Genomic DNA, 57,527 nt, shown 5'->3' on the forward strand with positions numbered 1-57,527 from the left:
ATGTTTTTGTAAACCGTCACTCTCTTTGACGTAAGCGAGAGCATAACGCAACATGAATGCAAGACGTTCAGGATTAAGTAAGGATGTACAGATCCTATTTGTCGGCGCATTGTGGTCTTTATTGGTAATAAACTCCGGACTATGCTTGATAACGGTATAGTTATTGTCTTTTAAAACAACGTTCTCTGTTTCATCTTCTAACGGCTTGAGCAGCTTAGTAAGGTTAAGGACTTCTTCTTCTCGGAAGTAGTTGAAGATGGGCTTTGTATAAGAAGAGCTTGCATAAAACGCCCCCTGGATTGGTTCTGGGCTTCCATCATCGTATTCCATGTTATTTGAAAATAGCATGAACTGAGTGATGTTGACGAAGCGCCTAAATCTAGGATTTTGAAAACGAGTGTTAATACGATTTCGTTCAGCTAAAACACCATCTTTGTTGTTGGGTTTTTTAACTTCAATAAAGACTAGAGGCATACCGTTAACAAGTAGAATGATGTCTGGTCGAAACTCTTCATCACCATTCTTGTAAGTCAGTTCTGTCACTACATGAAGACTGTTCTTTGAAAAGTCATCGAAGTCGATTAATTTTGTCCCAGAGCGACTCGCTAACTTGTCATAAAAAGCTCGACCTAAATCTTCATTATCTAAACTTAACTTTAGCTCATCTAAATAACGTTCAATGTCCTCAGCCTTCATTTCAGGGTTAATTCGACTTATGGACTCCATGAAGATATCAGGGAAAATATTAGTGTCTGTACACCAGGTTGCCTGCTTTAAAGATAGGTACTTATATCCAAGGCGTGTTAGGTGGAGAATGGTCGGTATCTTTACCCGTGTATCTTCATTTTGTTTGATCATAGCGTCCCTATTAATTCTCAAAAAATTCTTCGTCTAATTTCTTTAAATACAAAACATCTTCATCCCGACTGCCAATGTTGTAGCGGAGCATCAATGTGGCTAACTCTTTGCCATTAATCAGTACGATGCGCATACCTAAATCTTTAGCGGTTTGAACAGCGGAAGGCGTGAAATCAGAGGTAGTGATGAAGATACCTTTCTGTGCTTTCTTGAGGTTAAGTGCGCCAAAGAAGTCGCGAATATTGCCAGAGCTGATGTTGGCTCCTTCTGCATAACGTTTCGCTTGAATGTATACCTGGTCAACACCCAATGGATCTTGGTTGATGACGCCATCAACACCGTTGTCACCACTTTTACCCAAGGTGTGAGCCATACCCTCATTGCTTCCGCCATAACCCATTGCCAATAGCAGATCGATAAGCAGTTGCTCAAAGAAAGCTGGAGATACTTTGCGTGTTCGAGACAAGATATCTGAGGCTAATGCATCATTAATCTGCTTATAAGCGGCTCTTAGCACTTCATCAGGAGTGGTTTCATCCACTGAATCTTCAATTACTTCAGTAGAGGCTGTTTGCGAACTTGGGGAATCATTCTTTTGTTCTTTGAACGCAACAAATTCATCAAACTGCTTTAAGTACTGATTATTGATCACTGCATCTTTATCTTGCAGCGCTTGAATGCCTCTATCTGTAATAATGAAGTGTGCTCGCTTAGTCGCTTCAAGCAAACCTGCTTTAGTGAGGTATGTGCGAGCCCAGCCAATACGGTTGTCTAGAATGGTTTGTTTACCACTAGGCAGTCGCTCTTCTCGCTCTTCTTCTGAGAGGTTAAACCGTACCGCCAACTGATTAATAACATCCCGTAGTTTGACTTCTTTTCCTTTGGCTGTCTTTGCAACTTCAAGGAATGGACGCATAAACTCTTGGTAATTGGGGATCATCCATTGTCCTTTTGCTTTTCTAACTCTTGCTCTGCGATAACCCACGGTAAACGCCTGCCATTTGCTTTCATCTGGTTATATGCATCTTTTGCTTGTTCGATATTGATTTTCTGATGAACCACCAACTGCGTAACGAGCCAAATGGTGCCTTTGACAATAGCGGCTTCTTTCTCTGCTGCTTTTCTAAGCGCCATATCTCCCGTTAGCAAAGGACACTGTTCTTGCTTAGCTAAAGCAAGGGCAAAACAATCGTTTCTACTTGCCTGGGTATAGGTACCAGTTAACTGCATGGCATACATCATTGATTCTGAAGAGACTTCTTTTAACGCCAGCCCTAAATCGGGTAAGTGTGCATGTTCTTCTTCCAGTTCTTCAAAAAACAGAATATCTGGTGTTGCGAAGTCAAAGGGTAATTGAAACATGGCTTCCAACAAGCCGCCTTCTTCCATGTCAATGAGGATATTGGCATCACTGATGAGAAGCTGCTGCACTCAGCACCTCCAGCTTGCGCTCTTTATGGAAGCTGGATAGTGACATGCCAAGCAATTCAGCCGCTTTGGATTCTCCAATGTATTCTTCTCCTAGTGCACGATATACCAGCTGCTTGAGCAGATAAGTTGTTTCTTGCGGGTAGGCTTTACCTGGCTCTGCAGTTCGCCAGCCGTTTTTACTAAAGAACATGAAAATGCTGCGCTGAGTAGCTTGCGTGATAATCTCGCACTGCCCTGCACGATAAAGTGCTGCTAGCATGCTTATGCCATACTCATGCTTGAGCATGAATAATTCGCGTGGTTCAATATGGCGACGTTTTTCACCTAAGTGCTCAATAAGCGTCTGAGCAGGTAAAAGAAATGCCCCCGCAAAAGCGTTACAAGCCTTCTCTTCATCAATATCTTCAGCTAAACGCCCATGCACTACCAAATGACCTAGCTCGTGAGCTAGGGTGAAACGCTGGCGGTCTCCACTTTGAGCAGTAGAGATAACCACTACTGGGGTATTACCAATCTTGCCAGCTAATCCATCGAACTTTTTATCCGTTTCCACATCCGTGGTAATAATCATCACCCCTTTGGCTTCAAGGGTATCGATCATATCGTGGATCGGGTTTAGGCCGAGGTCCCATGCCTGACGCATTTGAATCGCCAAATCTTCGACCTGCCCTAGGCTGGTGATTTGCTCTGGTAGCTCATCGGGCAGAGAAAACTCAGGTATTGGTTTTACTGAGTCAGGGTAGAGTTCTAAAAGCTCTTGCCAACGTTCAGCCTGATCTAGAACATCACCATTGATTCGGTCTAACACCTTCTTTGGTGTGCTAGCACGCTTGCGATATTCAACACCTTCTAACTTCACCTTAGTCGGTCGAAAGAAGTACTCAGTACGAACCTCTAGCGCTTTCGCAAGCTTAAGCAGGTTTGAAGAAGAGGGCATAGTTGTGCCATGTTCGTATTTCTTAATGGCGTTAGCGGACAGGCCAACTTCACTAGCCAATGCACTCATTGATAGCCCGGCAGCCTTGCGGGCTCGTTCTAGGCGTTCTGCAAACATGGTATCCTCTCAAGCAACGGCTTGGTTTATAAAAATGATTAAACTTTGAATAATATAAACCAAACTACCGTCATTTGCTATCTAATTTACAGTTCCTCACTCTCAATTTTGCTCATCATCCAATCGTCAATCTCACTTTCTAACCAGGCTTTACGCTTGCCCATCACAGTAACGTTTTTAGGGAAATCGCCTGCTTTGATTAAGAGATAGATACTGCTGCGGCACAATGTTGTTTTGTCCATAACTTGCTGTAGTTTTAAAAATCTCATTGTGAATTCCTCATGTTTGATTCACAACATGAGTTGAGCTTGTAAAAATTTACGGTTGTCATCACCTAGATAAATACGAAGCCAATAAATTTCAGATATATATCACTACTGTGCATAAGCAAATAACTGATTAAAGGAGGCTTATATGCACAACAGATTTACCAATCAAACAACGTCACATTGGCCCACGACAGCCCTTCAAGTGCTTGAGAGTGCTGCGAGTATCATTGCAGAAAAACTGAACCATCAGGATGTGTTCACTAACCCCCAAAGCACAAAGGACTTCCTTACTTACAAGTTGGGTGGTTATGAGCGAGAAGTATTTGGGGTGATGATGCTCAACAGTCAACATCAGCTCATAGAGTTTCGTGAATTATTCTTTGGCACCATTGACGCTGCCAGTGTTTACCCAAGAGAAGTAGTGAAAGCCGTACTTGAAGTAAATGCCGCTGCTGTGATCTTTTCTCACAATCACCCTTCCGGTGTATCTGAACCATCTCAAGCAGATAAGCTCATCACTAAGAAGCTCACCGAAGCCTTAGGGTTAATTGACGTGCGTGTCTTAGACCACATAATTGTGGGTAAATCCCCAGTGTCACTGGCGGAAAGAGGTCTAATCTAACTGTTTCAGCATTCAGTATTTTCTATTTCGAAAGCTTCAGGTTAATAGCATTCGAAGCCTATCAATTTCGATGTAACTCAAAACAACTCAACCACCAGCAGCAAGAGATTAGGAGCGTGTGCTCCTAATCTCTTGCTGTTGCGCGTTTATTCAGTAAGGACGTTTATATGACAATTTCAATTGATACCAATCAAAGACCCGCTATGCCGGCCCCTTTCTATCAGTTACTAACACAAGAGTTAATTCACACTAATCCAAAGGACGCAAATGCCATCACCTTGTACTTTAGAGATCCTGACTACTCACCTCAGCGAGGTGGATTTCATCCTGTTGAAGTGAGGCTTGAGAAACAAGTTGATCACTGGCGATTAGTTTACGTGACTGATTTCGCTTTTCATGGGCATGACTCCCCAGAGCTAATCAAGGATATCGATATCTGCTTTAACAGTAAGCAGGTCTATAGCTCGATTGGCGGATGGATAAGCCATGATGAAGGAGCAGAGCTGATTGAACTATTTAGTGACAACTTCACCAGCTATCACCATATGAATGTTTATCAGGTGCAAATTGCACTGGGATAACACCATTTAAATCCCAAGTTCCCATATTGGTAAAACGGGAACAAGCAAACCCTTACCTCATGGGCCTTTGCGAAACCAAAGTGCCCAAAACATCGATATAGCAGAAAAAAGGAACTTGCCCATGCCAGAGGTTCAAGCAGTTAAAGATCATGATACGGTTAAACTCATTAGCTTCTTGCTTGAGAAACAGTTTAGCCAACAACTTGCTGATGTGTGGAATATCGGCCTAAACCTAGCGTTACGCATCTCTGACCTACTTTCAATTAAGTTTGATGATATCCAAGACGACAGGTTAATCATCCGTGAGTCCAAAACCGGTAAACTCGCTAACATTAAACTCAACTCGACAACCCTTGAGCGTATAGCACGTATTCGCCAAGAACATCCTAACCATATCTATCTTTTTCAATCCTACCGTAATCAACGATCTAAGACCGTGAAGCCTGCACCGCTTTCTCGGCGTTACGTTTGTAGAGCACTAGCGATGGTAGGTGAAGAAATAAAACTAGCCCTAGGTACACACTCCATGAGAAAGACCAGGGGCTATCATCTCTACCAAAACACTAAAGATATCGGTCGTGTAATGAAGATGCTTAGGCACAGCTCTGAGGGCGTTACATTGCGATACATCGGCATTGAGCAGGATGATGTCGACCAAGACTTTCAGGAGCTTGAATTATGAATACTCTACAACCAACATCTAAGCACTTTCAGCTGATGAAGATACGACAAGTCATGAAGGTGACTTGCTTGGCTCGCTCAACCGTATACAAGTACTGTGCAGACAACAACTTTCCCAAACCGATTCAACTTGGCAAAAGAAATGCTGCCTGGGTAGAGAGTGAAATAAAAGAGTGGATTGAGCAGAAGATGCTTCAACGAGCACAGCCTCGTTGATCATCCATACTAAGAAGTGGGGTTACCTCCATTTCTTTTTTGGTCATATATCGCCCGTTCACTCATTGACCTCTAGCTATTTTATTTGGTGATGAATATTGGTTTTATCAGAAGTAATACAACAAGACTAATGAACCTGGAACCTTTAAAATGCTAGTTAGTACCCTAAAGGCCTTCAGGTATATATTATCTTCTAAAAACGATTTTCAGCTTATTTGCGACTACAGCCAAATGAATGAGTACGATCACCATAATGCTTGGTATCGACTTTAGCCAAGTAGCTAAGCCTGTTGAATACAGATTGATAATCCTGATGGAAAGTAACAGCATTGATATCTAAAGTGTAATACGGTGTATCTTTCGGGAAGTGAACAAGTGGTGCGGCTTGAAATGCTTCTCTACGTAGCGCGCTAGCCCAGGCCTTAGTGATTTTAGTACTGAGATTATTACCAAGCTGATTATAATCCCCTAGATTAAAGTACCTATCCCGATTAAAGAATAATGCTACATGATAATGATCCTGTAGAGCATCATTCCTTTCTTTGACCCATACGTACCTGACAGTACATGGATGCACCCGAATACCTTGCTGCATCTTCCTCAGTAAGTCTGCTTCGACTTGAGCTTTAAGCGAAGCCATAAAACGTGAGATAACGTTAGTATCGAATTCCATTGGATAATCAACACAATCAGGTCTTGCTGGTAAATGTAGATCAACTCGAACCACAAAGGTTCTTCTATGATCTTCTAGTGAGTATCCAATAACACGTTGAATAGAGCACAAGTGGTTCTCGATTAACTGATAGTTATGATTAACGGCTACGCCATTAAACACACTACCATTAAGTAAAACTAAGTTCTTGTTATCACAATGTCTTAAAGCCATTCTTACTCTCCTATGATTAAGTTCATAAGAGATGTCTAATTACTATTTTTTTATCGTGTTCTCATGTTACCTAAAGCCATCACCCTTAAAGTGATGGCTAGTTATTCCACACTACTAGCATTGTCATTAGTCTTCGACATGACAATGAAAAGCTAAGTAGTATTAACAAACCGACATACTGACCTTGAGAAAATGCAGCCTGGTAGATAGTTAAAAATCGACTTAGCCGAGATACCTTAGAGCATGTCGGTTAATAGTTACTCTGGAAATGTATTCATAAAATAAACCGTTACACTACCTAGAAATTAAATTTAGCTTTATAGAATGTTGGCAACTAAACCAATTATAGAAAACCCCATCAATAGTATCGTTAGGGTCGATAGCACTGTAGCGTTTATTGAAGTTAGCCAAGCTAGTCCGAGACTTCAAAGGGGTGCGTTCTGAAACCAACGAGGCTTAGACGCAATGTCCTCTTCCCCCGAGTCCTGACAGAGCTCTTCGGTAAACGAATAGGTGAGCATTATTTCTTGTCAATCTGGTTTAGCCTCTCCCAGATAGGGGAATTACCGCTGGGCCCATACTAAATGGGGCTAAAGCCCTTACTTTACTGTAACTAGATGGCTAATTATTACTATAAAAACACTTGAAAACCCGCTAACAAAGCACTATAAAGCAACTATAAAAACACGATAAAAACTACGCAGTAATCTTAAGTTAAACAGCCATAGGGTTATAGAAATGACGAGTGACATCAGAAATTTAAAACTAATAACGCAAGCTAGTGATCGACTATGCAATTATATTTATGGCTACTTAAATAACCAAAACAATCAGGTGCTATTACACACAAACGCCAGGTCGGTAAGTGAACGTAGAAAAGAAATAATACAATCATTAGAGGATTGGAATGCTCCAATTAATCAAAAGGAGGTTTACATAGACAACATACTGACTTCGGCTGATCAAAGGCTATTGAATGATGATGATTTAAAATGGATAGACCCAAAAAACGAAAGACTCTGCTACTTTGTGTGGTGTGTTTTACGCATGTCGAATCCTTATGAAGAAAGTACATTACCAGGTCAACCAACCTATATATATGAAGCTCTAAACCTTAATAGCAAGCCAACTAATACTGCAGAAAGGTATCAAGCTATCATTAATTTCTTTGACTGCTGGGATGTGGAAATTCACCGAAAATCCAACCTTAACAATATGCTAAAAGACAAATGGGCAGAAATTCTCAGTAAATCCGATAAGTTTACTTGGTTAAATGACGATAATTGTGAGTGGGCTATGGACTACCTTCGCAAAGCCAATAGACTTCATCAGTTTGTTTCCCCCATAAATTCCACTGAGACTTGTGGGGCAGTAATTGCTTCCGTCGACTCTTGGAACGCGCCTATAGACACAAACTTATTATTTCTAATGAAGTTAAAAAAAGCTTGGAGTCAAAAGAAACATAGGGATAGTCTCAATGGAAGAAAGCACTACAACATAGCCATGAGTACGGAAATAAAAAGCCAATTAGATTCATTAGCCAAGCACCACAATAAGAAAATAAACGAAACCATAGAGTGGCTTATATCTAAAGAGTTCAAAACTATAGAAAATTAAACACATTGCAAACTTGAAATACTAAATCGGTGGGCAAAATGGTGAGTGTCAATCGAAAACCCAACAAAACCAAATCTCAAAACACTGATTTTATTCGATTAAATTATTTTTAAACTATATTCAGATCCAGAACGTGGAATAAGCGCTTCATCCTTACTAAAAGCCTCATTATTGAGGCTTTTTTTATTTCTAAATGAATAGCCTAAATACTCATACTTCCCCATATCGCATATAAAATAAGCTGAGTTTCCCGGCACACTCGGACAAAGAGTATTGTTCACTCCAATGACCGGGCTTCAAAGCCGAGACAAGGCATGGTAAAAAAGTGCTCTCAAGTGAGCGGCGACATTCAGCCTGTATTCACTTCAATCAATGTATAACCAAATCCCAACGCTGCAACCTAGGCGACACAGGAAAGATGGAGACCCCATGTCACAACGGAGTAAATGGCCTCAATTACTGGTAATTCTTATCGCCCTGGCCCTGCTTATCCCAGGACTCAGCCTGCCTATGCTGAGCCTGGACGGCCAGGCCGAAAAATCCCAGTTTGCCCAGACCAGCATAGAGCTGATGACGGAAGACAGCGAAGTGCGCGGCCTGCTGGGATCCGTATCGGCCTTCCTCGGCTTTAACGAACTTGAGGGCCAGGTGGAAATCTATCGCAAGCACCGCAGTATCCTGGGAACGGTAGAAGACCTGATGCAAAGCGGTAACCTGCTGGTCGGCATCTTGATCGCCACCTTCTCGGTGATAGTGCCGACCCTAAAGCTGCTGGCGCAGGCCGTGCTGGTTTTCGCACGCGGCAACACGGCGGCCACGCTGATACGGCTTATCGACGCCATCGGCAAATGGAGCATGGCCGATGTGTTTGTGGTCGCCATCATAGTCAGTTACTTAGCCGGTAATGCCAAAGGGCAGATGGGTGAACTGATAGTGATGCACGCCCAATTGGAGATCGGTTTCTGGTTTTTCACCGGTTACAGCCTGTTCGCCATCGCCTCCAATATACTGATGACGAGGCCTAAACAGACTGCCCCCTAACGCTGCACTTCTCAGCTTCCGCTTCCCTCCCGATACAGACTCCGATTGCTTGAGACAGGTGTTGCAATAGGTGTTGCAATAGGTGTTGTGATAGGTGTTGTGATAGGTGTTGAGACAGAAGTTAAGTTGAGATAGCAATCGAGATAAAAAAAGCCCCATCTGCGGTATCGAGCAAGACGGGGCTTTTTTATCGTTAGCCGAGCAGACTAGACCCTTAACCCCCACATATCGAAGGTCTCCTGACAAAGCTGCTCCCTGAAGTCGGGATGAGCGATATCAATAAGCGCCCGGGCGCGCTCTCTAAGCGACTTGCCGCGCAAGTTAGCCGCACCATATTCAGTGACTATGTAGTGCACATGGGCACGGGTGGTGACCACACCAGCACCGGGAGAGAGTACCGAGGCGATTCTCGACACCTTGCCGCCCGCCGCCGTGCTGGGCAGGGCGATCACCGAGCGGCCACCTTCGGAAAGCCCGGCGCCGCGGATAAAGTCCATCTGGCCGCCGACTCCGGAATAGATGCGGGTACCGAGCGAGTCGGCGCAGATCTGCCCCGAGATATCCACCTGCAGGGCCGAGTTAATCGCCATCACATTAGGATTCTTACGAATGATCGAGGTGTCATTGACCTGCTCGATATCCATAAAGACCACAGAGGGATTGTCGTCGACATAGTCATACAATCGCTGGCTGCCAAGGGCGAACCCGGTCACCAACTTACCCGGATGCACCTTCTTGCGGCTGTTGTTAATCACCCCCTGTTCAACCAGATTCAGTACGCCATCGGAAAACAGCTCGGTATGCACCCCAAGGTCTTTATGGTCCGTGAGGCAAGAGAGCACGGCATCGGGTATGGCACCAATCCCCATCTGCAAGCAATCGCCATCTCGTACCAGCTCGGCAACATGTCTGCCGATGGCCAGGCTGGTCTCGTCGCTGGCCGCCAGCGGATGTTGCGGCAACGGCGTACTCTGCTCGAACACGGCAGCAAACTTATCGTAATGAATGAAACCATCGCCGTGGGTACGCGGCATTTGTGGGTTGATATGGGCGATGATCTTACCCGCCACCTGACAGGCCGCTAGCGTGGCCTCTACCGAGATCCCCAGGGAGCAGATGCCGTGCTTATCCGGCGGCGACACCTGAACAATGGCGGTATCTATGGGCTGCTCGCCCGAGCGGAACAGCTTAGGCACCTCGGACAAGAAGATAGGCACATAATCGGCATCCCCCTGTTGCAACAGCAGGCGAGTCGGCAGGCCACCGAAGAAACAGCGATGGCGCAGATGGCCTTTGAGGCGCGGATCGCTAAGGGACTCGGCACACTCGGTATGCAGCTGTAGTAGCGTTAGATCTTGGCGGGTCAGCGCATGCTCAGCCAAGGCATCGAGCAACAACTTCGGGGTCGCGCCCATGGAGTGGGTCCAGAGGGTTTCACCGCTCTCGATCAGGGAAACGGCTTCTCTCGCAGTATTACAGATAATGGGTGGCATCTATCTCACCTATAGTCGGAAAACTGAGTGCAGTGTACGAACTAACTTAACGCTTTGATAGCAAACTTATCAATGAGTTCACCTTAAGTTGATCTTGAGCAAGAGAGTATCGACTCGGCGCGAAATATTGGCGCGAAATAAATGCATCGGCGGCACAAAAAAGGGGCTCATGGCCCCTTCTCTTGAGTTATTTAAGGTAAGCCTTGAGGCTATCCTCTTGGGTCAACAGACTCTTATAGAGGGTAAACTGGTTAGCCGCTCGCTCGAGATTATGATTTTCATGGTGAATATGAAAATACACATCGCCATTGAGGTGATCGGTTAGGAAACGCACCCCGATCATCAGGCAGATCACCCTGGCGCCTAGCCACAGGCTCTGGCGCTCGATATCACTCATCACCTCGCCCAGCTCGCTGAGATACCCCTGGCAGATGGCGGCAAAGATGGTCTCGCGTACCTCGACCTTAGCCAGGTTGGTCGAGTCTTCGGCCTCTGGCGAGGTAAAGGTGCGCACCATGTCACCGAAGTCGTACATCAGGTGTCCCTGCATGCAGGTGTCGAGGTCGATTATCGCCATGCTACTCATGTCGCGCTTATCAAACAGCATGTTATTGATCTTAGTGTCGTTGTGACAGACACGTAGCGGCAGCTTGGTCTCTATTTCGCTAAGTTCACTCAGCAGATCATCCTGGGACAAAGCAAAGTCCACCCAAGCCTGACAGGCTTTAAGACGCCCCAGGCTGTCTTTGGTAACGGCCTGTTGCAGCTGGGCGATACGTCCGGGCAGATGATGAAAATTCGGGATCACATCTTCAAGTTGGCTGGCATCGAGATCGCTTAAAGCGCGAGAGAAATGGCCAAAGGCCTTGGCCGCCGACTCGGCCTGGACCGCATCTTCCACCACCTCAATGCTGTGGCTATAAGACAGATAGGTGATGGCGCGCCAGAAACCCTGCTCGCCCAAATCCAGCGCCAGCTCACCCTGTGAGTCTGTCACCGGCTGCACCACACTCAGGCGATACTCACCGGCCTCGTGTTTCGATTGCAGGTGCTGCGCCACCTTCTGAGCATTGCGCACCAGGGCGTGAGGCTCAGTAAAGACTTCCGTGTTGAGGCGCTGCAGCACAAATTCACCCTCTGGCCAGCGCACGAGAAAAGTATCATTGATATGACCGTTCCCAAGGGGACTCACTTTGGCCGAAGCGGTTACGCCAAAGCGCGGCAGCACCTGCTGCCTTATAAAATCAATCACCCAGTAACTCCATTAATTTTTGTTTTACCCAGTCAATATCTTGCGGATAGGTCACACCTAACCAGGTATCCAAGGTTTGACTCACGAATACCTGTTTAGCATTCGCCTCGGCGCTCAAGGCGGCTTGTACCACGGCGGGAAGGTAACATTCGCTGTTCGGCGCCAGCCCAGGCTGAGCGACAAAATCCGCCAATGCCTCCCCCAGGAGATCGAAAATATCCGGGGTAAATCCCCAACAGGTCATCGAGGCCATCGCCTCGGGCGACAGTTGGCCCTGCCTTCCCAGATGCGAGCCCACCAGATTATCACCTTGCCAGGCAATATTCAGCCATTCTTCGACAGAAATCAGCAGATTATCCTGAGTCACGCAGATGCCGCGATTCACGCCGCCATGATCTGACAATGTCTCTTTGAGGGGATAGGCCACCATCTGCCATTTATCAGGCCGCTGCTGAAAACCTTGGGTCAGCAGTGCAAAGGCCTGATCGCCATAGTAATCGTCGGCATTGATCACCGCCATGGGGCCAGCAACTAGCTTGCGGGCACTCCACAGCGCATGGGCCGTGCCCCAAGGTTTGCGACGGGCGTTTGTCAGCTCGGCAAGCTTATCGCCCTGTACTGTCTCGCGGCAGGATTCAGGCAGGTCTGTCATCTGCTGCACACAGAACTGCAGGGCAAAACCACCAGGTAGATCGGCAAGGCGCGCCTCAAGGCTCGGAATAAGTTCGGAGCGGGTCACTATCACCGCCGCCGAGAAACCCGCCTTGATGGCGCTGGCGATGGAGAGCTGTAACATGGTCTCGCCCTTTGGTCCTAACTCGGCGAGCTGCTTATCGCCGCCGAAACGGCTCCCCAGACCGGCCGCCATGATCACTAGAGTCAGGGATGGATTATCATCATCCCCATAGGACACTGCATCAGTTAACTTCATCGACATCTAACCACACGAACCAATGGCTCGTCTTAAAAAAGAAGACAGGGGTGGCCGTGTAACCGCCCATGTCATAAGTCATAGAATAAGAAAATTAGAGATAAGGCCTGAAGGCCGGCTCTTTGGCCAGCGCCGCCTGACTCCCCTTAAGGCTAAACTCGTAGCCACATAGAGTCAGGCTGCCGCGCATGGCGATATCATTGATGATGGCGGGCGTATCCAAAGGAGAGAAACGCGCCTGGGTCGAGGTGTCGGCCAGCAGACTCACCGTCATCGGCCGATAGCTCACGCCATTATTAAAGGTCAGGTTCTTACAACTGCTGTCACCCTCGGCGCTGGCGAGTGACCATAGCGTCCCTGGTTCTCCCCGCTCACCTAGCCAGCTGAGCATCAATACCTTGCCCTCGAGTTGTACCTTAAAGCCATCCGGCATGGCCACCTGCTTGATCGCTGCGGCAGGCGCCAGGGCAATCGGTGCCTCGGGTTCAGCCTCACTCGCCACCTGCTCTGTGGCCTCATCGCCACCAAGCCAAAACAGGCTGCCGAGCAAGAGCGACAGACAGCCAAACCCTAACAGGGCGCCACGAGGATGACGCTTGATGGCGGTAAAGCTCAAGTCAAACAGCTTAGTCAGCTGCGCCCCGAGTGAGTGCATCCCCTGAGACAGCTTGTCTTGAGCCTGATAACCTGCCTGGGCTTCATTAAGATAATGCTTCGGCTGTCGCGCCGATGCCGTGGTGGATGCCTGCTCGAACGCTGGCTCATCCCCTCGCGCCATTTCTTGGCTCTGCTCGGCAGCATGGGCATCTGCGCCATAGACATCTGCAGCATGGGCAAAGCTCGGTGAACCTCCGGCCAGGGTCGGCTCAACCCGAGTGCGGCGAGGCGCACTCGCCATCAGCGGGCCGCTATAGCCCAGACTATCGAAGGGGGCGGATGCCTTAGGCTGCGGGCGAGAGACGATATAACCCGTCGCCAACAGACTCAGCATGACGGCGACCCAACTGGGCCAGGCCTGCTCGGCAAAGACCAGACTCGCGGCCAGCAGCAGGGGGCCGGGGATCACAGCCAATGCCAGCAAGCGCTGGGAAGGTATCAGACGCCTGGCCGCACTCAGTACCGTGGCGGCAATCAGCGGAAAAGCCAACAACAGCAGTATGCCATGGCCGGCAAACAGCAGGGAGAAGAGGGAGATGAGGCAGAGTGAGGCGCCACTGATGACAAGAAAACGCAGGCTGGTATCTGTGCCCTGGCGACAGAAAAAGGTATTTAACAACATAAAAAATCTCACTTCACGGCTATCTCAGCAGAGAGTCTACTGGATCTCGCCCTGGATAACGCTTAATTTTGGTTAATTTTCTTATCTCGCCTAAGCCAGCTGTGATGATTCGCCCCCCATGCACCTACGCGGCTAACGCCCATGCGGCCACGCGGCTAGGGGCCAAGATTAACTAGCCTAAATTTACCTCAAGCCTGTATAATGTCTGGCTACCTAAAACCATACAGCCTTTGGATAGCAAATACATGACCGCTCGCGGAAACCTCTTTATCATTTCAGCGCCCAGTGGCGCCGGCAAGTCTTCACTTCTTAGCGCCATTTTGCAGGATAAACCCGCCGATATGAAGGTCTCTGTGTCACACACGACACGCCAACCCAGAGTCGGCGAAGTCGACGGCGAGCACTACCATTTCGTCTCGGTCGACGAGTTCAAGGCATTGATCGAAGAGAATGCCTTCTTCGAATGGGCCGAGGTATTCGGTAACTATTATGGCACCTCTAAGGCGGCTATCGAGGTGATGCTGGAAAAGGGCATAGATGTCTTTCTCGACATCGACTGGCAGGGGGCACAGCAAGTTAAAGAGATGATGCCCGAAGCGATTGGCGTATTCATCCTGCCGCCTTCGAAGGCCGAGCTTGAGCGTCGTCTTACGGGACGCGGCCAGGACAGCGCCGAGGTCATTGCCGGACGTATGGCCCAGGCGACGTCGGAGATCTCCCACTACGACGAATACGACTTCATCATAGTGAACGATGATTTCGAACAGGCACAGGTGGATTTAAAGGCAATTATTCGCAGCCAACGCCTCACTCGTGCTAGTCAAATTCATGCTCAAAATGATATGCTTAATGATCTGTTGGCAGACTAACTGTCATCGTGTACAATTTTGCGTCATTTTTTCACCCATAAACACTGGAGTTTCAATACATGGCTCGCGTAACTGTAGAAGACGCCGTAAACCAAATCGGCAACCGTTTTGATATGATCCTGGTTGCAGCGCGTCGTGCTCGCCAAATCGCTGTGCAGGGCAAAGACCCTATGGTTGAAGAAGAGAACGACAAGCCAACGGTTATCGCCCTACGCGAAATCGAACTTGGCCTGGTTACCGCCGACACACTGGACGCCGATGAGCGTCAGACCGTCCGCGAACGTGAAGCAGCCGAGATTGCTGCCGTTGCCGCCATCGCCGAAGGCCGCAACACTATCTAAGGAGTGAAGCCACTTGTATCTGTTTGAAGGTCTCAAGGAGTCTGCGTCAAGTTACTTAGAAGCTACGCAGGTAGAATTACTCAAGCAGGCCTATCAGGTAGCGCGCGATGCTCATGAAGGGCAGATGCGCACGAGTGGCGAACCCTATATTACCCATCCGGTTGCGGTTGCCCGCATCCTGGCCGATATGCGTCTCGACCACGAGACGCTCATGGCCGCCCTGCTGCACGACACCATCGAAGATACCCCTGTCACCAAAGAAGAGCTCTCCGAGCTATTTGGTGAGTCTGTGGGCGAGCTGGTAGAGGGCGTCTCCAAGCTGGACAAGCTTAAGTTCAGAGACAAGAAAGAAGCCCAGGCGGAAAACTTCCGCAAGATGATGATGGCCATGACCCAGGATATCCGGGTGATCCTCATCAAGCTGGCCGACCGCACCCATAACATGCGCACCCTAGGCGCCCTGCGTCCCGACAAGCGTCGTCGCATCGCCCGGGAAACCCTGGAAATTTACGCCCCCATCGCCAACCGTCTGGGCATTCACAATATCAAGACTGAGCTGGAAGATCTGGGCTTTCAGGCCTATTACCCCATGCGCTACCGGGTGCTCAAAGAGGTGGTCAAGTCTGCCCGTGGCAACCGTAAAGAGCTGATCCAGAATATCGAAGGCGCCATCAAGACACGTCTCGAGGACACAGGTCTTCAGGGCACGGTCAAGGGCCGCGAGAAAAACCTCTACTCCATCTACAACAAGATGCGCAACAAGGAACTCCAGTTCCAAGAGGTAATGGATATCTACGCGTTTCGGGTGATCGTCGATTCCATCGACACCTGTTATCGCGTCATGGGCGCCATGCACGGCCTGTATAAGCCGCGCCCCGGCCGCTTCAAAGATTATATCGCTATCCCCAAGGCAAACGGCTATCAGTCGCTGCATACCTCACTATTTGGGCCTCACGGCGTGCCGGTAGAGATCCAGATACGTACCGAGGATATGGATCAGATGGCCGACAAGGGGGTCGCGGCGCACTGGCTCTACAAGGGGGCCGGTTCGGCCCAGCAAGGCACCACGACTCAGGTTCGTGCCCGTAAATGGATGCAAAGCCTGCTTGAGCTACAACAGAGCGCCAGCACCTCATTCGAATTCGTCGAGAACTTTAAGACAGAGCTGTTCCCGGAAGAGATCTATGTCTTCACCCCTGAGGGACGTATTCTCGAGCTGCCTGTGGGCGCCACCGCGGTGGACTTCGCCTACGAGGTTCATACCGACGTGGGCAACACCTGTGTGGGTGCAAGAGTCAACCGTCAGGCCTATCCGCTGAGCCAGCCGCTCATCTCAGGCCAGACCATAGAGATCATCACCGCTAAGGGCGCGCGGCCCAATGCCGCCTGGCTCAACTTTGTGGTGACGGGTAAGGCACGCGCCAAGATCCGCCAGCTGCTCAAGAGCCTCAAAGAAGATGATGCCGTACTGCTAGGCAAGCGTCTGCTCAATCACGCCCTGGGCGACATCAAGCTCAAGGATATCCCTCAGGAGCAGATCGATAAGGTGGTGAGCGAGACCAAACACGCCACCCTAGATTCCCTGCTGGCCGACATTGGCCTTGGCAACGCCATGAGCATAGTGATCGCCCAGCGTCTCAAGGGCGATCGCGTCGAGCAGCACGAACATAAAGAATCCAACATGATGCCGATCCGCGGCGCCGAAGGCATGCTGGTCTCCTTCGCCAACTGTTGTCGCCCCATCCCGGGTGATGCGGTGATCGCCCATGTGAGCCCGGGTAAGGGCCTGGTGGTGCACATGGAGAGCTGCGCCAACATCCGCGGTTATCAGGGCGAACCAGACAAGTATATTCCTGTGCACTGGGACAACGCCGAGGGCGTCGAGTTCCAGGCTAACCTGCGCATCGAGATCGTCAACCATCAGGGCGCACTGGCCAAGATCACCTCTATCGTGGCCGCCGAGGGCTCGAATATCCATAACCTGAGCACAGAAGAGCGTGACGGCCGGGTATTCTTGATTAACTTACGGATCTCGGTCACCGACCGAGTCCACTTAGCCAACGTGATGCGCCGTATCAGGGTACTGCCGGAAGTGCTGCGCACCTCGCGTAATCGTTAGTTCCACCACTATTAACCTAAGTAGAGAGAGCGTTATGGCAGAGAAGATTATCATTGCAACCGACAAGGCCCCGCAGGCGATCGGCACCTATTCTCAAGCTGTTAAAGTGGGCAGCACAGTCTATCTGTCTGGCCAAATCCCGCTGAATCCTGAGACCATGCAGATGGTCAGCGACGAGTTTGAAGCCCAGGTGGTGCAGGTGTTCGACAACCTGACAGCCGTATGTGAAGCCGCCGGTGGTAGCCTGAAGGATATCGTTAAGCTGAACATCTTCATGACAGATCTGGCTAACTTCGCCACGGTCAATGAGATCATGGGTCGCTACTTCGAGCAGCCATACCCTGCCCGCGCCGCCATCGGCGTTAAGCAGCTGCCGAAAGACTCTCTGGTTGAGATGGATGGCGTGATGGAGCTGTAAGCTCTAAGTTGACACCAAAGGGCGCTGCGGCGCCCTTTGTTCTTGATAAACATTACAAACGAAACATCATGAGTCCAGAACGCTTCAAACGCATCAACCAGATGCTAGACAACCGCCAGACCGATCTCACCCTGTGTTTGGACAAGGTACACAAGACCAACAATATCGCCGCGGTGATCCGCACCGCCGACGCCGTCGGCATACATCAAATCCACGCCGTCTGGCCCGATATCGAGATGCGCGTTTCAGGCAATACCGCATCGGGTAGCCAGCAGTGGGTCAAGACCATCAAGCACTACCACATGGATGAAGCCGCGGCCCAGTTCAAGGCGGCGGGCATGCAGATTTTGGCCACCAACTTCTCAGAAAATGCGGTCGATTTTCGCGACATCGACTACACCAAGCCGACTGTGGTGATCATGGGTAACGAACGCGACGGCGTCAGCGAGGAAGGCCTGGCCATCGCCGATAAACAGATCATCATCCCCATGATAGGCATGGTGCAGTCCCTCAATGTGTCTGTGGCCTCTGCCCTGGTGATGTATGAAGCACAGCGTCAACGCGCCGAGGCCGGCATGTATGGCCAGCGCACCCTAGACGACGCCTACTGCCAAACCATGCTGTTCGAGCAGGGCCACCCAGTGTACGCCAAGGCCTGTCGGCGCAAGAAGATCCCCTATCCCGCCATCGACGACCAGGGGCAGATCGTCGCCGACGAGACCTGGTGGCAGCGAATGCGCGCCCCGGATCCCGACGCCGAATCAGAAACATAAGCTCGCTACGCGAGATAAGCCAAAAATCGGCCTCCTGCGACACAGTTCCTGCACTCACCTAACAGACCACGCCTCCTAAGACTATGACAATTGGCCTTTTATTCCGGTAAAACAATTGTCATAGATCACATTCTTCGCCATACTCAAAGACGCGCATAAAAAGTGGCCAGGCGCTCTCATCACAGACAACAGGCCCACTCAATAATGGGGGTTGTTGAGTCTCGCACCGGCACAGGTCGGGCGAACCAAGTTGCGTCTCCTTTAACACTAAGAATAACTATGGAATGGCAAGATGGACTCACTATTCAAATCACCGGTCGACATGTTGCAACACTGGGTCGAGCGATATGGCGATAACACCTACCTGAAACAGCCCATAAACGGCCAGTATGTCAATTTTAGCTGGCGTGAAGTGCAGCAGAAGATGCTACAGATCGCCGGCGCACTGCGCCATCTCGGCCTGGAGCCGGGCGACAAGGTCGCGGTTTTATCAAAGAACTGCGCCGAATGGTTTATTACCGATCTTGCCCTGATGCACGGCGGCTATATCAGCGTGCCCATCTACCCAACGGCCAATGCCGACACCATACGCTACGTGCTGGAACACAGCGAATCCAAGGCGATCTTCATCGGCAAGCTGGACTACTGGGCCGATCAGGAAGCCGGGGTTGGCGGCGACATACTGCGCCTCGCCATGCCTTACGACACCATGCCGGCACAATACCAATGGGACACCCTGCTGAAACTGGGTCACCCATTGACCGACGCCGAGGCACCTACGCCCGAGCAGATCATGACCATCATCTACACCTCGGGATCGACCGGCAAGCCTAAGGGGGCAATTCAGACCTTCGCCAGCTATGAGTGGACCTGCCGCGCCGTGGTGCGTGACCTCAAGACAGATGTGGAAGACAGGCTGCTCTCCTATCTGCCATTGGCTCACATCACCGAGCGTGTCGCCATCGAGGGCTCCTCTTATTACTCCGGCAGCAGCGTCGCCTTCGTCGAGAGCCTCGACAGCTTCGTCGCCGACGTGCAGCGAGCCAGACCGACCGTCTTCTTCTCTGTGCCCCGCCTGTGGAGCCTGTTCCAGAAGAATATTATCGACAAGATTGGCTACACTAAGCTCAACTTCCTTCTCAAGGTGCCCATTCTCAACAGCATAGTGAAGAAGAAAATTCATGAAGGACTGGGTCTGCAACACTGTCATCTGCTCGGTTCTGGCTCGGCGCCTATTCCGCCTTCGCTGATTACCTGGTATCACAAGATTGGCCTGAATATCTGTGAGGCCTGGGGCATGACGGAAAACAGCGCCTACTCCATCATCAATCACCCCTTCGATGCCAGCAAGATAGGCACAGTCGGGCGCGCCGTTGAGGGCTGTAGCGTCAAGCAGGGCGACAATGGCGAGTTGATGGTCAAGAGCCCAGGGCTAATGAGCGGCTACTACAAGCAGCCGGAAGTCACTCAGGCCAGCTTCGACGAAGATGGCTATTTTCATACCGGCGATCTCTGCTCAATCGACGCCGATGGCTGCGTCACCATCACGGGCCGGGTCAAAGACAACTTCAAGACCGCCAAGGGCAAGTATGTCGCCCCCGTGCCAATCGAGCGCAAGCTGGCCCAGGATCCTCATGTGGAGCTGATCTGCATCATAGGCTCTGGCCTGCCTCACCCTGTTGCCCTGGTGCAGCTCTCCGAGGGCGCCGCCCTGCAACCCAAGGAGGAGGTTCGCGCCTCACTCAAGGCGACCCTGGACAGCATCAACCCTAACCTGGAGTCCCACGAGACGGTCGACGCCATCATAGTGGTGAGCGAACCCTGGGATGTGGATAACGACGTGTTGACGCCGACCCTGAAGATTAAGCGCCACGTGCTGGAGCAGAGATTCAGCGCCAAGGTCGATGGTCAGCGCGGCGGCGTGGTTCGCTGGGAAGATGAGCTCTAGGCTCTGTCGATATCTCGCTAACAGAAAACACGCCATCTGGCGTGTTTTTTATTTTCTCGCCCACAGCGGAGTGAATAAAGTTTAATCGGCAAATCCAAAATAGGAGTTGCCTAAAACTGTGCAAGCTCTATGCTTGGCGCCCCACTACTATTGAGAGTCAATCATGTTCACCCCGCTAGCCCTTATCGCTGGTCTGCTCATTCTTATTCTTGGTGCCGAATCCCTGGTGCGTGGCGCCAGCGCCCTCGCCCTCAGGCTCGGTGTCACCCCGCTGATCATCGGCCTCACCATAGTCGCCTTCGGCACCAGCGCCCCCGAGCTGGCGGTCAGCCTCAAGTCGGCCCTGGCCGGCAACTCAGGCATCGCCCTTGGCAATGTGGTCGGCTCCAACATCGCCAACATAGGCCTAATCCTCGGCCTGACGGCCCTGGTGCGTCCCATCGGCGTGCAATCTATGATGGTCAAGCGCGACATCCCTTTGATGCTGTTCGCCAGCCTGCTCTTCTGGGGGCTGATCAGCGACGGCAGCCTCAGCCAGCTGGACGGTGCCCTGCTCTGCTCCATGCTGATCGCCTATCTGGGGATGAACTACCTGTTCGATAAGCAGCAGGCCGATACCGAGTCGATGGAGCTCAAGCCCCTCGCGCCTCTGCTGGCCGTGGTGCTACTGCTGCTGGGGATCGCCATGTTGGTCGGCGGCGGCATACTCTTTGTCGACGGCGCCGTGGCGCTTGCCAGACAGCTGGGCATGAGCGAGCTACTCATCGGCCTGACCATCATCGCCATAGGCACCAGCATGCCAGAGCTTATCACCTCTCTGGTGGCGGCCAGACGCGGCGAGAGCGATATTGCAATCGGCAACCTGGTGGGCTCTAACCTGTTTAATATCCTGGGGATATTGGGGATCACCGCCCTTATCTACCCCATCAACGCCAGCGTGCCCAAGCTGGACATGCTGGTGATGGTTTCGCTGGCACTGCTGCTTCTGCCTCTGGCCTGGAGCGGCCTGCGCGTGGGACGGCGCGAGGGCGCCTTGCTGCTGCTCTGCTACCTCGTCTACCTGGGTTACCTGATCCTCACCTCGGGTGACTAGCCGAATAACGCCCAGCTACCGCAAAACATGCGACAAGATTGCGTTCATGCCGAACTCTGATAGTATATGTATATATTTACAGTAATAGACTCAGGTTCTGGTTAAATAGAACGCTAAATCAAATGGGTACAAAGCGTGGATAGACTCGATCTCATGGCGGTGACAGAGTTAAAGGGCGTTGCCGCCAAGATGGCGCAGCGGCTGGAAAAGCTCGGCATCAACACAGTCCAAGATCTGCTGTTTCACCTGCCGCTGCGCTACGAAGATCGTACCCAGATCTATCCTATCGCCTCCCTCTATCCAGGTAGCTACGGCACCATAGAGGGCGTCATACAGTCGACCCAGATCGTTCAGGGACGCAAGCGCATGCTCACCTGTACTGTGCGCGACGACTCGGGCACCATAACCCTGCGCTTCTTCAACTTCTCCGCCGCCATGCGTAACGGCCTCGAAGAGGGCGAGCGCATTCGGGCCTATGGCGAGGTGCGCCGGGGCAAGCTTCACCGGGAGATCATCCACCCGGAATACAAGATGCTCCACGGCGAGAGCGACTTCAGCCTCAGCGATACCCTGACACCTATCTACCCGACCACGGAGGGGCTCAAGCAGGCCAGCTGGATCCGTTTGACAGATCAGGCCCTCGCCCTGCTGGCCCATGGTGCCCTGACCGAACTGCTACCACCTCAGCTGAGGCCCAATCAGCTCTCATTGGTCGACGCGCTGCAGCTGCTGCACAGGCCCCCGAGCGAGGTCAGCCCCTTTGCCCTAGAGCAGGGCACACATCCGGCACAGCAAAGGCTGATCCAGGAGGAGCTGCTGGCCCACAACCTGAGCATGTTACAGCTCAGGGCCCGCAGCAATCATGATAAGGCCATCGCGATGCAGCCCACTGGGCAATTGCTCAACCCCTTCCTCACCTTCTTACCCTTCAAGCCCACGGGCGCCCAGCAGCGGGTGGTTGCCGATATCACCCAAGATCTCGGCAAGTCACACCCCATGATGCGGCTGGTGCAGGGAGATGTGGGCTCGGGCAAGACACTGGTGGCGGCGCTGGCGGCGCTGCAGGCGATAGAGAGCGGCTATCAGGTGGCCATGATGGCGCCCACCGAATTGCTCGCCGAGCAGCACGCCAACAACTTTAGCGCCTGGTTTGAGCCTCTGGGCCTCACCGTTGGCTGGCTGGCGGGTAAGCTCAAGGGCAAGGCCCGCACTCAGTCGCTGGCACAGATCAAGAGCGGCGAGGCCCATATCGTCATCGGCACCCACGCCATCTTTCAGGAGCAGGTCGAATTCAATCGCCTGGCGTTGATCATCATCGATGAGCAGCACAGGTTCGGGGTGCATCAACGCCTGGGGCTGCGAGAGAAAGGGATCAGCCAGAGCTTCCACCCACATCAGCTGATCATGACGGCAACCCCTATCCCCCGCACCCTGGCGATGACCGCCTATGCGGATCTCGATACCTCCATCATCGACGAGCTGCCGCCGGGGCGCACGCCGGTGACCACGGTCGCCATCTCAGACAATCGCCGCGGTGAGGTGATCGATCGCGTGCGCCGGGCCGCGCTGCAAGATGGGCGTCAGGCCTACTGGGTCTGTACCCTGATCGAAGAATCCGAGGTGCTGGAATGTCAGGCCGCCGAAGACACGGCCGAAGAGCTTAAACAGCTACTGCCCGAGCTCTCCATCGGCCTGGTGCATGGCCGCATGAAACCCACTGAGAAACAGGCGATCATGGACGCCTTTAAGGCCGGCAGCATACAGCTACTGGTGGCCACCACAGTGATCGAGGTAGGGGTCGATGTGCCCAATGCCAGCCTGATGATCATCGAAAACCCCGAGCGCCTGGGTCTGGCCCAACTACATCAGTTGCGGGGGCGTGTCGGCCGTGGCGCCGTGGCCAGCCACTGTGTGCTGCTCTACAAGGCGCCGCTTTCCCATACCGCCACCCAGCGCCTGGGGGTGCTTAGAGACAGCAACGACGGCTTCGTGATCGCCCAGAAAGATCTCGAGATCCGCGGACCGGGTGAGGTCTTAGGCACCAAGCAGACAGGTATCGCCGACATGAAGATAGCGGACTTAGTGCGGGATCAGGCCCTCATTCCTCACATACAGAAACTGGCGCAGCATGTGATGCAAGAGGTGCCGGAAAACGTTGACGCCATAGTGCTGCGTTGGTTAGGGGAGCGCCAGCAATACGTGCAGGCCTAACTCGGCTAACAATTAAATATTTTTTATTTCACTGGCCGCCCCTAGACAAGCCCGGTGAATTTTGCAGAATGGAAAGAGGCCTCTGTGGTCACAGGGCTTACTCCAGCCACAATTCAAGGAAATCTCATGCAAGTCAGTCAAGAAGATAGAATTGCCCCACAGGAATCGCGCAGCGGGATCAATGCGCTCAGCATTGCCGTGGTCGTCATATTGCTGCTGCTCGCCGGTGGCGCCTACTACTTCCTCGGTGGCGACGAGCCCGCACCCGAGCCAGAGATGCCCGCCCCTGTGACCCTGCCGGAACCCGAGCCAGAGCAGCCCTTACCGACGGATGCGGCGCTGCCAGAACCCGAAAACCTGGCGCCCGAGCCTGAAGCTCAGGTTGAAGAGGCACCAATCGAGACGGTGGAGGCCCTGCCTACACTGGCCGAGAGCGATCAATTTGTCCACGACAAGACGGTCGACGTCGCCAACGGCATGAAGATAGATCCGCTGCTGGTCGAGAAAGATATCGTCAGGCACTTCGTGGTGTTCGTCGACAACCTGGCCCAGGGCGAGCTGGCCCGCAAGGTGAGCCCGCTCAAGGCGCCTAACAGCAAGTTTACCGTCTCCGAGGTGACAGATAAGACCTACCTCAATCCCGACAGCTACCATAGGTATGATCTCTATGCGAACTTTGTCGATAACCTGGACGAAGAACAGCTTTTCAGCACCTATAAAAAGGTGAAGCCTCTGCTAGGCGAGGCCTTCGCCGAGTTAGGTTATCCCGACATGAATTTCGATGACCGCATGATAGAGGCGATCGACGTCATGTTATCCGCCCCGATTATCGACGCACCGATTGAGCTGGACAGCGTCAGCGTAAACTATAAGTTTGTCGACCCTAAGCTCGAGAGCCTGCCCAATGCCCAGAAGCTGATGATCCGCATGGGACCGGAAAACAGCAAGAAGGTCAAAGCCGCCCTGCGTAAGCTCAAGAAGCAGCTCAAACAGCCTTAAGCCCAAGATCGCCCGCCTCATGGCGGGCGACTTCCTCCTCTATCTTCTCAGTAATCACTAACAGAACAATCACATATTTATGTCACCCGTCAAAGGGTGTACAATAGCCGCCCCACAAATCTCTCTTGTGGCTCAGTTTCTGGTTAAGGAAAACATCAGCAAATCGCTGTATTTAGAGGCAAAGTAGTGCGGTTACACTTTCACATTCATTCTGCGGGCGCCTGGTCTCCCCTATACCAGCAGCTGCGGGATTGGCAGACATGGCCAACGCCGCCGACGGATACCGAGCAGCTCGCTCAGGCCGCCCCGGCACTCAAGCAAGTGCCCGCCATGCAAAGGCGACGCTTTAGTAAGCTCACTAAGATGCTGCTGGATGTCGCCTTTCAATGCGAAGTGCCGCCCCAAAGCCGTACCATCTTTGCCTCCCGCCATGGCGAACTTAACCGCACGGTCGATCTGCTGCAGGACATAGTGCGCCAGCAACCCATTTCGCCCATCGGCTTTAGCCAGTCAGTGCACAACACCGCCAGCGGCATCTTCAGCATACTGACTGACAACCGTGCACCCTCTACATCGATAGCGGCCGGTGAGTTCACGCTTTCTCAGGCGCTTATCGAGGCATATGGCCAGCTGGCAGAAGATAACGCGCCGCTGCTGTTGGTCTTCGGCGACGAGCCCGTCTCGGACATCTACAAAGAATTTACCAAGGAGCCAGAACTGCCAATCGCCCTGGCCCTGCAGCTGTCGCTCGCCAAGGAAGCGCCTGCTGGCACTCAACTACTCATAGAGACCAGCCCTTCGGCCAGCGAATTGGCCGAGGCACCAGCCATAGGCTTTGGCCAGCTTATTCACGCCATCGCCGCCAAGCAGCCGCTCGAAGGCCGTCTCAACCGCTATCTGCTGCGGATCTGTCATGACTAGCCAGGTGGTTGCCAAGCGCCTGACCGGCATCGCCTATATTCCTCGCTGGCTGGGTGGGGTGAGCTGTTATATCGCCTTCGGACTAGGCGGCCTGCTAAGCTCGCTGACCATATTGCCCCTGCTGAGGTTCTGGCCAGGCACCAGAGAGGTTCGTATCGCCCGGGTGCAGCGCGCGGTGCACCTGATGTTTCGCGGCTTCGTGCATATGCTCACCTGGGCCGGAGTGATTCGGGTCACCACCCAACATCTTGAAAGACTGGCAAGCGCCCAGGGCAAGGTGATTATCGCCAACCACCCGACGCTGGTCGACGTGGTGGTCTTGATCAGCCTGATGCCTAATGTCGGCTGTATCGTCAAACAAGGCTTGTGGCGCAACCCCTTTCTGCGCGGTGTGGTGTCGGCGGCCGGTTATATTCCCAATCGCGGCGCCGATCTCCTGCTCAAGGATTGCAGCGAGGTACTGGCGCAGGGCAGCAATATGATCATCTTCCCCGAGGGCACCCGTACCCTTAAGGGCCAGATAGTCAACGAATTTGCCCGGGGCGCGGCCAATATCGCCCTGCGCACCGATACCGATCTAATCCCCGTGGTATTAAGAACCAATGCGGTCGGCCTGACCAAGCAGGAACCCTGGTATGAGATACCTCGCCAAACCATAGGCATGAATGTCGAAGTAGGCGAAACTATCGAGCATATCAGGTATCATGCTCAAACGGGTGGAGACGCCAAGATGGCCCGTCAGTTGACGCGGGATCTCGAAGAATATTATAAACAACAACTTGATAAAAATTATGAGCTTACAAAACGAAATTAAACAACTCATCATAGATTGCCTGGATCTCGAAGACGTCAGTATCGAAGATATCGATACCGATGCGCCGCTATTTGGCGACGGTCTTGGGCTTGACTCTATCGATGCACTAGAGCTGGGACTGGCCATCAAGAAGCAGTTCGACGTCAAGATCGAAGCGAACTCTGAAGCCACCAAGGCCCACTTCTACAGCGTTGCCAGCCTGGCAAGCTTCATCGAATCTCAGCGCGGTTAGGAGGCAGCATGCAAAATCGTGAGCAAATTCTTCAGATGCTGACTCAGATCCTGGTGGATGAGTTTGAAATCGATGCCGACGACATCACCCCAGAGGCGTCACTGTATCAAGAGTTGGATCTCGACAGCATAGATGCGGTGGATCTGGTGATTAAGCTACAGCAACTCACGGGCAAGAAGATCCAGCCCGACGAGTTTAAAGCCGTACGTACCGTCGACGACGTCGTCACGGCCATCGAAGGCCTAGTGAAGCAGTAATGCGCCTGTTCCTGCAACTAGTCACCGGCCTGGTCGTGCTGGGGTATCCCCTAGCCGTCTACTTCGGCCTGAACTATTTGCCGCCGGGCGTAATAGCCCTCGCCCTGTGCAGCATACTGCTGCTGAGGCTGGCACTACAGAGGCAACAGATAAGGTCTATGATGCTGCCCATAGTCGTGGGCATCTTCCTGACTGCAGGCAGCTACTTGGCGAAACAGAACGCCTGGCTGCTCTACTATCCCGTGGTGATCAACCTGAGCATGTTGGCGCTGTTTGCCTACTCGCTCAAGCATGGTCCCACCATGATAGAACGTCTTGCCAGGTTAAAGGAGCCGGATCTGCCCGAAGAGGCGATCCCTTACCTGCGTAAGGTCACCCAGATCTGGTGTGGACTGTTTATCTTCAACGGTAGCATGGCACTCTACACCGCCAGCGCCACTAGCCTGGCGACCTGGACCCTCTATAATGGATTTATCGCCTATCTGCTGATCGGTGCGCTGCTCGGCGGAGAATGGTTATATCGCACCTTCTGGTTGAAAAAGTCATGACAGCCCTACTCAAACATTGGCTCAAGCATGGGCCGGCGAGCCAGCAGCTTATCAGCTTCAATCACCACGATATCCTGACGGGTGAGGCCTTTACCGCCCAGGTGGCCGCCATCTTCGAGGCCCTGAGCCAACATGAGGCGAAGCGCTGGTTATTGGCCTGCGACAGCAGCGACCTGTTTGCGGTGGGCCTTTGCGCCGGCCTGCTGGCGGGCAAGCAGCTTATCCTGCCCGCCAACACCCAGGGCGGCACCCTGAGCGAGCTCACCCATGAGTTCGATGCCGTACTGGCAGACCGTCCTCTGTGCGAGGCCAAAGACTATGTCGCCCTGCATAAGGATCTTAAACATCCTGGGCCCTGGCCGACCAGCCAGACCTTTGGCGAGCTCATTCTCTACACCTCTGGCTCCAGTGGTCAGCCCAAGGCGATCACTAAGACGCTGGATCAGCTCGATGCCGAGGTGACGGTGCTGGAACAGACCTTTGCCAATCACCTGCCCCAATGCAGCGTGATCGCCACCGTCTCCCATCAGCACATCTACGGCCTGCTGTTTAAGGTACTCTGGCCCCTAGCCGCCAGCCGCCCCTTCCTCAGCGATCTGGTGGAGTACCCCGAGACCCTGACCTATTACGCCAACCTGTTCCCTAACCTCTGCCTGATCAGCAGCCCGGCGCAGCTGTCGCGTCTGCCCGATGCCCTGGAGCATCAGCCGCAGCTGCGCGCGCCCAGCCTGATCTTCAGCTCTGGCGGCCCGCTGAGCCTTGAGGCCGCCAATGCCATCGCCCACTGCTATGGCAAGCCGCCCATCGAGGTCTTTGGCAGCACGGAAACCGGTGGCATCGCCTATCGTCGTCAGCAAGACAATCAGCAGAGCTGGCGCGCCTTTGCCACCCACGAGATCAAGCAAGATCCCCAGGATGGTGCGCTCTGGCTCAAATCCCCCTACCTGGAAAGCCAAGACTGGCTCAGGTGTGACGACAAGATACAGCTTATCGCCCCCGGCGAGTTTGTGTTGCAGGGACGACTGGACCGCATCGTCAAGATTGAGGAGAAGCGCCTTTCGCTGGTACAGATGGAGGCATTGCTGGAGAGCCACCCCTTGGTGGATCAGGCCGCGCTTGTGGTACTGGAGCAACCTAGGGTAAGCCTGGGCGCCGCCATCAGCCTATCTTTCGAGGGCAAAACATTGTTGGCCCAGGAAGGCAAGTTAGCGGTCAACAACGCCCTCAAACAGCATCTGTTGAGTCAGTTCGAGCGAGTCACCCTGCCCAGACGCTGGCGTTATCCTGCCGAGCTGCCACTCAACACCCAGGGCAAGCGTATCCACAAGGATCTGTTGGAGTTGTTTACACATGATTAAGTCAAACCTCCCCCCCATCTTGGCCAAGCGCAGCCTGGAAGATGGTGTCGAATGGCAACTGCGCATCGACGCCGACCTGCCCTATTTCGAGGGCCACTTTCCCGAGCAGGCGGTGCTCCCTGGTGTGACTCAACTAGATTGGGCGGTACAGCTAGGCGCTGTCGAGTTCGGCTACGCGCCCCAGGTGCAGAGCCTTGAGGTGCTTAAATTTCAACAGCTGATCCTGCCGGGTAGCGAGGTGCAGCTTAAGGTTAGCCTCAATCGCGCCAAGCACAAGCTCACCTTCGCCTACTATCAGGACGATCAGCGCTTCGGATCGGGCCGTATCTGCCTGACGCCGAACGATACTGAGGAGAGAGGCTGATGCAACTGGCGTTGGTCATCCCCAACTACAACCATCGCCAGGCGATCAAGGCCACCCTGGCACGCCTGGAACCCTTGGGACTGACCTGTTATCTAGTCAACGACGGCAGCGACGACGAGACCCGTCACCTGCTGTGCCAGCTGGCGGCGCAGCACGACTGGGTGCGACTGCTGCATCATCCCTTCAACCGGGGCAAGGGCGCGGCGGTGATGACGGGGCTCAGGGCCGCCTATGCCGATGGTTTTAGCCATGCGCTGCAGGTGGACGCCGACGGTCAGCACGATCTTGACGATATTCCTAAGATGATAGAGACGGCTAAGGCTCAGCCCCAGGCGCTGATCTCAGGCCTGCCGCAATACGATGAGTCAGTACCCAAGGGACGCCTCTATGGCCGTTACCTCACCCACTTTTGGGTCTGGGTCGAGACCCTGAGCCTGGATATTCGAGACTCCATGTGCGGTTTTCGCGTCTACCCTCTGGCCGCCACCGAGCAGCTGTTTCTCAACGAGGCACTGGGCGAGCGCATGGACTTCGATATCGAGGTGTTGGTCAAGCTCTACTGGCAGGGCGTCGAGGTGAAGCACCTGCCGACAAGGGTGATCTACCCGGAAGATGGCACCAGCCACTTCCAGGGCTTCAAAGACAATGTGCGCATCTCCGCCATGCACAGCAAGCTCTTCTTCGGCATGTTAAGACGTGTTCCTCAGCTGCTGCGTCATAAACGTAGCCGCCCCAAGGAGGTGAAACACTGGTCTCGCATGGGCGAGCGCGGCAGTTACTGGGGCATTAAGTTGTTGGCCACCAGTTATAAATTAGGTGGCCACTGGCTATGCCGCGCCATCATGTATCCGGTGATCTGCTATTTCTTCGCAACAGGCAGCACGGCGCGGCGCGCCAGCCAGACATTCCTGCGTCAGGTGCAGCGACTCGAGCCCAAGCATCCCGATCTCCAGGGCGAGATAAACTGGCGTCATAGCCTCAAGCACTTTATCGCCTTCGGTAATGCGGCGCTGGATCGTATCGACGCCTGGTGCGATCGCATCAAACTCAGCCAGGTCGACTTCCCCGACCGCGAGGTACTGGCCAAGCCGCTGGCACAGGGCCAGGGCGCCGTACTGCTGGTCTCTCACCTGGGCAACCTTGAGCTATGCCGCGCCATCTCGATTCACCAACGCAAGGTGAAGGTCAATGTGATGGTGCTGACCCAGAACGCAGAGAACTTCAATCGGGTGCTCAAACAGCTCAACCCCAATAGCGCGCTGAACCTGATTCAGGTGACCGAACTGGGCCCCAGCACCTCTATGTTGCTGCAGCAGAAGATAGAGCAGGGGGAACTCGTGGTGATCGCCGGCGATCGCACCTCCACCAGCAGCGAGGGGCGGGTACTGTACGCCCCCTTCATGGGTAAGGAAGCGCCTTTCCCACAAGGCCCCTTCATCCTCGCCAGCCTGCTGGATTGCCCGGTTTATTTGATGTTCTGCCTCAGAGAAAACGGCCGCTACCGCGTCCACGTAGAACACTTTGCCGATACTCTCAAGGGGCCGCGTGCCGGCCGCATGGAGAGGCTGCAGGAGGCGGTAAATCGTTACGCCGAGCGTCTTGAACACTACGCCCGCCGTGCACCGCTGCAATGGTTTAACTTTTTCGATTTTTGGCGCAAGGACGATGAACTCCTGCGCGAGGCCAAGCCTCACACGCCCAATAGGACAGAGAAATAGATGACACAGACGACTCAATCCCCCGCCTCCGCCACCCTGGTCGAATTTGGCCAGCGTAATCTCAATCTCGAGGAGGTCGTTGCCATCGCCAAGGGCGCCAAAGCCCAGCTCAAGGAGAGCGCCGACTATCAGGAATATATCCAGAAAGGTGCCCGCTTTATCGACAGCCTGCTGGCCGAAGAGGGCGTGGTTTATGGCGTCACCACGGGCTACGGCGACTCCTGTACCGTCACCGTGGGACTGGATCTGGTGCACGAACTGCCGCTGCATCTGTCACGCTTCCACGGCTGTGGCATGGGTAACATTCTCTCCGTCATGCAGGCTAGGGCCGTGATGGCGTGCCGTCTAAGCTCGCTGGCCGTGGGTAAATCTGGGGTCAGCTATGAGCTGCTCAAGCGTATCGAGACCCTGCTTAACCTAGGCATCACCCCGGTGATCCCGGAAGAAGGCTCAGTGGGCGCCAGCGGCGATCTCACCCCCCTCTCCTATCTGGCCGCCGTGCTAGTGGGCGAGCGCGAGGTGATCTACCAAGGCAAGCGTCGCGCTACCGCAGAGGTATACAGTGAGCTAAACATCACGCCGCTGACCCTTCGCCCCAAGGAGGGGCTAGCTCTGATGAACGGCACCGCGGTGATGACGGCGCTGGCCTGTCTTGCCTACGACAGGGCCCAATACCTGAACCGTCTGGCCAGCCGAATCACCGCCATGGCGTCCCTGACTCTCAAGGGTAACTCTAACCATTTCGACAATATCCTGTTTGCGGCCAAGCCACATCCTGGCCAAAATCAGGTAGCGGCCTGGATACGGGAAGACCTCAACCACCACGAGCACCCGCGCAACTCAGACCGCCTGCAGGACAGATACTCGATCCGCTGCGCGCCGCACATCATAGGCGTGCTGCAAGATGCGCTGCCCTTCATGCGCCAATTTATCGAGACCGAACTCAATAGCGCCAATGACAACCCTATCGTCGACGGCGAGGGTGAACACGTGCTCCACGGCGGCCACTTCTACGGTGGTCACATCGGCTTCGTGATGGACTCGATGAAGAACGCCATCGCCAATATTGCCGATCTGATTGACCGCCAGATGGCATTGGTAATGGACCCTAAATTTAACAACGGCCTGCCCGCCAACCTCTCGGGTGCTCAGGGCAGCCGCAAGGCGATCAATCACGGCTTCAAGGCGGTGCAGATAGGCGTATCGGCCTGGACCGCCGAGGCACTGAAGAACACCATGCCTGCCAGCGTCTTCTCGCGCTCCACCGAATGTCACAACCAGGACAAGGTGAGCATGGGCACTATCGCCGCCCGCGACTGTATGCGCGTGTTGCAGCTCACCGAACAGGTGGCCGCGGCTGCGCTGCTGGCCATGACCCAGGGCATTCACTTGCGTATCGCCCAGGGCGAGCTGTGTCATGCCTCGCTGACCACCTCTGTCGCCAAGACACTCGATCAGATCAGCGCCGACTTTGAACTGCTCACCGAAGACAGACCCCTAGAGACCGTGCTTAGGCAGACGGTCGACAAGATCCAGCAGGGACTGTGGGAAGTGTGTCACTAGGAGGCGCGAGATGAAGGCACTGCTCACCACAGAGATGGAGATGGTCATCCCCTTCCACGACGTCGACTCCATGGGGATCACCTGGCACGGTAACTATCTCAGGTATTTCGAGATAGCCCGCTGTCAGCTGCTGGACGAGATAGACTACGGCTACCGCAAGATGCAGGCCTCCGGCTATGCCTGGCCCATTATCGATCTGCAGATAAAATATGTGCAGGCCAGCACCTTCGAGCAGAAGGTCAAAGTAATAGCCAGCCTAGTGGAATGGGAAAATCGCCTCAAGATCACCTATCAGGTGCGCGACGCCGAGACTAACCAGCGCCTGACCAAGGGTTATACCGTACAGGCAGCTGTCGAGATGGACACTAAGGAACTCTGCCTGGTCACCCCGGATTGTTTCAGAGACAAGATTGCCCACCTGCTGCCAAGTGAGGCGCTGGCATGATGACCTCTTTGCTTCACCGCATCACTAGCCTTCACCGCATCGCTAAGACCGGCCTGTTTTGCCTGCTGTTTTGTCCAATGTTCTGCCTGGGCCTCGTTAGTTTCGTAACTCACGCAGAACAATCAACCGACTACGAGGCACTTTTTAAAGCACCAGCAGACAATACAACCCTATCCAAGCTGGTAACCCGCCTTGGCGGCGGTGAGTCGGCAAAAGGTGAGTTTACCCAGTCCCGCTACCTAAAGGTGCTGAAGAAGCCGCTGGTGAGCCGCGGCGAGTTCCTGTTTCAGGACAAACTGGGGATCGCCTGGCTACAGACAGCGCCCTTTCCCTCTGGCCTGGTGCTGACGCAAAACACCCTGGTGCAGATAGATGCCGATGGCAACCGTCAGGTGAGCCACGCCGATGACAATCCTCAGGCGGGTGCCATGGCGCAGATGATGCCTAACCTGATGAGCGCGCTGCTAGGCGGCGATCTCGCCCCCCTGGAGGCGCAGTTTACCCTGCACCTGATACAGCAAGCAGAGTGCTGGCAGTTAGGCTTGGAGCCGATAGACCCTCTCATCAAACAGGCGATGCCACACATAGTGCTACAGGGAAGCGAGCAGCTAGAGTCTCTCAGCCTGTTAGATAGCCGCGGCGATCTCAGCGTGATCGAATTTAACGCCCTGGCGCAACGTCCGCTGACGGCGGAGGAGCAGGCCTATTTTAAACTCGACGCCGCCCCTCGCCCCGCGACAGAGGCTAAATGATCCTCAACCTCAGCGACCGCCTGGGTCGCCTCTCTGTCAATACCCGCCTGGTTATCTGGTTGGTGCTGCTGGCCGCCATGGCGCTGCTGGCCGCCCAGGCGCTGAGCCGCGGCGCCGGGGTGCAGAGCGACATCCTGGCCATGCTCCCCAAGATCCAGGAAGATCTCCTCACCCAGAAGGCGATAGACAGAGTCGAGCAACAGCTGGCCAATCGTATCTATCTTGGCGTCGTCAGCCCAGATCAGGCCAGCGCCGTCTCCGGGGCTAAGGCTTTACTCGCCTCGCTGCAGGCCGCACCCGAGGCCTTTACCCAGGTTCAAAGCGCTGACATGCAGGGCGCACAGGCCCTCAACCGCTTCTATTTTCCCTATCGCTTTCACCTGCTTACCGCGCAGCAGAGAGCCCTGTTAGAGAGTGGACAATTAGCCAAGTTAGAGGCTAATACGCTAGCTCAACTCTACAATGCCTTCGGCTACGCCAACAGCCAGTTGCTGAGCCAGGACCCCCTGCTACTCTACCCAGAGCTGCTGAAACAGCTCTCGCCCCAGCGTCGCCTCAAGGTTGTCGACGGCATTCTGGTTGGCCAGGAAGCGACACCTGGTCCAGATGGGCAAAAGCGCAGTGTTGCCATCGTCATGGCCCAGGGAGTCGGCAGCGCCTTCAACCCTAAGGCGCAGGAACTTCAGCTCGCCCGGCTTGAAGAGTCAATAGCCCAGATGCAGCAAAATCTCGGGACAGAACAAAACGTGAACGTGCTACGCGGCGGCGCCCTGTTTCATGCCGCGGCGGCGACCAAGCAGGCGAAACAAGAGGTGTCCAGCCTGGGGCTTGCCTCGCTGATCGGCGTTATCCTGCTGGTATGGCTGGCATTTCGCTCTATCATGCCGCTCACCATCGCCGCCCTGACCATAGCCACCAGCCTGCTGTTTGCCCTGGGCGCGACCCTGTGGATCTTCACTCAAGTTCATCTGCTCACTCTGGTATTCGGCACCAGCCTGATCGGCATCGCCATCGACTACAGCTTTCACTTCTACTGTGAGCGGCTGCAGGCACAGAAAAACGATGCCAATAAAGATAGGCAGGCCGAGACCAATACCGCCACTAATACCGCGACTTCGGCCGTCACCCGGGTCTTTCCGGCGGCCAGCCTGGCGCTGCTGACCACTGTCATCGCCTACCTGGCCATAGGCTTAACGCCGTTTCCCGGCATGCAGCAGGTCGCGGTATTTTGTGCCGCCGGCCTCCTGGGCGCCTATCTGACGCTGATCTTCGCCTATCCTAAGCTTGCCAACGGCGCCATGACACCGGGCGAGCGCGCACTAAGCTTAGCGGCGCGTTACCTCAATGCCATGCAGCTCATCGCGCGGCCCATGCGCGGCATCAAGGGCGTAGTCATCGCCCTTGGTCTGCTGCTTGTGACCGTGATGGGCCTGAATAAGCTTGAGGTAAACGATGATATTCGCGCCCTGCAGCAGAGTCCATTGAGCGTCACCCAGAGTGAGGAAAGGCTGCGCCAGGTGATGAGCGGCGGCACAGATAACCAATTTATCCTGGTAAGAGCCGAGACCCCGGAGGCGCTGCTGACACGGCTTGAGGCACTTACGCCGACGCTCAACTCACTGCAACACCAGGGCGTGCTGGGTAACTCGATTAATCTGGCCCGCTACCTGCCCAGTCAGGCAAGCCAGCAAGAGGCCTATCGCCTGCAGGGGGAGATCTATCACAAGCTGCCCCAGGTGTTAGCGCGCCTGGGACTGGACGACGACTTAGCTCCAGTCCTGATGGCAAGCTTCGAGGCCAGCGCCAATGAGGTGATTACCCCAGACAATTTCTTCGCCGATAAGGCGGGCGAGCTGTTCGCGCCGCTATGGTTGGCACCCGAGTTGTCGTCCAAGTTGTCACCAGAGCTATCACTTGGGCTATCGCGTGGAACTGATACTCAAACCCAGATAAAGACACCCGATTCAGATGCCTACGGCGCTATTGTCTTATTGGGTGGCATCAAAAACCTCGGCACCTTGACCCGTGCAATCACCCCCTTAGATGGTGTCAGCCTGGTGGACAAGGTGCAGGATATCTCGGATGTGATGGCCAAGTATCGCAGCCTAACCCTGAGCCTGCTGGCGCTGGCACTCCTGGTTGCCGGACTCATCTTCTCGCTGCGCTTCGGCCTCAAGATGGCCCTATGGATCACAGCCGTGCCCGCCCTGGCGGCGCTGCTCACCCTGGCAGGACTGGGATTAGCCGGCTCGCCACTCACCCTGTTTCATGCTCTGGCACTGATCTTGGTGTTCGGTATAGGCGTCGACTACAGCCTGTTTTTCGCCGAGAGCCATAGAGGCGAAGGCGTGATGATGGCGGTATTCATGTCCGCCTGTTCGACCCTCATGGCCTTCGGTCTGCTGGCCTTCAGCCAGACACCAGCCATCCACTATTTCGGCCTGACATTACTCCTGGGGATAGGCCTCACCTTCATGCTTTCCCCCTTTATTCACACATTAACAAGGATTGATAAGTGACCCCTTTCGCGCAAAAAGCCGCTCATACGGACCATTATGATGTGATAGTGATAGGTGCGGGCCCCTCGGGCAGCGTTGCCGCCAGCCTGCTGCATCAACAGGGTAAGCGTGTCTTAGTCTTGGAGAAGCAGCACTTCCCCCGCTTCTCCATCGGCGAGAGCCTACTGCCCTGCTGCATGCAGGTGATTGCCGAGGCCGATATGCTCGATGCCGTCAATCAGGCGGGGTATCAATTCAAGAACGGTGCGGCCTTCAACGCCAATGGCCGCTCGACCTACTTCGACTTTACCGACAAGTTCACCCCTGGGCCGGGCACCACCTTTCAGGTCGAGCGTGGCGACTTCGATAAGCTACTCGCCGACACTGCCGTCAGCCAAGGGGTCGAGATCCGCTATGGCCAGCGTGTCGATGCCGTGGATCTGAGCCAACAGCCCAGGCTCACCATCAGCGACGAGCAGGGGCAAAGCTATGAGCTGAGCGCCGACTACCTGCTGGACGCCAGCGGCTTCGGTAGGGTACTCCCCAGGCTACTGGACCTTGAGCGTCCTTCTAACCTGCCCAGCCGCACCGCGATATTTACCCATATCCAGGACAATATCGACAGCGTCGACATGGGCGACTATCAGTTCGATCGCAACAAGATCCTGATCAGCGTTCACCCGGATAATCGCGACATCTGGTATTGGCTGATCCCCTTCAGCAACGGTCGCTGCTCGCTGGGTGTGGTGGGCGAGCCTCACCTGCTGGGCGAAGATGCCGATCTAGAGGCCACAAATCTCGAGACTGTATTAATGCGCCTGGTGCGGGAAGAGCCGCGCCTCAAGCAGCTGCTCAGTCGCGCCGAGATAGTACGCACACCCGCCAAGCTAGAGGGCTACTCGGCTAATGTCAGCACCCTGGCTAACGATAAATTTGCCCTGCTGGGCAACGCCGGCGAGTTTCTCGATCCCGTGTTCTCCTCAGGCGTGACTATCGCGATGCAATCAGCCTCAATTGCGGCTAAATGTGTCGTGAGACAACTCAATGGTCAGGTGGTCGACTGGCAGACAGAATATGCCCAGCCGCTGATGCGCGGCGTCGATACCTTCAGAACCTATGTGCAGGCCTGGTATGATGGTCGCTTCCAGGATGTGATCTTCTATCAGGACCCTAACCCTAAGATTAAACAGATGATCTGTTCTATCCTAGCGGGCTACGCTTGGGACGAGAGCAACCCGTTTGTCGCCGAGTCTGAGCGTCGCCTCAACATGGTGGTCGAGCTATGCCGTTAAGGGCGAGTCTCTTCATCTGCATGGCGCTCATGCTGAGTGCCTGCGCCCAAAAGCTAGACAGGCAGACCTGTATGGCCCTGGCTGAGGGAGTCGACTATTGCCTGGCCCCCCTGCCAGCATCGACGCCGGTCAGCCAGAGTCAGCTGGTGAAACTCAAGGTGAAACAGTCCAGGCATCAGCTGCTCAGCCAGCTGGATCTGACGCCAGACTCGCTTACCTTAGTAGGGCTGGCACCACTGGGCCAGCCACTGTTTACCCTCACCTATGACGGCCAGCAACTCACCAGCGAGCAGAGCGTCTTATTGGGGGAGCAATTTAAGGCCGAGTATCTCCTTGGGCTGCTGCAATTGATATACTGGCAACCGGGCGATGTAAATCGCCATTTACAGGGGGCGGCACTGACCGACCACACCTGTGATGCAGCCTATTGCAGAAGATTATATGCTAGCGATGGCGAGACCATAATGGATATCCGCTATAGCCAAGCACAGCCCTGGGCAGCCGAGGTAACGCTGGAGTTTCGCCAGGCACAACTGACGCTGAACATCCAGCCGCTAGAGTAAACAAGCGCTTAATAGCCATAAGAACGGACACTATGACAAAGATAGCTATCACCCACCTAGGATTATGTACCCCGCTGGGAGACGATCCCCACACAGTCTTGCGCCACTTGCTCGATGGCGATACCCAGGGCATGCGGTGGCGTGACGATCTGATCCCCGACAGCCGGGTATTGGTGGGCATGGTCACCACAGAGTTGCCTGAGATAGCGCCTGACCTACAGAGATTCGACTGTCGTAACAACCAGTTGCTACAGCGTGCCGCGGAGCAGATCGCCCCCACGGTAGAGGCTGCCAAGACACAATATGGTGTCGCTCGTATCGGCATCGTATTAGGCACCAGCACCTCGGGCATCGCCAGGGGCGAGAAGGCGTTGGCCTACCGCGCCGAACACGGGGTGCTGCCAGGCGATTACCTCTATTCCAAGCAGGAGCTGGGTAACAGCTGCGACTTTCTGCAGCATTATTTCGAGCTCTCAGGCCCATGCTACACGGTTTCTACCGCCTGCTCCTCCAGCGCCAAGGTATTCGCCAGCGCCAAACGCCTGCTAGAAGCCAACGTCTGCGACATGGTGATCGTCGGCGGCGCCGACAGCCTGTGTAAATTGACCCTGAACGGTTTTCACTCGCTGGAATCTGTCTCCAAGACCCACTGCCAACCCTTTAGCCGTAATCGCGATGGCATCAATATCGGCGAGGGCGCCGCGCTATTTACCCTCACCCTAGGCGAGGCCAATTGGATGTTGGCGGGCGTAGGCGAATCCAGCGATGCGCACCATATATCATCGCCCCACCCCGAGGGAGATGGCGCCGTGGTCGCCATAGAGATGGCCCTCAAGGACGCAGAGATAGCACCATCTCAGGTGGGCTACATCAACCTTCACGGTACGGCGACCATGAAAAACGATGCCATGGAGAGCCGTGCCCTGCTTAAGGTATTTGGCGACCAACTGCCGCCGGTAAGCTCTACCAAGCCGCTGACAGGCCATGCCCTCGGCGCTGCCGGTGCCCTGGAGGCGGCCTTCAGCCTGCTGCTTCTCTCGGATCTCAATCTAGATAACGGGCTGCCGCCCCAGGTGGGAGACGGCCTGTGGGATGATGACAATCCGGCGCTGCCCTTCGTATCACAGGGGCAGACTCAAGCGCTCGACTATGTGATGAGTAACTCCTTTGCCTTTGGCGGCAGCAATGCCAGCGTCATCTTCAGCAAAGGAGCCAAGGGCTAATGTCTACACCACTAACACCAGAATCTGAGTCACAGCCAATGTCACAGCTAAATACTCCCCTGGCAGAGATCCCGCTGGATGCCGTGCTGCCCCACCGCGCACCTATGATCTTGATCGACAAGCTGCTCGAGCAGGCACCAGATACCCTGCTGACCGAGGTGAACATAAGCGCAGAAAGTGCCTATTTCGATGCTGCCAGCCAGTCTGTGCCCAACTATGTGGGCATAGAATATATGGCGCAGAGCATCGCCGCCCTCGCAGGCCTGGAGGCCAGCGCCCGAGGCGAACCCATTCGTGTCGGCTTCCTGCTCGGCACGCGCAAGTTAACATTCGCGATCCCCGCCTACCGACTCGGCGAGCGTTATCAGACACGAGTCAGCCGCCTCTATCAGGAAGATAACGGTCTGGCGGTATTTGATTGTAAAATATTCCACAACAATCAACTTGTGGCTGAGGCTAATGTCAATGTATTCCAGCCTCAGGACACCCAGGCCTATATCTTAGAGAGCCAGGCGGGTAAAGAAGAAGAGAAAGCAAGATGAACAAACGTGTATTGATCACAGGTGCCAGTCGCGGCATAGGCAAGGCCATCGCCCTCAAGCTGGCCGGGGCAGGCTATGATATTGCCCTGCATTTCCACAGCAACCAGGCGGCGGCCGAAGCGACTCAGGTCGAACTCGAGGCGCTCGGCGCCAAGGTGAGCCGCCTGCAGTTCGACGTGGCCGATCGAGCCGGAGTCAAGGCTGCCATCGAGGCCGATATCGCCGAAAACGGCGCCTACTACGGCGTGGTGCTTAACGCCGGGATCACTCGGGATACCGCCTTTCCTGCCATGAGCGACGAGGAGTGGGACGGGGTGATCCACACTAACCTGGATGGCTTCTACAACGTTATCCATCCCTGCACCATGCCGATGATCCAGTCACGCCAGGGTGGTCGCATCATCACCATGGCGTCTGTCTCAGGCATCGCGGGTAACCGTGGCCAGGTCAACTACAGCGCCTCCAAGGCGGGCATCATAGGCGCCACCAAGGCCCTGAGCCTGGAGCTGGCCAAGCGTAAGATCACGGTCAACTGCATCGCCCCCGGGCTGATAGAGACAGACATGGTGGAGTCGTTCCCCCAGGAGATGGTCAAGGAGCTAGTACCTATACGCCGCATGGGCAAGGCCTCGGAGATCGCCGGCCTGGCCAACTTCCTCATGTCTGACGACGCGGCCTACATCACCCGCCAGGTGATCTCGGTAAACGGTGGCATGATCTGATGAATAACAAGACTCGACGCGTAGTGATCACCGGCGCCGGCGGCGTCACCGCCCTGGGCCACGACTGGCCAAGCATCGCCCAGCGCCTGCAGACGATGCAAAACTGTGTGCAGCGCATAGACGAGTGGGACAGGTTCGACGGTCTCAACACCCGCCTGGCCGCGCCGGTCACAGATTTTGAAAAACCGGCCCACTATTCACGCAAGAAGATACGCTCCATGGGGCGCGTCTCCGTCATGGCGGCCTGGGCCAGCGAGAAGGCCCTGATGGATGCCGGCCTGCTAAACGATCCCCTGGTGACTTCCGGCGCCATGGGCATCGCCTACGGCTCCTCAACAGGGAGTACAGACCCCATCATCGCCTTCGGCGACATGCTCAAAGAGGGCGACATGTCAGGGGTCACGGCCACCAGCTATATCCGCATGATGGCCCATACCACTGCGGTCAACGTCGGTGTCTTCTTCGGCCTCAAGGGTCGGGTGCACACCACCAGCAGCGCCTGCACCTCGGGCAGTCAGGGCATAGGCTACGCCTATGAGGCGATCAAATATGGTCAGCAGGATCTCATGTTGGCCGGCGGCGCCGAGGAGCTCTGCCCCACCGAGGCCGTGGTATTCGATACCCTGTTTGCCACCAGCACCAAGAATGATACGCCAAGCGAGACGCCGAGCCCCTTCGATCGCGACAGAGACGGCCTGGTGATCGGCGAAGGCGCCTGCACACTGGTGCTGGAAGAGCTGGAACACGCCAAGGCGCGCGGCGCCAAGATCTACGCCGAGCTGGTCGGCTTCGGCACTAATTCCGATGGTCTGCATGTCACTCAGCCTAACGCCGAGACCATGGAGGTGGCGATCCGCCTAGCCCTAAAGGATGCCGGTCTAGACGCCGACAAGATAGGCTATGTCAATGCCCATGGCACTGCCACGGATCGCGGCGACATCGCCGAGACCCTAGCCACTCAGGCGGTCTTTGGCGAGCGCATGCCCATCTCCTCCCTCAAGAGCTACACAGGCCATACCCTGGGCGCATGCGGGGCTTTAGAGGCCTGGGTCAGCATTGAGATGATGAATGCCGGCTGGTTTGCCCCCACCCTCAACCTTAAGAATGTCGATCCTGCCTGTGGTCAACTGGACTACATCAAGGATGAGGTTCGCCAGCTCGACACAGACTACGTGATGAGCAACAACTTCGCCTTTGGCGGCATCAACACCTCACTGATCTTCAAGCGCTGGCACGACTAAGGCCCCCAAACCTGAGCGCCGCGAAATGACCGCCACTTGGCAATCCCCCCATGGCGGTCAACATCTGCTGGCACAGGCTTTGCTTAGGCTCTGAGTCCTTAATTAGAAGATGGAGCTTAAGATGCAATTTGTGCTCGGTGTCGTCAGCCACGCCAGCGTCGTCAAGATGCTAGAACAACACCTGGAAGACATGTATGCCACCTCGCCACCTGAGAGTGTACACGCCTTAGATTTAAGCGAATTAAAACAAGACGATATTAGATTTTGGACCCTATGGGAGGCCGACCGACTCTGCGGCTGCGGCGCCATCAAGCGCCTCTCGCCAGAGCATGGCGAACTCAAGTCGATGCGGGTCGCCAACTACTATCGCCAACGTGGCATAGGCGAGCGGATCTTGCACCATCTTCAGGCAGATGCCGCCCAAAATGGGATGACGCGCCTTAGCCTGGAAACCGGCAGCATGAGCTTCTTTCTCCCGGCCCGGCGCCTGTATCAGAAGTTTGGCTTCATGGAGTGCGCCCCCTTCGGTCACTATCAGGAGGATCCCAACAGCGTCTTCATGACCAAGCACCTCTAGCATAAGTCCGACTTGCACTTACAGTTCAATTAGAATAATCTTATTGAAGTAAATCTTATAGACTCGATTCTAATTGTAGGGGCAAACCATGTTTCAATCACTCTTAGCCAAGCTCTCTGGCAGCCATCCTGCCGAGCAATGCTGGCAACTGATCGAACAGGGCGTACAGGTCATCGATGTGCGCTCTCCCCAAGAATATGCCGGTGGTCACCTGCCAAATGCGCTCAACGTGCCGCTGGATCAACTGGCCCAGTGGCTGACTCAACACAGCGATAAACAGACACCTTTCGTACTCTACTGCGGTGCGGGGATCCGTGCCCAGAAAGGCTGCGACATCCTCAGAGCCAATGGGTTCAATTGCGCCATCAATGGCGGCTCCCTCAAAGATCTGCTCTGTTATCAGCCACAAGGCGTCGCCAATGGCTAACACCAAAACTCGACCTGAAACCGAGCAGCCTATTCTTCAGGCCAAACACTCGGCTCTAGAAACGCCCAGGCCCAGGTACAGCTTTAGCGCCAATCGTACTCAAGGACGCCACAGGGTTCGCTATGTGGAAACAAGTCAGCAGAGTGACGAGTGCACCCTGTGCGAGTTGGCGCAATAGTCGTTAGCAGGTAAAAAAAGGCGCTCACCGATGTGAGCGCCTCAACCTAGAGATGGTTTAAATGTGGTCGACAATGAAAACTGTTAACAGGCAGTACCTTAAGCTACCAGCTGCTCTATGCTCTGCTTGGCCTCACTGATCCCCTGCTCATTCGCCTCGGGACCCATGTTGAGGGCTTCGCCATAAACGGTTTCTACCTCATCGATACCGATGAAACCAAGCACTGTCTTGAGGTAAGGCACCACGTGATCGCTCGCGCCATTCTTGTGCACGCCGCCACGAGTGGTCACCAAGACCGCGCGCTTGCCTTCTACCAGGCCTTTAGGGCCGTTCTCTGTGTAGGTGAAGGTCACGCCAGCACGGGCGACCAGATCGATCCAGTTTTTCAGCTGAGTTGGGATGCTGAAGTTATACATAGGGGCGGCGATAACCAGTGTGTCATGGGCCTTCAACTCGGCCACCAACTCGTCTGACAGGGCCAGCACCTCTTGTTGACGCGCCGTCAGCTCGTCACCACCACGTAGCCCCATGGCGATCTCACCATCGAGTACCGGCAGTGGCTGCGCCGCCAGATCCCTGACCGTTACCTCGGCGCCCTGACCCTGCCAGTGTTGCTGCAGGTGGTCGATCAGCTTAGCCGATTGTGAGTAGTCCCCTAAGATGCTTGATTTCAATACCAGTACTTTTGCCATAATCTGCTCCAATTCAAATCTCTGTTACAACCAATTGAAGCCAGTTTATCCGGCATTTAAACGAAAGATAAGCGCATAAAATACGCAAAAACGTTCTGAATAAACGAAAGGTGTGGGCTTAAAAAGTGCTAGCCCTCGGCTAAGATAGCGATCGCCCCAGGCGACAGGAAATATAATCCACTGATTAATAAAGGATTGCCATCAGATTCAAAGAGCAAGTCTCTCGTATTAGGCTGTCGTTATGATCCCTTGGGCTTCTCTGTTCGTAACGCAATGGAACTCAACCCTCGTTAAGGAGAAGCTGATGAATAAGATCTATCCGGCGCTCATGCTAGGCGCCATGCTGGGTATCACAGCCTGTGACAGTGATGATTCAGATGAGGTAATCAACATGGCGCCCGCGCCTGTCGCCGAAGCCCATGTTCGTGTCATTCACGCTGGCATCGACGCCCCCAAGGTCAACGTGATGACCAACGATACCCAGCTCCTGGCTGATGTCGACTACGGCATATCGAGTGGTTTCTTAACCGTCACAGCTGGCCTGTATGACATAGATGTCGATGCGCAAATAGCCGACGGTTCTTTACTCGAAGTACTCAGCGCCGACCTAGATCTATCCGCCGACATGGAATATACGGCCGTCGCCCTTGGTAGGGTTAGCGACGATACATTGCAACTTAAGCTCGTGGCCAATGCCAGTGCAGATATCGCCGCAGGTTATGCCCGCGTTCAGGTGTTGCACGGTGCATCTGACGTAGGCCTGGTCGATGTGTATGTCACCGCACCCGGCGCTGATATCAGCAATACTGCACCCACACTCTCGGCTAACTACCTAGATGCCAGCACCCAGCTGGAAGTCCCCGCCAGTGACTATCAGATCCGTATCACAGCATCGGGACAGAAGACTCCCGTCTTCGACTCGGGCACTGTGCCCCTGATGGCCGATACTGACTATTTCATCACCGCAATTGCCAATGCCTGGAGCGGGGACGCTCCCGTTGCCTTGTTGGTGGCCCTGGCTGACCAGCAGGCACTGCTGCTCGATAAGATGAGTGGCAGCGATGTGCGGGTGATTCATGCGGTCGCAGACGCACCTGCGGTCGATCTCTTTCTCGATGGTGCCAATACGCCGGCTGTCGACATGCTGAGTTTTGCCGCGGTGACCGACTATCTTAATGTCGCCGATGGCGCCCACACGGTAACCGTCGCAGCCGATGCGGATAATAGCGTGGTGGTTATCGATGAGGCCGCCCTTAGCCTGGATCAGGGACAGAGTTACAGCGTCTTGGCAATAGGCTCCCTGGCCGACATGGATATCAAGCCTTGGGTGATCATGGAAGATAGTCGCCGCGTCGCGACCGAGGCTAAGCTCAACATTGCCCATGCCAGTTATTCCGCCGGTAATGTGGATATTTATCTCACCCAGGATACCGATATCTCGTCCGCTCCCCCCGTCTTGAGCGATGTTCCTTTCATGGCGGCATCGGGCAGCTTGTCGGTGGCCCCAGGAAACTATGTCGTCAGTGTTACCCCAACCGGGAGCAAGACGGTTGCCATAGGTCCACTCGATATTAATCTCGCCGCAGGTGGCATCTATGGCGTGGCCGCCGTCGATGCAGTGGGCGGCAGCACTCCACTTGGCGTGATCCTCACGGATGATTTTGTCACCGCTATGTAGTCTAGCGATTCGCTTCTCGCGACTAAGACTAAGACCAATACTATTACCAAGACCAAGCCGAGCGCCCTTTTTAGGGCGCTTCTTACGGCTTATCCGCACCAGCTAGATCGCCTCTGCCGCTGATGTCGCATCCAAGCAGACAAATTAGGGATTCATCTTCCTTTTCTGGTATTCTATGACGTTATTAAACATGACTCCTATGCATAAAGAATAATGTCCAAACAAGACTCTCTTTGGTTTAAATCCTTACGTTGGATCCAGAAGAAACTCGTGCACACCATAGTAGTGCCTCAGGATCCCTTTGCCGATCTCAACCTGGATTCAGACAGACCCCTGGTCTATGTGATGAAGACAGAATCGATCAGTGACATCGCCGCCCTAAGCGAGGTGACTGAGCGACTCGGCCTGCCCAGCCCCTATCAAAGCCTGGATGTCGAGGGCGAATCTGCCCCGCGAGTGGTCTGCGTCGAAGGCGCCAAGCCCTTGTTTGGCCAGCGCGAAGGCAACGAGTTTTACCTCGACAGCTTCTCGCGCCTGCTGAGCGCCCACAAGAAACATCCTGAGCTGGATATTCAGCTGGTGCCCGTCAGCCTCTACTGGGGGCGCACCCCGGGCAAGGAAGATGACACCATGAAGGCCGCGGTGCTGGAGCGAGAGAACCCCACCTGGCTGCGAAAGTGTCTGATGATCCTCTTCCTCGGCCGTCACAACTTTGTGCAGTTTTCCAATGCCATGTCGCTGCGCTACATGGCCGACGAACATGGCACCGACAAGCGCATCGCCCAAAAGCTGGCGCGCGTGGCCAGGGTGCACTTCAGCCGTCAACGCAAGGTGATGACAGGGCCGGTATTGCCTAACCGCCAGAACCTGTTCCACGCCCTGCTGAAATCCGAGTCGATGAAGAAGGCGATTCTGGAAGAGGCTCAGAGCAAGAAGATCTCCGAGGCCAAGGCCCGCGAGACCGCCATGGAATACTTAGACGAGATCGCCGCCGACTACTCAGACAGCCTGGTGCGTATCGCCGAGCGTTTCCTCACCTGGCTGTGGAACAAGCTCTACAAGGGGATCAACATCAAGGGCGCCGAGCAGATCCGTCAGCTACACCACGACGGCCACGAGATCGTTTACGTGCCTTGTCATCGTAGCCACATGGACTACCTGCTGCTCTCTTACATCCTCTACTATCAGGGCATGGTACCGCCGCATATTGCCGCCGGTATCAACCTCAACTTCTGGCCCGCCGGTCCCATGTTCCGCCGCGGTGGCGCCTTCTTTATTCGTCGCAGTTTCCGCGGCAACAAGCTCTATACCGCGGTATTCCGTGAGTACCTGGATCAGCTCTTTGCCAAGGGCTATTCGGTCGAGTACTTCACCGAGGGCGGCCGTTCCCGCACGGGTCGCCTGCTGGCACCTAAGACAGGGATGATCGCCATGACGCTGAACAGCGTGCTGCGTGGCGTCGAGCGCCCGGTCACCCTGGTGCCCGTCTACCTGGGATACGACCATGTGATGGAGGTGGCCACCTACCACAAGGAGCTGAGCGGTAAGAAGAAACAGAAAGAGTCTGTCTGGCAGGTGTTTGGTGCCATTCGCAAGCTGGGCAACTTCGGCCAGGGCTATGTTAACTTCGGCGAGCCGATAACCCTGCATACCTACCTCAACGAGCAGGTGCCAGAATGGCGCGAGGAGCTGGCCCTGGATCCCGAGCAGAAGCCAAGCTGGCTGACCCCTGTGGTCAACACCCTGGCCAATCGCGTCATGACCCGCATCAACGATGCCGCCGCCGTCAGCTCGATCACCCTGACCAGCCTAGTGCTGCTTGCCTCTGAGCAGAATGCCCTGCAGCGTAGCCAGCTGGAGAAGCAGCTGGATCTCTACCTGTCGCTGCTCAAGAGCGTGCCCTACACAGGCTACACCTCTGTGGTCGAAGGCGACGGCGCCAAGCTGATCACCCAGGGTCTGGAGCTGAAGAAGCTCAAGCTGGACAGCGACCCGCTGGGTGACATCATCTCCATCGATGAAGACCTGGCGGTTGCCATGACCTACTATCGCAACAACATCATCCACCTGTTGGTGATCCCATCCTTGATCGCCAGCTGCCTGACGCAGCAGGACCACTGCACCAGAGAAGAGATCATCGCCACGGTGAAAGATTTCTACCCGCTGCTACAGGCCGAGCTATTTATGGGGATCGATAACCTCGAGACCTATGTAAATCAGCTACTGGATCAGCTGCTGGCCGAAGGCTTAATCAACGAAGATAAGCATTTCAGCGTCAAGTCAGACGGTCTCAACCAGCTGTTGCTGCTGGCCGGCACCATCAGCGAGACCATGCAGCGCTACGCCATCATCTTCAACCTGCTGGCGGCTTCGCCTAAGATTGAGCGTTCGGAACTGGAGAGCGACAGCCATCAGCTGGCTCAGCGTCTCGGGGCACTGCACGGCATCACGGCACCAGAGTTCTACGACAAGAAGCTCTACGGCACCCTGAGCGTCAAGCTCAAGGAGCTGGGCTACCTGGCCGATGACAGCCACGGCGAGGATGTTCAGCGTATCCGCAGCCGGGCCAACAGCCTGTTGCGTACCTCGGTCAGACAAACCATAGTCGACAGCGTCGCCGCGGAGCATCAAGCCTAATGGCCAATCATATGAACGCGGCCAAGCATAAGGTCTCGGATAAGTCGCTGCTGGGCGGCGCCATGATCATCGCCGGTACGGCCGTAGGCGCGGGCATGTTCTCGCTGCCTGTGGTCGGCGCCGGAATGTGGTTTAGCTATTCACTGCTCATGATGCTGGGCGTCTGGTTCTGCATGCTGGTCTCAGGCCTGCTGCTACTGGAAACTAACCTGCACTACGAGCCCGGCGCCAGCTTCGATACCCTCACCCGGGATACCCTGGGTAACTTCTGGCGTATCGTCAATGGCCTCTCAATCGCCTTCGTGCTCTATATTCTGGCCTATGCCTATATCAGTGGCGGCGGCTCTATCGTCAACCACAGCCTGAGCAGCCTAGGTGTCGAGCTGCCCCAGAGTCTCGCAGGTCTGGTATTTGCGGTGGGTCTGGCGATCATCGTCTTCATCAGCACCAAGGCGGTGGATCGCATCACCACCATAATGCTGGGGGGAATGATCATCACCTTCTTCCTCGCCATTGGGAATCTGCTTATCGAGGTGGAGCCCGCCAAGCTGTTTGTGCCCGACGGTGAAGCCAGCTATCTGCCCTATATGCTGGCCGCCATCCCTTTCGGTCTGGTGAGTTTCGGCTATCACGGCAACGTCCCCAGCCTGGTGAAATACTATGGCAAGGACCCAGGCACTATCGTCAAGGCGATCACCCTGGGCACCCTCATCGCCTTTGTGATCTATCTGTGCTGGCTGGTCGCGACCATGGGCAACATCAGCCGCAGCGGCTTCGTCGAGGTGATTGCTCAGGGCGGTAACATGGGCGTGTTGGTGGCAGCGCTGTCGGATGTGATGGCCAGCGACTGGTTAACGACTATGCTGACCCTGTTTGCCAACCTGGCGGTAGCCTCCTCCTTCCTGGGGGTAACCCTGGGGCTGTTCGACTATCTCGCCGACCTATTTGGCTTCGATGAGTCCCGCAGCGGCCGCCTCAAGACGGCGGCGGTAACCTTTTTGCCGCCGACGCTATTAGGCCTGCTGTTCCCTAATGGTTTTTTGATCGCCATCGGCTTTGCCGCGCTTGCCGCCACGATTTGGGCCGCCATAGTCCCGGCCCTGATGGCCTATCGCGCTAGGCAGATGTTCCCTGACAGCCAGAGTTTCAGGGTGCCTGGCGGCACTGTGGTTATCGCCATAGTGATCTTCTACGGCCTGCTCACTGCGGCCTGCCACCTGTTGGCCATGGCCGAGCTGCTGCCGGTATACGGTTAGCCCAGATGCCCTGTACAAGTCCCAAAAAAGGCGCTCATTTAGCGCCTTTTTTATTGATATATACCTTTACGCTAGCCGTGCTAATTTATCGCTCCAGAGCCGGCTTCATGGTATCTGCCACAAGATGGATCACCGCCACCCAGGCCTCACGTACCTCCCGGGTGTAGGCCTCGCCCAGTCCCGTCTTCAACGTGTAGAGCAGGGCATTGCCCACGGGGGTAAAGTGAGACTGTCTGACGCCATAGGCTTGGTGCCTTCGCGCCAGCTCATGTAGCTGAGGCACCAAGGCATCGAGATCTTTAAGCCCCTCCACCGCCGCCTTCAACATGGCCATCAGCTTACGCCCCTGAGACCGAATGTCCTGCTTAAACAGGGGCCGCAGACTTGGGTCTATCTGAAACAGGGCGTCGTAGAAAATCGCCGATGCCTGCTCGCTGAGCGGCTCAACCTGTTTAAATGAGGTTTGTACAAGATCTATCTGGGTGGACGTCAGGCTCATCGAAGCTCCCTCTTCTTAATCACTATCTCTTCTTAATCACTATCTCTTCTTAATAGCTAACTCTTCTAAATAGCTATCTGTTCTCAATAACTATCTCTTCTCAATAACTAACTCTTCTCAATAACTAACTCTTCTCAATAACTAACTCTTCTCAATAACTAACTCTTCTCAATAACTAACTCTTCTCAATAACTAACTCTTCTCAATAACTAACTCTTCTCAATAACTCTCCCCACAGCATAGACATAAATGGCAAAACAGGCTTAACTAAATTGATATCAAGACATATTTTTCATTAGGGAAGCTTGCGAAGAACTAGGGCCATTCGCTGCAAACTGTGCCTTGCATCTATCCACTTTAAGCACACGCAGTGCAAGCACGGGACTTATTCGCACCTTCCTTAGCAAAGGACTCAAAGATGAAGATTACTAGCTATCAACATGGCGACCCCTGCTGGATCGAACTGGCCAGTCACGAGGCAGCCTCGGGTAAACATTTCTACAGCGCGCTGTTTGACTGGCAGCTCAAGGATATGCCGATCCCCGACGGCGTCTATACCATGTTTGCCATCGAGGATGATGACATAGGGGCCATGTACCAGCTGCCGCAAAATATGATCGAAGACAAGGTGCCGACCCATTGGAGCATCTATTTCGCCGTCGACGATCTCGACGCCAGCCTAGAGGCCGTTAAGGCAAACGGTGGCCAGGTGATCCTCGGGCCCCACAGCGTAGGCGATGCGGGCAAGATGGCCCAATGCCGGGATCCCGAAGGCGCCAGCTTTTCTCTCTGGCAGGCGGGTGCGCATATTGGATCCATGCGTATGGGCGAGCCTAATACCCTCTGCTGGGCCGAACTCTGCTGTCGCGATGTCAATATGGCACAGGCCTTCTACACCCAGGTGATGGGCTGGCAGGTGCGCGAGTCTCAGATGGAAAACTTCACCTATTATGAGTGGTTACAGGGCGATCGCGCCGTCGGCGGCATGATGGCCATGACTGAGGAGTGGGGCGATACACCGCCACACTGGATGCCCTATATCATGGTAGACAACTGCGATGCCACGGTCGCTAAGGCCACGGAGATAGGCGGCCAGGTATGCGTGCCGCCGACGGATATCCCCGAGGTGGGACGCTTCTCTGTGATTAACGATCCCCAAGGTGGCACACTGTCAGTCATAAGACTCAACATGACCTAATTCTCTAGTAGTAAAGCGCTAATCTTGAGTTGGGATGGGGATCAGGCATTGTTTTAACTCTTTGTTTTGGTTAGCTTCTAAACATTGCGAATGTATTTTGGCAATGTTGTTAACCACTAATCAGGGATGTAAACCATGCTTAAAAAATGGATGCCTATCATGGCAACGACACTCGTTATCGGCCTCAGCGGTTGTGCGTCAACCCAAGAATCTGAGACAGAAACTACCGCCGATAACGGCAGTAACAAGGCTAGCCAGCAATGCAAACGAGTTCGCTCGACAGGCTCTAATATAGGCCGCTGTCAGAAATAACCGTATTAAGATAGAAAAAAAGCACTGCGATTGCAGTGCTTTTTTGTATCCGCTAAAAACACCTAGCCTTCGGCCGAATGCTTCAGGCGACGACCATAGATGAGCAGATAGAGGGCCGGCAGCACAAACAGCGACAGCAGCGGCGCGGTGATCATACCGCCCACCATAGGCGCGGCGATCTTCTGCATCACATCGTTACCCGAGCCCGCCCCCCACATGATGGGCAATAGGCCGAAGAAGATGGTTGCTACCGTCATCGCCTTGGGACGAATGCGCATCACGGCGCCCTCAATGAGGGCCTCCTTGAGATCCGCCACAAACTCGTAGCCGCCAGTCTCTTGCCTATGCTTGATGGCATTGTTGAGATAGACCAGCATCACTACCCCAAATTCGGCTGCTACCCCGGCTAGCGCGATCATCCCTACCGCCACGGCCACCGACATGTTGAAGTCCAGCGCGAACAGCAACCAGGTGCTGCCTACCAAGGCGAAAGGCAGGCTCAGCATGATGATAGAGGCCTGCAGTGGCGAGCCAAAGGTCATCATCAGCAGGATGAAGATCACCCCAAGGGCCATAGGGATCACCTTCTTCAGCTTGGCATCGACCCGCTGCATGTACTCATACTGGCCGGCGAAGCTATAGCTGTATCTCGGTGGCACCCTGAGCTCTTGATCCAGCGCCGATTTGGCCTCCTCGATATACTCACCTATAGAGGTATCTTGAATGTCCACAAACACCCAGGAGATCAGGCGACCGTTCTCACTCTTGAGCATAGGCGCCCCGTCGGTGATCTCGATATCGGCCAGGTTACGCAGCGGCAGATAGTGGCCCGACTTAGTGATCACCGGCAGCTCCCTGAGCTTCTCTATGTTGTCCCTCAGCGCCCGCGGATAACGCAGATTGATCGGGTAACGCTCGGCGCCCTGAACCGACTCGCCTATGTCCATGCCGCCGATGGCGTAACGCACCACATCCTGAATATCCGTCAGTGTCATGCCATAGCGCGAGGCCACATCCAGCTTAGGCGTGATGTCCACATAACGACCCCCGCCCACACGTTCGGCGTAGGCCGACTTGGTATTGGGAAGCTGACTGAGGATCGCCTCGATGTCGGCCCCTACTTTCTGCAGCTCATTGACATCGGCGCCGGTGATCTTGATCCCCACAGGGGTCTTGATGCCGGTCGAGAGCATGTCGATCCGTGTCTTGATCGGCTGCACCCAGGCGTTGGTGAGACCAGGCACCTTAACTGTCTTCTGCAGCTGGTCGATCACATCCTGCAGCTCGACGCCCTCACGCCACTCCTCCCTGGGCTTAAGCATTATGGTGGTTTCCAGCATGGTGAGCGGCGCGGGGTCGGTCGCCGTCTCTGCGCGTCCCACCTTGCCAAACACCCGCTTCACCTCGGGCACCGTCTTGATCAACCTATCGGTCTGTTGCAGCACCTCGGCCGCCTTACTGGCACTGATGCCAGGCAGCGCCGTCGGCATATAGAGAAGATCCCCCTCCTCCAGCTCAGGCATGAACTCGCTGCCCATGTTAGTCACCGGATACCAGGCGCTGCCCAGTGCGACAACCGCCAGCAGCAGGGTGATCTTGGGGAAACGTAGCACCAGCTTGAGCGACGGCTTGTAGAGGGCGATCAACACCCGGCTGATGGGGTTGCTGGTCTCCTTGGGGATCTTGCCGCGAATAAAGTAGCCCATCAGGATGGGCACTAAGGTGATCGACAGAATCGCCGCCGCGGCCATGGCAAAGGTCTTGGTGTAGGCCAGCGGGCTAAACAGGCGTCCCTCCTGGGCCTCGAGGGCAAACACGGGCACGAAGCTGAGGGTAATGATCAACAGCGAGAAAAACAGCGCCGGGCCCACCTCGATGGAGGCCTTGGCGACGATATGCCAATGCTCCTTGTTGTCCGGATCTCTGCGGTACTCATCCTTGAAGTGCTCCAGATGCTTATGCATGTTCTCGATCATCACGATAGCGCCATCGACCACGGCGCCGATGGCGATAGCGATACCGCCCAGACTCATGATGTTGGCGTTAACCCCCATCTTATTCATCACGATGAAGGCGATCAGAATCGACAGTGGCAGGGTGATCACCGCAACCAGGGTCGAGCGGGCATGAAGCAGGAACAGCAGACACACCAAGCCCACCACCAGCATCTCTTCGATCACCTTGTGGAACAGATTTTCTACCGACTTGTTGATCAGCTCAGATCTGTCGTAGGTGGGGATGATCTCCACCCCTTGAGGCAGACCCGCCTTGAGCTGTTCAAGCTTGGCCTTGACCGCGTCTATGGTCGCCAGGGCGTTTTCGCCGTAGCGCATCACTATGATGCCGCCTACCACCTCGCCTTCACCGTCGAGCTCGGCAATGCCGCGTCGAGAGGCTGGGCCCTTACGCACTGTCGCCACATCCTTGAGTAGCAGCGCCGTGCCTGATGGGCTGGTGACCCCCAGAGGGATCTCCCTGAAATCATCCAGGGTTTGACGATACCCCTTGGCGCGCACCATATACTCGGCCTCGGCCATCTCGATCACTGAGCCGCCCGCCTCGGTATTGGACTTGTTGATGGCGTTCTTCACCGCGGCAATGTCCAGCTTGTAGATGGCCAGCTTGTCGGGTTCGATCACTATCTGGTAGGTCTGCTCCATGCCGCCGACGGTCGCCACCTCGGACACCCCGGCCACACTCTGCAGCTCGAGCTTGAGATACCAGTCCTGCAGGCTCTTGAGCTGGGAGAGATCCAGGTTACCCGAGCGATCCACCAGGGCATACTCATAGATCCAGCCCACACCCGAGGCATCTGGCCCCAGTGAGGGTTGCAAGCCCTGGGGTAGTCGGCTGCTGACCTGACTCAGGTATTCCAACACTCGTGAGCGTGCCCAGTAGATATCTGTGCCATCTTCGAAGATCACATAGACGTATGAATCGCCGAAGAAAGAGTAGCCCCGCACCGTCTTGGCGCCGGGCACCGCCAGCATGGCGGTAGAAAGCGGGTAGGTCACCTGCTCTTCAACCAACTTGGGCGCCTGGCCTGGGTAAGGCGTCTTGATGATCACCTGTACGTCCGACAGATCCGGCAGCGCATCCAGGGGGGTCTTTCTCAGCTCCTGCACGCCCCAGACGGTGATCATCAAGGCGATGATCAGCACCATCAAGCGCTGGGCGATGGAGGCCTCGATAATTTTCTTTAACATAGCGCCCCCTAGTGCTGATGACCGCTGCTAAGACGCATCAGGCTGCCCTTCAGGCTCGCCTCTGAATCGAGCAGGAACTGACCCGAGGTCACCACCTGTTCGCCCTCCTCGATACCGCTTAAGATCTCCGCCTTGCCCTGCGACATCATGCCGACGGTGACCTTGCGGGCCAGGAAGCTGCCATCACCCTGCTTGACGATGACGCGGTTCTCTTTACCCGTCTGGATCAGGGCTTCCTGAGGGATCACCAGCACATCCTCGTTCGGACCGCCGTAGATCTCTATCTTGGCAAGGGTATTGGGACGCAGGGCCACCTCGTTATTGGCCAGCACAATACGTACCCTAAGGCTGCGGGTCACGGGATCCAGCTCGGGATAGATGTAGTCAATCTTGCCCTCTATGCCCTTAAGGTCCATGGCTGGCACAGAAACCTCTGTGGGTTGGCCTATGGCAAGCCAGCTCTGCTCATTCTCGAACACATCGGCAATCACCCACACCTTGGAGAGATCCACCACAGACATCACCTCTGTGGCGGGTTGAATATACATGCCATCACGCACGGTCAACGCCTTGACGATACCGTCTGTCTTGGCGTAGAAAGGCACCCGGTACTGGGTCTGTTTGGTCTTGGCGAGCTGTTTAATCTGCGCCTGATTCATCCCCAGTAACTCCAGGCGTAGCCCCGCCTTACGTACTAGGTCTTGATAATTGCGGCTCTCCTTGGAGCTCTGCAGGCTGCTAAGCGCCAACAGATAGTCATCCTGGGCGTTGATCAGATCCGGCGAGTAGATCTCATACAGCAGCTGCCCCTTGGTGATCTTGTCGCCCACTGAATCTATGGCCAGCTTCTCTATCCAGCCGTTGACCCTGGCGTGCACATGGTTGATCTGGCTCTCGTCGTAACCAATCTGACCCACTGTCTGGACAAACTTCCATAGGGTATCTTTCTCCGCCTTGGCGACCTTAAGCGCCAGGGCCTGCTGCATGCTGCCAGAGACATCTATCTCAATCTGTTGCGCATCGGCCGACATCTCCACCTTCTCCAAATTCATGCCACAGATAGGACAGGTACCAGGCACATCGCTAACGATATGGGCATGCATGGGGCAGACATATTTGATCGACGGCTCACCGGTAAGGGGAGCAGGCTTGGCCTGGGCCAAGGGATCGTGTTGGCTATGATCCATCTCGGGCTCAACCTTAGTACTGGTCGACTCCTCTTCCTCCTCGGCCACCAGGAACATGTTGCACTTGGGGCAGCGGCTTCCCGGCTCGTGGCTGGTCTCCTCGGGGTGCATGGGGCAGACATAGGTCTTCTGCTCATGCCCGGCCGTCAAACTCTTCTCATTCGTCTCGGTTTCCTGCTCTACCAGGAACATGTTGCACTTAGGGCAACGGCTTCCCGGCTCGTGGCTGGTCTCCTCGGGGTGCATGGGGCAGACATAGGTCTTCTGCTCATGCCCGGCCGTCAAACTCTTCTCATTCGTCTCGGTTTCCTGCTCTACCAGGAACATGTTGCACTTAGGGCAACGACTACCGGGCTCGTGGCTGGTCTCCTCGGGATGCATGGGGCAGACATAGGTCTTCTCTCCCGCCGCATGTTGATGCGCCTCGTGTCCGTGGGCCGTGTTGGCCTCTAGCGCCTGGGTATGGCCCAGCTGCGGAGTCGCCACCATAAAAAGACTCAAAAGATAAGCGAGCTTTTGGCCTCTGTTTTTCGAATTTACCTGATTCATAATGCCTCATCTCCACTCATAAACTAGTGATGCTTGTGGCCGCTATCGGCGCTCGCCACAGGCTCAAGGAACATGCCGCACTTAGGACATGAATCCCCTTTCGCCCCCTTCACTTCTGGATGCATAGGGCAGTGATAGCCTTGCTTAGCCATATCGTGTTGATGCTTATGTTTAGGGCAGTTGTCGCATGACTTACCGGCCTTGGCCGTCTTGGCCTTTTCCAGGTTCATGCCACACTTAGGGCAGGTGTCGCCCTTGGCGCCTTTCACCTCTGGGTGCATAGGACACTCGTAACCGCCAGCCTTGTCGGCTTTAGCATGTTGATGGTGAGGACACTTGTCGCAGTCCTTACCATGGTGTTTGGCCGTGGCATGGTGCGCCGCTGGCTCAAGGTTCATGCCGCACTTAGGACAGGTATCGTCCTTGGCGCCTTTCACTTCAGGATGCATGGGGCAGTCATAACCTTGTTCGGCCGCCGCAGCATGATGCTGCTCGGCGAAGGCCATTGGGGCCGTACTCACAAAGATAAACGCAGTTAAAATCAGACTGATCAGGGTTTTCATCTATGGACTCCATCAAAGGATGACCGCATAACACGCGTAACGCTTACGCGACTTAAGCCTAAAACAGTTAAATTAAGCTAATTAATATGCGGCTAATATAATTCATTTTTCGTTAAACATCAGTGAAGTAAATATTGAGGCGCACCCGGCGAATGGAGAGTCTCCAAGACTGCGGGGTTAAATACGCCAATACACCTAGTAAAACGTTGATAAACAATAGGTATATCGATTTAGACTCGGACGGCCCGTCTACCAGGCGCCACAGAGGATCAGGCGATCGGCGGTCGGAAGGCTGAGCCTAAAGAGATAGAGTGGAAATGAGGCATTTGAGTGGCCAGGATAGACTCGGAACCGGCTACGCCAGGCCAGGGCGTAACGGTAAACAGCGTGCCTGTCACAGAGATCACCATGCAGTGATTACAATCTCCCTTACAAAATCCTTTGCCTTCACAGCAATGCTGAGCAGCGGGAAGCACATTTTGCTCATCATCGCAGCAGTGAGATTGCATCTTTGCACCGTCATCATGACAGTT

56 protein-coding genes (2 of these 56 cut by a window edge) are annotated in these 57,527 nt (G+C 54.6%); 40 read left to right on the plus strand and 16 right to left on the minus strand.

Translation table 11 applies throughout. From position 1 onward, the window contains the following. The 5 genes from L1D43_RS16550 to L1D43_RS16570 all read right to left on the minus strand — a co-directional run. Positions 1-858, minus strand: partial view of a type I restriction endonuclease gene (locus L1D43_RS16550; RefSeq protein ID WP_239853331.1) — the 5' portion only. The gene continues 2,322 nt to the left of window position 1, outside the view; only the first 858 of its 3,180 coding nucleotides appear in the window; the start codon lies at positions 856-858; its stop codon lies beyond the left edge, outside the window. 10 nt (positions 859-868) lie between these two features. Next, complete coding sequence (locus L1D43_RS16555) at positions 869-1,798, minus strand: restriction endonuclease (RefSeq protein WP_239853332.1); 930 nt, start codon at positions 1,796-1,798, stop codon at positions 869-871. Then, on the minus strand, positions 1,795-2,289 hold the full coding sequence (locus L1D43_RS16560; protein WP_239853333.1) for a PIN domain-containing protein: 495 nt from the start codon (positions 2,287-2,289) through the stop codon (positions 1,795-1,797). Before L1D43_RS16560 ends, L1D43_RS16555 begins: the two co-directional genes overlap by 4 nt. After that, positions 2,267-3,343: an XRE family transcriptional regulator gene (locus L1D43_RS16565; protein ID WP_239853335.1), complete on the minus strand. Its 1,077-nt coding sequence runs from the start codon at positions 3,341-3,343 to the stop codon at positions 2,267-2,269. Before L1D43_RS16565 ends, L1D43_RS16560 begins: the two co-directional genes overlap by 23 nt. An 86-nt stretch (positions 3,344-3,429) precedes the next feature. Next, positions 3,430-3,612, minus strand: a complete 183-nt coding sequence (locus tag L1D43_RS16570) for an AlpA family phage regulatory protein (RefSeq protein ID WP_239853336.1) — start codon at positions 3,610-3,612, stop codon at positions 3,430-3,432. 145 nt (positions 3,613-3,757) lie between these two features. Between L1D43_RS16570 and radC the strand changes: the two genes are divergently transcribed. The 4 genes from radC (at position 3,758) to L1D43_RS16590 (ending at position 5,712) form a co-directional block, all read left to right on the plus strand. Next, complete coding sequence (gene radC, locus L1D43_RS16575; RefSeq protein WP_239853338.1) at positions 3,758-4,234, plus strand: DNA repair protein RadC; 477 nt, start codon at positions 3,758-3,760, stop codon at positions 4,232-4,234. A 167-nt stretch (positions 4,235-4,401) separates the two neighbouring features. After that, positions 4,402-4,815 carry a DUF2787 domain-containing protein gene (locus L1D43_RS16580; protein ID WP_239853339.1) on the plus strand — a complete coding sequence of 138 codons (414 nt, stop codon included), beginning with the start codon at positions 4,402-4,404 and terminating at the stop codon, positions 4,813-4,815. Positions 4,816-4,936: 121 nt separating this feature from the next. Then, complete coding sequence (locus L1D43_RS16585) at positions 4,937-5,497, plus strand: tyrosine-type recombinase/integrase (RefSeq protein ID WP_220069847.1); 561 nt, start codon at positions 4,937-4,939, stop codon at positions 5,495-5,497. Positions 5,498-5,532: 35 nt separating this feature from the next. Then, on the plus strand, positions 5,533-5,712 hold the full coding sequence (locus L1D43_RS16590) for an AlpA family phage regulatory protein (RefSeq protein WP_345773718.1): 180 nt from the start codon (positions 5,533-5,535) through the stop codon (positions 5,710-5,712). Positions 5,713-5,923: 211 nt separating this feature from the next. On the opposite strand, the gene L1D43_RS16595 is transcribed toward L1D43_RS16590, so the two are convergent. Further along, complete coding sequence (locus L1D43_RS16595; RefSeq protein WP_220069845.1) at positions 5,924-6,598, minus strand: inovirus Gp2 family protein; 675 nt, start codon at positions 6,596-6,598, stop codon at positions 5,924-5,926. Positions 6,599-7,336: 738 nt separating this feature from the next. Here L1D43_RS16595 and L1D43_RS16600 point away from each other — a divergent pair. Next, positions 7,337-8,215, plus strand: a complete 879-nt coding sequence (locus L1D43_RS16600; protein WP_239853342.1) for a hypothetical protein — start codon at positions 7,337-7,339, stop codon at positions 8,213-8,215. Between the two features lie 429 nt (positions 8,216-8,644). Next, complete coding sequence (locus L1D43_RS16605) at positions 8,645-9,256, plus strand: paraquat-inducible protein A (protein WP_239853344.1); 612 nt, start codon at positions 8,645-8,647, stop codon at positions 9,254-9,256. A gap of 206 nt (positions 9,257-9,462) precedes the next feature. Here L1D43_RS16605 and L1D43_RS16610 read toward each other — a convergent pair whose 3' ends face one another. The 4 genes from L1D43_RS16610 to L1D43_RS16625 all read right to left on the minus strand — a co-directional run bounded on the left by L1D43_RS16610 (position 9,463) and on the right by L1D43_RS16625 (position 14,211). Continuing rightward, positions 9,463-10,749, minus strand: a complete 1,287-nt coding sequence (locus L1D43_RS16610; protein ID WP_041508947.1) for an acetyl-CoA hydrolase/transferase C-terminal domain-containing protein — start codon at positions 10,747-10,749, stop codon at positions 9,463-9,465. Between the two features lie 187 nt (positions 10,750-10,936). Beyond that, on the minus strand, positions 10,937-12,001 hold the full coding sequence (locus L1D43_RS16615) for an aminoglycoside phosphotransferase family protein (protein ID WP_239853345.1): 1,065 nt from the start codon (positions 11,999-12,001) through the stop codon (positions 10,937-10,939). After that, on the minus strand, positions 11,994-12,938 hold the full coding sequence (locus tag L1D43_RS16620) for an NTP transferase domain-containing protein (protein WP_239853347.1): 945 nt from the start codon (positions 12,936-12,938) through the stop codon (positions 11,994-11,996). The genes L1D43_RS16615 and L1D43_RS16620 overlap by 8 nt, the downstream gene beginning before the upstream one ends. Positions 12,939-13,026: 88 nt before the next feature. Next, entirely contained in the window at positions 13,027-14,211 is a 1,185-nt protein-coding gene (locus L1D43_RS16625; protein ID WP_239853348.1) for a hypothetical protein, read from the minus strand. 245 nt (positions 14,212-14,456) lie between these two features. Here L1D43_RS16625 and gmk point away from each other — a divergent pair, with 245 nt between their 5' ends. The 30 genes from gmk to L1D43_RS16775 all read left to right on the plus strand — a co-directional run bounded on the left by gmk (position 14,457) and on the right by L1D43_RS16775 (position 43,217). Beyond that, a complete protein-coding gene (gene gmk / locus L1D43_RS16630; RefSeq protein WP_041508939.1) occupies positions 14,457-15,080 on the plus strand; it encodes a guanylate kinase in 624 nt (207 codons plus the stop codon). 59 nt (positions 15,081-15,139) lie between these two features. Further along, positions 15,140-15,421 carry a DNA-directed RNA polymerase subunit omega gene (rpoZ, locus tag L1D43_RS16635; protein ID WP_011867293.1) on the plus strand — a complete coding sequence of 94 codons (282 nt, stop codon included), beginning with the start codon at positions 15,140-15,142 and terminating at the stop codon, positions 15,419-15,421. A 13-nt stretch (positions 15,422-15,434) separates the two neighbouring features. Continuing rightward, positions 15,435-17,540, plus strand: a complete 2,106-nt coding sequence (spoT, locus tag L1D43_RS16640; protein WP_239853350.1) for a bifunctional GTP diphosphokinase/guanosine-3',5'-bis pyrophosphate 3'-pyrophosphohydrolase — start codon at positions 15,435-15,437, stop codon at positions 17,538-17,540. Between the two features lie 34 nt (positions 17,541-17,574). After that, positions 17,575-17,958: a RidA family protein gene (locus L1D43_RS16645; RefSeq protein ID WP_011867295.1), complete on the plus strand. Its 384-nt coding sequence runs from the start codon at positions 17,575-17,577 to the stop codon at positions 17,956-17,958. Positions 17,959-18,026: 68 nt separating this feature from the next. Next, complete coding sequence (gene trmH / locus L1D43_RS16650; protein WP_239853352.1) at positions 18,027-18,731, plus strand: tRNA (guanosine(18)-2'-O)-methyltransferase TrmH; 705 nt, start codon at positions 18,027-18,029, stop codon at positions 18,729-18,731. 292 nt (positions 18,732-19,023) lie between these two features. Beyond that, a complete protein-coding gene (locus L1D43_RS16655; protein ID WP_239853354.1) occupies positions 19,024-20,679 on the plus strand; it encodes an AMP-binding protein in 1,656 nt (551 codons plus the stop codon). Between the two features lie 163 nt (positions 20,680-20,842). Beyond that, positions 20,843-21,772: a calcium/sodium antiporter gene (locus L1D43_RS16660; RefSeq protein WP_239853356.1), complete on the plus strand. Its 930-nt coding sequence runs from the start codon at positions 20,843-20,845 to the stop codon at positions 21,770-21,772. 135 nt (positions 21,773-21,907) lie between these two features. Then, a complete protein-coding gene (gene recG, locus L1D43_RS16665; protein WP_239853358.1) occupies positions 21,908-23,983 on the plus strand; it encodes an ATP-dependent DNA helicase RecG in 2,076 nt (691 codons plus the stop codon). Positions 23,984-24,109: 126 nt separating this feature from the next. After that, positions 24,110-24,982: a DUF3014 domain-containing protein gene (locus L1D43_RS16670; protein WP_239853360.1), complete on the plus strand. Its 873-nt coding sequence runs from the start codon at positions 24,110-24,112 to the stop codon at positions 24,980-24,982. A gap of 186 nt (positions 24,983-25,168) precedes the next feature. Continuing rightward, a complete protein-coding gene (locus L1D43_RS16675) occupies positions 25,169-25,903 on the plus strand; it encodes a beta-ketoacyl synthase chain length factor (protein ID WP_239853362.1) in 735 nt (244 codons plus the stop codon). After that, positions 25,896-26,717: a lysophospholipid acyltransferase family protein gene (locus L1D43_RS16680; RefSeq protein ID WP_239853364.1), complete on the plus strand. Its 822-nt coding sequence runs from the start codon at positions 25,896-25,898 to the stop codon at positions 26,715-26,717. Before L1D43_RS16675 ends, L1D43_RS16680 begins: the two co-directional genes overlap by 8 nt. Beyond that, positions 26,695-26,949 carry a phosphopantetheine-binding protein gene (locus L1D43_RS16685; RefSeq protein ID WP_239853366.1) on the plus strand — a complete coding sequence of 85 codons (255 nt, stop codon included), beginning with the start codon at positions 26,695-26,697 and terminating at the stop codon, positions 26,947-26,949. The genes L1D43_RS16680 and L1D43_RS16685 overlap by 23 nt, the downstream gene beginning before the upstream one ends. A gap of 8 nt (positions 26,950-26,957) precedes the next feature. Further along, positions 26,958-27,206, plus strand: a complete 249-nt coding sequence (locus L1D43_RS16690; RefSeq protein WP_011867307.1) for an acyl carrier protein — start codon at positions 26,958-26,960, stop codon at positions 27,204-27,206. After that, positions 27,206-27,754, plus strand: coding sequence for a hypothetical protein (locus L1D43_RS16695; protein ID WP_239853368.1), 549 nt, complete (start codon positions 27,206-27,208; stop codon positions 27,752-27,754). The genes L1D43_RS16690 and L1D43_RS16695 overlap by 1 nt, the downstream gene beginning before the upstream one ends. Further along, positions 27,751-29,112, plus strand: a complete 1,362-nt coding sequence (locus tag L1D43_RS16700) for an AMP-binding protein (protein ID WP_239853369.1) — start codon at positions 27,751-27,753, stop codon at positions 29,110-29,112. The genes L1D43_RS16695 and L1D43_RS16700 overlap by 4 nt, the downstream gene beginning before the upstream one ends. After that, a complete protein-coding gene (locus L1D43_RS16705; protein ID WP_239853371.1) occupies positions 29,105-29,476 on the plus strand; it encodes a thioester dehydrase in 372 nt (123 codons plus the stop codon). The genes L1D43_RS16700 and L1D43_RS16705 overlap by 8 nt, the downstream gene beginning before the upstream one ends. After that, positions 29,476-31,194 carry a glycosyltransferase family 2 protein gene (locus L1D43_RS16710; RefSeq protein WP_239853373.1) on the plus strand — a complete coding sequence of 573 codons (1,719 nt, stop codon included), beginning with the start codon at positions 29,476-29,478 and terminating at the stop codon, positions 31,192-31,194. Before L1D43_RS16705 ends, L1D43_RS16710 begins: the two co-directional genes overlap by 1 nt. Continuing rightward, positions 31,195-32,757 carry an aromatic amino acid ammonia-lyase gene (locus tag L1D43_RS16715; protein ID WP_239853374.1) on the plus strand — a complete coding sequence of 521 codons (1,563 nt, stop codon included), beginning with the start codon at positions 31,195-31,197 and terminating at the stop codon, positions 32,755-32,757. It abuts the gene before it with no gap. A gap of 10 nt (positions 32,758-32,767) precedes the next feature. Then, positions 32,768-33,202: an acyl-CoA thioesterase gene (locus tag L1D43_RS16720; protein WP_239853375.1), complete on the plus strand. Its 435-nt coding sequence runs from the start codon at positions 32,768-32,770 to the stop codon at positions 33,200-33,202. Then, positions 33,199-33,954 carry an outer membrane lipoprotein carrier protein LolA gene (locus tag L1D43_RS16725; protein WP_239853376.1) on the plus strand — a complete coding sequence of 252 codons (756 nt, stop codon included), beginning with the start codon at positions 33,199-33,201 and terminating at the stop codon, positions 33,952-33,954. Before L1D43_RS16720 ends, L1D43_RS16725 begins: the two co-directional genes overlap by 4 nt. Next, positions 33,951-36,473: an MMPL family transporter gene (locus L1D43_RS16730; RefSeq protein WP_239853377.1), complete on the plus strand. Its 2,523-nt coding sequence runs from the start codon at positions 33,951-33,953 to the stop codon at positions 36,471-36,473. The genes L1D43_RS16725 and L1D43_RS16730 overlap by 4 nt, the downstream gene beginning before the upstream one ends. Then, complete coding sequence (locus L1D43_RS16735; RefSeq protein WP_239853378.1) at positions 36,470-37,744, plus strand: NAD(P)/FAD-dependent oxidoreductase; 1,275 nt, start codon at positions 36,470-36,472, stop codon at positions 37,742-37,744. The genes L1D43_RS16730 and L1D43_RS16735 overlap by 4 nt, the downstream gene beginning before the upstream one ends. Beyond that, a complete protein-coding gene (locus L1D43_RS16740) occupies positions 37,735-38,307 on the plus strand; it encodes a DUF3261 domain-containing protein (RefSeq protein WP_239853379.1) in 573 nt (190 codons plus the stop codon). The genes L1D43_RS16735 and L1D43_RS16740 overlap by 10 nt, the downstream gene beginning before the upstream one ends. 32 nt (positions 38,308-38,339) lie before the next feature. Next, a complete protein-coding gene (locus L1D43_RS16745; RefSeq protein WP_239853381.1) occupies positions 38,340-39,530 on the plus strand; it encodes a beta-ketoacyl-[acyl-carrier-protein] synthase family protein in 1,191 nt (396 codons plus the stop codon). Between the two features lie 38 nt (positions 39,531-39,568). Beyond that, positions 39,569-40,072, plus strand: coding sequence for a hotdog family protein (locus L1D43_RS16750; RefSeq protein ID WP_239853778.1), 504 nt, complete (start codon positions 39,569-39,571; stop codon positions 40,070-40,072). Beyond that, entirely contained in the window at positions 40,069-40,794 is a 726-nt protein-coding gene (locus tag L1D43_RS16755; RefSeq protein WP_239853382.1) for a 3-ketoacyl-ACP reductase FabG2, read from the plus strand. Before L1D43_RS16750 ends, L1D43_RS16755 begins: the two co-directional genes overlap by 4 nt. Beyond that, positions 40,794-42,035, plus strand: coding sequence for a beta-ketoacyl-ACP synthase (locus L1D43_RS16760; protein WP_239853384.1), 1,242 nt, complete (start codon positions 40,794-40,796; stop codon positions 42,033-42,035). The genes L1D43_RS16755 and L1D43_RS16760 overlap by 1 nt, the downstream gene beginning before the upstream one ends. Positions 42,036-42,156: 121 nt before the next feature. Continuing rightward, positions 42,157-42,612: a GNAT family N-acetyltransferase gene (locus L1D43_RS16765; RefSeq protein ID WP_239853385.1), complete on the plus strand. Its 456-nt coding sequence runs from the start codon at positions 42,157-42,159 to the stop codon at positions 42,610-42,612. Positions 42,613-42,700: 88 nt separating this feature from the next. Further along, a complete protein-coding gene (locus L1D43_RS16770; protein WP_239853386.1) occupies positions 42,701-43,039 on the plus strand; it encodes a rhodanese-like domain-containing protein in 339 nt (112 codons plus the stop codon). Further along, positions 43,032-43,217, plus strand: coding sequence for a hypothetical protein (locus L1D43_RS16775; protein ID WP_239853387.1), 186 nt, complete (start codon positions 43,032-43,034; stop codon positions 43,215-43,217). Before L1D43_RS16770 ends, L1D43_RS16775 begins: the two co-directional genes overlap by 8 nt. Before the next feature lie 98 nt (positions 43,218-43,315). On the opposite strand, the gene L1D43_RS16780 is transcribed toward L1D43_RS16775, so the two are convergent. Next, positions 43,316-43,909: an FMN-dependent NADH-azoreductase gene (locus L1D43_RS16780; protein ID WP_041508916.1), complete on the minus strand. Its 594-nt coding sequence runs from the start codon at positions 43,907-43,909 to the stop codon at positions 43,316-43,318. Between the two features lie 304 nt (positions 43,910-44,213). Here L1D43_RS16780 and L1D43_RS16785 point away from each other — a divergent pair, with 304 nt between their 5' ends. The 3 genes from L1D43_RS16785 to mtr all read left to right on the plus strand — a co-directional run bounded on the left by L1D43_RS16785 (position 44,214) and on the right by mtr (position 49,480). Then, entirely contained in the window at positions 44,214-45,587 is a 1,374-nt protein-coding gene (locus L1D43_RS16785; protein ID WP_239853388.1) for a DUF4397 domain-containing protein, read from the plus strand. 213 nt (positions 45,588-45,800) lie between these two features. Beyond that, positions 45,801-48,224: a glycerol-3-phosphate 1-O-acyltransferase PlsB gene (gene plsB / locus L1D43_RS16790; RefSeq protein ID WP_239853389.1), complete on the plus strand. Its 2,424-nt coding sequence runs from the start codon at positions 45,801-45,803 to the stop codon at positions 48,222-48,224. Beyond that, on the plus strand, positions 48,224-49,480 hold the full coding sequence (gene mtr / locus L1D43_RS16795; protein WP_239853390.1) for a tryptophan permease: 1,257 nt from the start codon (positions 48,224-48,226) through the stop codon (positions 49,478-49,480). The genes plsB and mtr overlap by 1 nt, the downstream gene beginning before the upstream one ends. A gap of 85 nt (positions 49,481-49,565) precedes the next feature. Here the strand turns inward: mtr and L1D43_RS16800 are convergent, their stop codons facing one another. Further along, positions 49,566-49,979 (minus strand): globin family protein, encoded by a 414-nt coding sequence (locus L1D43_RS16800; RefSeq protein ID WP_239853397.1) that lies wholly within the window; start codon positions 49,977-49,979, stop codon positions 49,566-49,568. A gap of 418 nt (positions 49,980-50,397) precedes the next feature. Between L1D43_RS16800 and L1D43_RS16805 the strand changes: the two genes are divergently transcribed. Further along, entirely contained in the window at positions 50,398-51,177 is a 780-nt protein-coding gene (locus tag L1D43_RS16805; RefSeq protein WP_239853406.1) for a VOC family protein, read from the plus strand. Between the two features lie 374 nt (positions 51,178-51,551). On the opposite strand, the gene L1D43_RS16810 is transcribed toward L1D43_RS16805, so the two are convergent. From L1D43_RS16810 to L1D43_RS16825, 4 genes are all read right to left on the minus strand, one after another. Beyond that, positions 51,552-54,695 carry an efflux RND transporter permease subunit gene (locus tag L1D43_RS16810; protein WP_239853408.1) on the minus strand — a complete coding sequence of 1,048 codons (3,144 nt, stop codon included), beginning with the start codon at positions 54,693-54,695 and terminating at the stop codon, positions 51,552-51,554. An 8-nt stretch (positions 54,696-54,703) separates the two neighbouring features. Continuing rightward, complete coding sequence (locus L1D43_RS16815) at positions 54,704-56,371, minus strand: efflux RND transporter periplasmic adaptor subunit (RefSeq protein WP_239853410.1); 1,668 nt, start codon at positions 56,369-56,371, stop codon at positions 54,704-54,706. Between the two features lie 83 nt (positions 56,372-56,454). Beyond that, positions 56,455-56,994, minus strand: coding sequence for a heavy metal-binding domain-containing protein (locus L1D43_RS19910; protein WP_275659196.1), 540 nt, complete (start codon positions 56,992-56,994; stop codon positions 56,455-56,457). A 269-nt stretch (positions 56,995-57,263) separates the two neighbouring features. Further along, positions 57,264-57,527 carry the 3' portion of a hypothetical protein gene (locus L1D43_RS16825; RefSeq protein ID WP_041508908.1) on the minus strand. Its footprint extends 144 nt past the window's final position, so 264 of the gene's 408 nt are visible here — the last part of the coding sequence; its start codon lies off the right edge, out of view; it ends in the stop codon at positions 57,264-57,266.

It is taken from the genome of Shewanella sp. Isolate8 (assembly GCF_022398495.1).
Lineage (GTDB): Bacteria > Pseudomonadota > Gammaproteobacteria > Enterobacterales > Shewanellaceae > Shewanella > Shewanella aquimarina.

What these genes read in the sequence shown, in the direction of transcription:
- L1D43_RS16555 (WP_239853332.1), bottom strand. Translation starts at nt 1,798, where the DNA reads ATGATCCCCAATTACCAAGAGTTTATGCGTCCATTCCTTGAAGTTGCA.
- L1D43_RS16565 (WP_239853335.1), bottom strand. Translation starts at nt 3,343, where the DNA reads ATGTTTGCAGAACGCCTAGAACGAGCCCGCAAGGCTGCCGGGCTATCA.
- L1D43_RS16570 (WP_239853336.1), bottom strand. Translation starts at nt 3,612, where the DNA reads ATGAGATTTTTAAAACTACAGCAAGTTATGGACAAAACAACATTGTGC.
- radC (WP_239853338.1), top strand. Translation starts at nt 3,758, where the DNA reads ATGCACAACAGATTTACCAATCAAACAACGTCACATTGGCCCACGACA.
- L1D43_RS16580 (WP_239853339.1), top strand. Translation starts at nt 4,402, where the DNA reads ATGACAATTTCAATTGATACCAATCAAAGACCCGCTATGCCGGCCCCT.
- L1D43_RS16585 (WP_220069847.1), top strand. Translation starts at nt 4,937, where the DNA reads ATGCCAGAGGTTCAAGCAGTTAAAGATCATGATACGGTTAAACTCATT.
- L1D43_RS16590 (WP_345773718.1), top strand. Translation starts at nt 5,533, where the DNA reads ATGAAGATACGACAAGTCATGAAGGTGACTTGCTTGGCTCGCTCAACC.
- L1D43_RS16595 (WP_220069845.1), bottom strand. Translation starts at nt 6,598, where the DNA reads ATGGCTTTAAGACATTGTGATAACAAGAACTTAGTTTTACTTAATGGT.
- L1D43_RS16600 (WP_239853342.1), top strand. Translation starts at nt 7,337, where the DNA reads ATGACGAGTGACATCAGAAATTTAAAACTAATAACGCAAGCTAGTGAT.
- L1D43_RS16605 (WP_239853344.1), top strand. Translation starts at nt 8,645, where the DNA reads ATGTCACAACGGAGTAAATGGCCTCAATTACTGGTAATTCTTATCGCC.
- L1D43_RS16610 (WP_041508947.1), bottom strand. Translation starts at nt 10,749, where the DNA reads ATGCCACCCATTATCTGTAATACTGCGAGAGAAGCCGTTTCCCTGATC.
- L1D43_RS16620 (WP_239853347.1), bottom strand. Translation starts at nt 12,938, where the DNA reads ATGTCGATGAAGTTAACTGATGCAGTGTCCTATGGGGATGATGATAAT.
- L1D43_RS16625 (WP_239853348.1), bottom strand. Translation starts at nt 14,211, where the DNA reads ATGTTGTTAAATACCTTTTTCTGTCGCCAGGGCACAGATACCAGCCTG.
- gmk (WP_041508939.1), top strand. Translation starts at nt 14,457, where the DNA reads ATGACCGCTCGCGGAAACCTCTTTATCATTTCAGCGCCCAGTGGCGCC.
- rpoZ (WP_011867293.1), top strand. Translation starts at nt 15,140, where the DNA reads ATGGCTCGCGTAACTGTAGAAGACGCCGTAAACCAAATCGGCAACCGT.
- L1D43_RS16645 (WP_011867295.1), top strand. Translation starts at nt 17,575, where the DNA reads ATGGCAGAGAAGATTATCATTGCAACCGACAAGGCCCCGCAGGCGATC.
- trmH (WP_239853352.1), top strand. Translation starts at nt 18,027, where the DNA reads ATGAGTCCAGAACGCTTCAAACGCATCAACCAGATGCTAGACAACCGC.
- L1D43_RS16655 (WP_239853354.1), top strand. Translation starts at nt 19,024, where the DNA reads ATGGACTCACTATTCAAATCACCGGTCGACATGTTGCAACACTGGGTC.
- L1D43_RS16660 (WP_239853356.1), top strand. Translation starts at nt 20,843, where the DNA reads ATGTTCACCCCGCTAGCCCTTATCGCTGGTCTGCTCATTCTTATTCTT.
- L1D43_RS16670 (WP_239853360.1), top strand. Translation starts at nt 24,110, where the DNA reads ATGCAAGTCAGTCAAGAAGATAGAATTGCCCCACAGGAATCGCGCAGC.
- L1D43_RS16680 (WP_239853364.1), top strand. Translation starts at nt 25,896, where the DNA reads ATGACTAGCCAGGTGGTTGCCAAGCGCCTGACCGGCATCGCCTATATT.
- L1D43_RS16685 (WP_239853366.1), top strand. Translation starts at nt 26,695, where the DNA reads ATGAGCTTACAAAACGAAATTAAACAACTCATCATAGATTGCCTGGAT.
- L1D43_RS16690 (WP_011867307.1), top strand. Translation starts at nt 26,958, where the DNA reads ATGCAAAATCGTGAGCAAATTCTTCAGATGCTGACTCAGATCCTGGTG.
- L1D43_RS16695 (WP_239853368.1), top strand. Translation starts at nt 27,206, where the DNA reads ATGCGCCTGTTCCTGCAACTAGTCACCGGCCTGGTCGTGCTGGGGTAT.
- L1D43_RS16700 (WP_239853369.1), top strand. Translation starts at nt 27,751, where the DNA reads ATGACAGCCCTACTCAAACATTGGCTCAAGCATGGGCCGGCGAGCCAG.
- L1D43_RS16705 (WP_239853371.1), top strand. Translation starts at nt 29,105, where the DNA reads ATGATTAAGTCAAACCTCCCCCCCATCTTGGCCAAGCGCAGCCTGGAA.
- L1D43_RS16710 (WP_239853373.1), top strand. Translation starts at nt 29,476, where the DNA reads ATGCAACTGGCGTTGGTCATCCCCAACTACAACCATCGCCAGGCGATC.
- L1D43_RS16715 (WP_239853374.1), top strand. Translation starts at nt 31,195, where the DNA reads ATGACACAGACGACTCAATCCCCCGCCTCCGCCACCCTGGTCGAATTT.
- L1D43_RS16720 (WP_239853375.1), top strand. Translation starts at nt 32,768, where the DNA reads ATGAAGGCACTGCTCACCACAGAGATGGAGATGGTCATCCCCTTCCAC.
- L1D43_RS16725 (WP_239853376.1), top strand. Translation starts at nt 33,199, where the DNA reads ATGATGACCTCTTTGCTTCACCGCATCACTAGCCTTCACCGCATCGCT.
- L1D43_RS16730 (WP_239853377.1), top strand. Translation starts at nt 33,951, where the DNA reads ATGATCCTCAACCTCAGCGACCGCCTGGGTCGCCTCTCTGTCAATACC.
- L1D43_RS16740 (WP_239853379.1), top strand. Translation starts at nt 37,735, where the DNA reads ATGCCGTTAAGGGCGAGTCTCTTCATCTGCATGGCGCTCATGCTGAGT.
- L1D43_RS16745 (WP_239853381.1), top strand. Translation starts at nt 38,340, where the DNA reads ATGACAAAGATAGCTATCACCCACCTAGGATTATGTACCCCGCTGGGA.
- L1D43_RS16750 (WP_239853778.1), top strand. Translation starts at nt 39,569, where the DNA reads ATGTCACAGCTAAATACTCCCCTGGCAGAGATCCCGCTGGATGCCGTG.
- L1D43_RS16755 (WP_239853382.1), top strand. Translation starts at nt 40,069, where the DNA reads ATGAACAAACGTGTATTGATCACAGGTGCCAGTCGCGGCATAGGCAAG.
- L1D43_RS16760 (WP_239853384.1), top strand. Translation starts at nt 40,794, where the DNA reads ATGAATAACAAGACTCGACGCGTAGTGATCACCGGCGCCGGCGGCGTC.
- L1D43_RS16765 (WP_239853385.1), top strand. Translation starts at nt 42,157, where the DNA reads ATGCAATTTGTGCTCGGTGTCGTCAGCCACGCCAGCGTCGTCAAGATG.
- L1D43_RS16770 (WP_239853386.1), top strand. Translation starts at nt 42,701, where the DNA reads ATGTTTCAATCACTCTTAGCCAAGCTCTCTGGCAGCCATCCTGCCGAG.
- L1D43_RS16775 (WP_239853387.1), top strand. Translation starts at nt 43,032, where the DNA reads ATGGCTAACACCAAAACTCGACCTGAAACCGAGCAGCCTATTCTTCAG.
- L1D43_RS16780 (WP_041508916.1), bottom strand. Translation starts at nt 43,909, where the DNA reads ATGGCAAAAGTACTGGTATTGAAATCAAGCATCTTAGGGGACTACTCA.
- L1D43_RS16785 (WP_239853388.1), top strand. Translation starts at nt 44,214, where the DNA reads ATGAATAAGATCTATCCGGCGCTCATGCTAGGCGCCATGCTGGGTATC.
- plsB (WP_239853389.1), top strand. Translation starts at nt 45,801, where the DNA reads ATGTCCAAACAAGACTCTCTTTGGTTTAAATCCTTACGTTGGATCCAG.
- mtr (WP_239853390.1), top strand. Translation starts at nt 48,224, where the DNA reads ATGGCCAATCATATGAACGCGGCCAAGCATAAGGTCTCGGATAAGTCG.
- L1D43_RS16800 (WP_239853397.1), bottom strand. Translation starts at nt 49,979, where the DNA reads ATGAGCCTGACGTCCACCCAGATAGATCTTGTACAAACCTCATTTAAA.
- L1D43_RS16805 (WP_239853406.1), top strand. Translation starts at nt 50,398, where the DNA reads ATGAAGATTACTAGCTATCAACATGGCGACCCCTGCTGGATCGAACTG.
- L1D43_RS16810 (WP_239853408.1), bottom strand. Translation starts at nt 54,695, where the DNA reads ATGTTAAAGAAAATTATCGAGGCCTCCATCGCCCAGCGCTTGATGGTG.
- L1D43_RS16815 (WP_239853410.1), bottom strand. Translation starts at nt 56,371, where the DNA reads ATGGTGGCGACTCCGCAGCTGGGCCATACCCAGGCGCTAGAGGCCAAC.
- L1D43_RS19910 (WP_275659196.1), bottom strand. Translation starts at nt 56,994, where the DNA reads ATGAAAACCCTGATCAGTCTGATTTTAACTGCGTTTATCTTTGTGAGT.